The following is a 55,230-nucleotide window of genomic DNA, read 5'->3' on the forward strand; positions in this document are numbered from 1 at the left end:
TACTGCAGGGGGGACCCTGTGGGAGAGTAGGACGCCGCCGAACAAATATTGAGAAAGGCCCACACCATATGGTGTGGGCCTTTCTGCGTTTTGGATACCGTGGTTTGCATGGATTACAAAGTTCGCCCCATACGGGCCGATGAGTGGCCTGCGGCCAAAGAGAGCCGCGAGGGCTCGGCAGTTCATTGCCGGGGGCGTGGACGGGGGCTGGGGTGGGACTGTGACCGTGCTTCTGGAGGAAGCCGGCGCTGTTGATTGGGCCGGGGCTTCGGTGGAGCGGCGGCAGGGGCATCTGGTTGCGGTGTTTGTGCGGCCCGAATTGCGGGGGCGAGGGCTTGCGGAGGCGCTGATCGAGGCCGCTGTGGAGTGGGCCTGGAGGCGAGGCGCTGAGCGGGTTCGGCTCATGGTGCATGAGGGCAATCCCAGGGCTCAGGGGTTCTATCGCAAGGTGGGGTTCGTGCCGAGTGGGGTGACCGTGCCGTTGAGTGGTCCCGAAGGGGAACTCGAAAGGGAACTTGAGTTGGAGTTCGTTCTTGAGCGGTCGTAGGTCGTGGCTCGGCGTTCTACGTCGGCAGTTGTTCGTGGGGCCAGCGGGCTCGGGCCTGTTCTTGGGAGCGGAGTAGAGCCAGGGTGGGGAGGCCCTGGGCGTGGCCTGTGGTGAGGAGGGACGGGAGCTGGGGGAGGGGGGCCACGGCTGCCACGTCGTCCAGGATCAGGGTGAGTGGTGGGTCGAGGCGGCCGGAGGATGACCGTTCGGCCACGCGCCGGCCACGCTCGACCACGCTTGAGGCGAGGGCCGTCAGCAGAGGCATGGCGGATGGGTTCGGCTTCGGGTCCTCGATGGGGGTGCCGATCACATAGAGCGTTCCCCCCTCGTGGAGGAAGGAATCCAGGGAGAGGGAGTCCGCTCGGTTCGGGGTGCAGGATTCGCGGATGTTGACCGTGGAGAGCGCCGAGAGGGCTCGGCCCGTCAACTGCTGGGCCATGTCCCGGCGTTCCGGGTGCGACGTCAGGGCCGACTCCAGTTCGCCGGCGGCTCCGGGCGCGGCCTTCGGGTTGGTGCGGAGGATGCGTACCGCGTCCTGGATGCCCGTGCCCTGGGCCCAGCGGTGGAGGTGGCGGATCGTGCGGCCGTCCGTCGCCGCCGCGTGCAGATAGCTCCGTAGGAGGGTCTCCGCTGTTTCCGCCACCGCCTGGTCGATCTTCGCTGTGGGGCGGATGGGGGCCAGGAGGGCGGTGGCCCGGGTTGCCGCCGTGGCTTTGTCCTCGCAGCCGGTCGTGGGGGACCAGTGGAGGCGGGCCGGGGTGTCGCACAGGTGAGTGGGGTCGTAGAGGAGGACCGGGCCCAGTTTCGCTCGGGCGTCCTTCGTGTCCGACCAGAGCGTGGGGTCGGATGTGACCACCAGGGCCGGGCCCTCGGCGTCGAGTAGGGCCTGGGTGGCGGCCGGACGGCGGGTTTGCGCCGGCCCGAGGACGACCGGGGGGAGTGAGGAGAGCGGGGTGAGTGGGGAGGGGGTGGCGGTTGACGGCGGGGAAGCCGGCGGTGGGAGAGGTGTGGCGGGGGCTGGGGGAGCCACTGGGGCTGGGGGCACCATGGGGGGTGGGGCGCTCACCAGTTCCGCCAGTTCCGTTGGTGAGGGCTCGAACGGCGCTGGAGCCGGGGGCGGGGTGCTGTTCCGGGGCTCCGGGAGGGACTTGGCCGGGAGGGTGGGGGCAGGGGACCCGGTCGGCGGGGTTGTGGCGGTCGTGGTGGGGGCTGGGGGCTCGGAGGTGGGCTGGGAGTGCTTCTGGGCTCGTACGGCCTTTTCTCGTGCCCTTACGGCCTTCCAGCGGGCCAGGGTGCCCATGGCGAAGACCGCCAGGACGATGAGGATCATCAACTGGCCGATGAACAGGCCCCAGAAGAGGCCGTAGCCGGAGAGTTGGGCGGCGGGGGTGTCCGGCCAGGCGGCGGGGATGTCCTGGGGGGAGCCGAGGAGGCGGCGTACGGCGATGGGGGTGCGGCCGAAGGTGACGCCCTCGGGCCAGGCGCCGTGGGCGAAGAGGCCGGCGAGGCCGGTGGCCGTCCAGACCAGCAGGGTGCCGCCGAGCAGGAGGCTGAGGACGCTGAGCAGGAGGCCGTCGGGGATGTCGCCGCCTCCGCCGCCGCGCTGGGAGTTCCGGTCCTCTGGACTCATCTCGTGCCGCCGTTCACGCCAGTGCCGATTCCTCTGCCGCGTGTCACGGCTGCGCCGGTTCCGCTGCCGTGGTTCACGCCGTTCCCTCGTTTACCCGGGCCGTTCCCTTACCCGGGCCGTTCCCTCGTTTATCCGGCCGGTCGTCCGTGTGTCCGCTCAGGCCACCGTGGATTCGGAGGAGCCGTAGCCGTCCATGTCGCTGAGTTGGTGTTCGACGAAGGCCGCCGCCCGTTCCTCGGCCTCCAGGTCGGCGGCGCGCAGGACGTCGTCGTCGAGGAGGTGGTCGTTGGAGGCCTCGGTCATGGCGCGGTCGGTGAAGACGAGGGGGCGTTCGGTCTCGGTGACCAGGTGTTTGACAACCTGGACATTGCCGTTGACGTCCCAGACCGCGATACCGGGGGTGAGGGTGGGGATGATCTCCACCGCCCAGCGGGGCAGGCCCAGGACGCGGCCGGTGGCTCGGGCCTCGTCCGCTTTCTGGGCGTAGATCGTCCTGGTCGAGGCCATCTTGAGGATCGCTGCCGCTTCCTTGGCCGCGGCTCCGTCGATGACGTCGGAGAGGTGGTGGACGACCGCCACGAAGGAGAGGCCGAGGCGGCGGCCGAACTTCAGCAGGCGCTGGAACAGCTGGGCGACGAACGGGCTGTTGATGATGTGCCAGGCCTCCTCGACCAGGAAGATGCGCTTCTTCCGGTCGGGGCGAATCCAGGTGTGCTCCAGCCAGACGCCGACGATCGCCATGAGGATGGGCATGGCGATGGAGTTGCGGTCGATGTGGGAGAGGTCGAAGACGATCAGGGGGGCGTCGAGGTCGATGCCCACGGTCGTGGGGCCGTCGAACATGCCTCGGAGGTCGCCGTCGACCAGGCGGTCGAGGACGAGGGCGACGTCCAGGCCCCAGGCGCGTACGTCGTCTATGGCGACGTTCATCGCCTCCGCGGACTCCGGCTCGGGGTGGCGGAGTTGTTCGACGATGTCGGTGAGGACGGGCTGGCGGTCGGTGATCGACGCGTTGACGTAGGCGTGGGCGACCTTGAGGGCGAAGCCGGAGCGTTCGTCCAGGCCGTGGCCCATCGCGACCTCGATGATCGTCCTCAACAGGGCCAGCTGGCCCGTCGTGGTGATCGAGGGGTCGAGGGGGTTGAGGCGGATGCCCATGTCCAGGGCGGCCGTCGGGTCCAGGCGGATGGGAGTTATCCCCAGCTCCTGCGCGATGAGGTTCCATTCGCCGACGCCGTCCTCGCCCTGGGCGTCGAGGACGACGACCTGGCGGTCGCGGAAGCGGAGCTGGCGCAGGACGTAGGTCTTCTCCAGGGCCGACTTGCCGTTGCCGGACTCGCCGAGGACGAGCCAGTGGGGGGCGGGGAGCTGCTGGCCGTAGAGCTGGAAGGGGTCGTAGATATAGCCCTTGCCGGAGTAGACCTCGCGGCCGATGATCACGCCGGAGTCGCCGAGGCCGGGGGCGGCGGTGGGGAGGTAGACCGCCTGGGCCTGGCCCGTGGAGGTGCGTACGGGCAGGCGGGTGGTCTCGACCTTGCCGAAGAGGAAGGACGTGAAGGCGTCGGTGAGGGCGGACAGGGGGTCCCGCATCAGCGCCTCACCTCCGGTTGCGGTTCGATCGGGTGGTCCCGCATCGCTGCTGCCCTACCTTCGGATTCCGGTGGCGAACGGGAGTGTGTTGACGAAGGCCCGGTGGTGTTCGCGGTCGCACCACTCCAGCTTCAGATACGACTTGCCGGCCGAGGCCCTTATCGTCCGCTTGTCGCGGTTGAGGGCTTCGGGGGTGCGGGAGGAGACGGTGATGTAGCCGACGAGGTTGACGCCGGCGGCGCCGCTCGCGAGGTCCTCGCCGCGCTGGTCGAGGCGGGAGTGGGAGGCGACGTCGCGGGGGTCGACGGTGCGGTTCATCTTGGCGGCGCGGGAGGCCTCCGCCTCGTCGTTGGTCTTCTCGGTGAGCATGCGTTCGATGGCGACCTCGGTGGGTTCGAGGTCCATCGTGACGGCTACCGTGCGGATGACGTCCGGGGTGTGGACGAGCAGGGGGGCCAGGAAGTTGACGCCGACCGGGGTCATCGGCCATTCCTTCACCCAGGCCGTGGCGTGGCACCAGGGCTCGCGGGTGGAGGACTCGCGGGTCTTGGCCTGGAGGAAGTCCGGCTCCATCGCGTCCAGTTCGGCGGGCCAGGCGTTGCGCCTGGTCATGGCCTGGATGTGGTCGATGGGGTGGTCCGGGTCGTACATGGAGTGGATGAGCGAGGCGAGGCGGCTCTGGCCGAGGGGCTGCCGTACGCGGATGTCGGCCTCCTGGAGGCGCGAGCAGATGTCGGTCAGCTCACGGGCCATGACGACGGCGAGGCCGGCGTCCTTGTCGAGCTTGCGGCCCTGGGGGCGGGCGGCGCGGGCCATGGCGTGGCCCTCGGCGGCCAGTTCGCGGGTGTAGTGCATACAGGCGACGAGGTAGGCGCGGTGCTGCTCGCTGCTCGTGGACACCATGGACTGGAGTTGGTCGTACGACTGCTGCAGCCAGGGCGCCGCCTTGTCGTCGCCGCGCTGGGCGACGTCCTTGGCGTGGGCGTCCGGGTCGGCGGGGAGCGTGCGGGCGAGCATCTGGAGGCGGGTGACGAAGCCGTCGCCGTTGGCCACGTGCTTGAGGAGGGTGCCGAAGCGGTCGACGAGGGCTTCCTGGTCCTCGGAGTCGCGCAGGCCGACGCCGGGGCCCTCGATCTCGATGGCGGCGGTGACGGTGCGGCGGTCGGCGTGCAGGAGTACGGCGATCTCGTCGGGGCCGAAGGGGGCGGCCAGCCAGGTGATGCGGCCGATGCCGGGGGGTGGTCCGACCTCGACCTCGCGGCCGTCGAGGCTGGTGCCGGCCTCCATGGCGCCGGAGCGGTAGGTGGTGCCCCGGCGGAGCGCGCGCTTGTAACTGCGGTTGATTTCGAACCACTTGTAGAACGTGCGCCGCTTGTACGGCACGTACACGGCGGCCAGCGCCAGCATGGGGAAGCCGGTGAGCAGGGCGATGCGCGGTACGAGGACCGGGACGAGGAGGCCGCACATCATGCCGAGGAACGCGCCCGCGATGATCAATGCGATCTCGCCGGACTCGCGGTTCCGGCCGATGATCGCGTTCGGCCGGGCGCGGCCGATCAGATAGGTACGGCGGGGCGTGACCGGATGGGACATATGGGCCGTGTGGGAATCAGCCGTCAACGCCCTTCACCTCCCGTGCGATTGCTGTTGCGGGTGTTACTGGCGTGGGGGGTGTTGGCCGGGCTCGTACGGGGTGGGGGTGCGGCGGAGGGGACAGTTCCGCCGCCACCGCCGTTTCCGCTGCGGGAGCTGTGGGCGGCTACGCCGCCGGAGGCCGGGTTGGAGGGGCGGGCGCCGCCTCCGCCTCCGCCTCCGCCGCTGTTGTTGTCGGCGCGGGTGCTGTGGGTCTTGATGCCCTGGGCGACGAGGGTGGCGGGGGAGCTGATGACGGCCGCGGCCTTGTTCTCGGCGCCGCGCATGAGGCGGTTGTTGCGGGAGCCGGCGATCTCGTCACCGAAGCCGGGGACGAAGCGGTAGATCATCGCCGAGGCGAAGATGGCGAGCAGGATGATGGCGAGGCCGGAGACGACGGCGGAGAAGGCGTCCGGGCCGTCGTCGGCGGAGAGGGCGCCCGCCAGACCGAGGACGATCACGATCACCGGCTTGATGAGGATGACCGCGATCATGATGCCCGCCCAGCGGCGGACGTGGCCCCAGAGGTTCTTGTCGACGAGTCCGGCGTAGACGACGGTGCCGAGGAGGGCGCCGACGTAGAGGAGGGCGGCCCTGATGACCAGCTCCAGCCAGAGGACGCCGGCGGCGAGGATGGAGACGAGGGAGACGACGATCAGCATGATCGGGCCGCCGCCGATGTCCTCGCCCTTCTTCAGGGCTTCGGAGAAGTTGCCGAAGAAGGCGTCGGTCTGGTCGCCGGTGGCTTTGGCGAGGACGTCGCTGACGCCGTCGGTGGCCGAGACGACGGTGTAGAGGATCAGGGGGGTGAAGGCGGAGGCGAGGACGGTGAGCCAGAGGAAGCCGATGGCTTCGGAGATGGCGGTGGTGAGGGGGACGCCGCGGACGGCTCGCTTCGCGACCGCGAGGAGCCACAGGACGAGGGTGAGGATCGTCGAGGCCGCGAAGACCACCGCGTACTGCTGGAGGAACTTGGGGTTGGTGAAGTCGACGTTCGCCGTCTCCTTCACGGCCGCCGAGAGCTTGTCGACGGTCCAGGAGGCGGCGTCGGCGCAGCCTTGGGCGAGGGAGGAGAGGGGGTCGAGGGTGCTGGTGAGGTCGTTGGGGCTGGTGCTGCCGCCCGAGCCGCCGGTGCTGCCAGCGGTGTCGCCCTGGCAGACGCTGAGGGCCTCGCCGGAGAGCAGTGAGCAGGAGCTGTCGTCGGCCGTGGGGGACGGTGACGGGGATGACGGTGTGGCCGACGGGGTGGGTTCGGCGGCGGCTCGGGTCGCCAGGATGACGAGGCCGAGCTGGGCGGCGGTCACCACCCCGGCGAGCTTGAGTACGCGACGCGGGCTACCGGGCATATGTGAACCCTCCGTACTCCTCCACGGCCTTCGAGATCTCTTCGGATGTCGAGATCGTGTTGTCTCCGTTGACAGGCGCGGGGCCCGCTTTCCGGGTGAAGCTGTCGACCTTCCAGTCGCCGTCGGTCCAGCGCAGTTGGAGGGTCATGGTGAACCAGTCGCCGGCGACCGGGTTGGTGGTGTCCTCCGACGCCATGCCGAACACTCCGGTGCACCAGACCTCGACCGTCGCGGAGGTGTCCGAGTAGGCGGTGACCTTGGTGCCGACCGGCATCGTGCGGGAGACGTAGGTGCCGCCCTCGGGTGCCTGGCCGTTCTCGTCCAGACCGAGTTTGCTCAGGAAGGCCGTGCTGTAGGTCCGGTTGAGGGTTTCCTCCAGGTCGGCGGCCTTGTCGGCGACGATGACCTGTTGGACGATCTCGCTGCGGCGGACGGGGTTGAGCATGTCCGATGAGACCAGGACGACGGCGTAGTTGGCCGCGGCCGATTCGACGCCCTGGCGGTCGTGGGCGAAGCCGGACGGGATGCCGTTGGTCTTGCTGTCGACGGGCTGCTTCCCGGAGGCCGCCGTGGGGGCCGTGTCCGCCGTGCCGCCCCCGGTCCCCCCGGCGTCGCTCGTGTCGTCGCCCCGGTTCGCGAAAGCGATGGCGGCGATGAGGAGGACGATGACGCCCACGACGGTGACGAGGCTTCTGGGGGAGGAGCGGGGGCGGCGGGGAGTGGGGCCGTAGGGGTCGGTTTCGCGGTCGGGGAGGCGGGTGCGGGTCTGGCCGGTGCCCGCGTAGCCGCCGTACGTTCCGTCGTCACCGGCGCGCGGGGACTCGCCGTACCCGCGCTCGTCGCCGAGACTCATGCCGCGCACGCCCCTTCAACACCATCGACATCGACGCCGTACTCGAACGTGTACGCGTCGGGAAACGCGTAACAGTACGACGGTAGCCGCGCTGGCTCCCGCGCGGGCGCGGTGTGGTGACTCGACATCAGGGAAACGCAACCTCAGCCGGTGGGCACGACGGACGGGTGGGGTAGGGGGGCCGGGCGGACCGGGAGTGCGTGCCCGGCCGGGACGAGGGGCCGGTGTCCGCGCTACACGGCCATGCCGTACACGATGGTGAAGAGCGTGCCCAGTGAACCGATGATGAAGACGCCGGTGAGGCCGGCGATGATGAGGCCCTTGCCCTGTTCGGCGCTGAAGGTGTCGCGTAGGGCGGTGGCGCCGATGCGCTGTTTGGCGGCGCCCCAGATGGCGATGCCGAGGCAGAGGAGGATGGCCACGGCCATCACGACTTCGATCATCACTCGGGCTTCGTTGCCCAGGCTGCCGAAGGGCCCCCAGTCCGGGGCGATTCCGCCGATGATGGTGTTGATGTCGCCCTTGTCGGCCGCTACGAACATGTAAGTCACCGCCCCTAATGGGTAGTTCCGCTTGCTGTGCAGTGTGTCAGTGTCTTCGGGGCTTCGCGGTCTTCGCGCTGTGTCCGTCCGCACTGCGACCTCTGGCGCTGGGTGCGCAGAGATCAGGCCCATTCTCGCCGACAATGACGCTGTCGTATGTCGACTTGGCGTCATTGATTGGCGGGTTTCGTACGTATCCCTTGCCCCCGGGCCGCGCGAGACCCTATCGGGGGAGGCGGAACAATGCACGATGGGTCGTATCGTCACTCTATGTATCACGGCGGGTCATGCCGGGCAACGAGGTGAAACCGGAACCTGTGGTGTGGTTCCGTCGTTATTGGTCTTTCGCGCTGCCTGCGTCCCGGCTGCATCCTCTGCCTGGTTCCGCTTTTGACGGGGCGTCGGGTGGAGTGGGGGTGTTCTCCGCCTTTCGAGTGTGCCTGATGTCAGAAGGGTTTGGCCGAGGCGAGGAGGCGGGGCGGTAGGTACGGGGTGGTCACGGGGGTCGTCCAGCCTCGGCGGTGGGCGTGGCAGGTCAGGGCGAGGATGTCGAGGTTGAGGGGGGCGTCCGAGGCGTCGGTCCGGTCGGGCGTGGCGTAGTGGTCGCGGTGGGATTCGAGGGCGTCGAGGACGGCCAGGGTGAAACTTTCCGCGTCGCCTTCGACCAGTTGGGAGAAGAGGACCGTCGGAGGTGGGAAGAAGCCCCAGTTCTTGGCTTGTTCGTGCGCCTTGAGGGCGTTGTCCGTCAGGGGCTTGGGGTCTTCCTTCGCCTGGAGGTAGGTGAGGAGCGCCTGCCGGTACGGGGCGAAGGCCGAGTCGTCGTCGCTCAGGCGGGCGGGGCCGGCCAGGACGAGCGGGGCGAGGTGTTCGCGGACGCCGGTGATCAGGGCGAGGTTCACAGCGGTCTGCCAGGCGGCGGGGCCGGCCCGGTCGCCGTGGTACGCGGGGAAGGCGAGGGGGCGGCCGGCGAGGGTCACCTCGACGTCCGTACCGGGCTCGGCGAGGGTCGTACGGAAGAGGGCGGCGCCCATCTCGGCGGCGAGGTGGAGGTCGGTGAGCTGCTGGTCCGTGACGTCGGCGGAGCGTGAGGCGCGGGACTTGAGGAGGATGGTGCGGTAGGTGAGGCTTCGGGCGAGTCGGGGGGCCGAGAGGGGCCGGTCGTCGGCCGGGGTCATGCCCTCGTTCGCGTACTGCTCGAAGTAGGCCTCGCTCTCCGGGTGGAGTTCCTGGGGGTGGGCGGGGCGGTCCAGGAGGACGTTGCCCGCGGCCAGTTCGGCCACCGCGTCGGGGCGGCGGTCGCGGCCGTACGCCTTCACTCTCGGGCCGGCGGTCTGGAAACCGGTCACCAGGGCGTGGGGGAGGTAGTCGGTGTCGATGGGCGGGGGCCAGCCCTCGTGGCGGTGGGCGAGGGCCGCCAGGGCCAGGGGGAGGAGCGGGAGCAGGGTGGCGGGGCGGGTGCCCTGGGCGGGCAGGGTGCTGTAGGGGTACAGCAGTTCGGCCAGGTGGGTGCGGAAGGCGGCCTGGTCGCAGGCCGTGAGGGCGCGTAGGGCTTGGAGCGCGGTGGTGTGGGGGGTGCCTTCCGGCCGGCTGGTCCGGGGGTCGGTCTGCGCGCGGGTGTGGATGCGGGTCAGGGCGGCGTTGAGAGCGGTGAGTTTTTCTTCGCGGGACGGTGGGTGGTTGGCGTCGTCGTCGCCGGTGTCGCCGATGACGTAGGCCATGAAGCCGTTGATCAGTTCGATCGGGGGGTGGCCCGGTTCCGTACGCCGGTGGGGTTCTCGGGCGAAGTGGAAGGCCTCGCCGTGGCGTTCGGTGCGGTCGGTGAGGATGGCCAGGCAGAAGGCGTCCAGCCATCGGTGGGGCGTGAGGGGGGTCGGGTCCGGGTCCTCTTTGTCGCCGGGTTCGTACGTCATGCCGAAGTTGAGGTAGGGGAGGAAGACCTGGAAGCGGTCGTAGCCGTGGTACGCCGTGTACGCCACCGCGCCGGCCGCGGCCTCCGCGGCGTCCTCCAGGACCGCCTTCGCCTCCGGGGTGCGCAGGCCGGGGGTTTCCACGGAGAGGGCCGCGAGGTACTCGACGAGGTTCTCCGCGAGCAGCCACCATTCGTGGGCGGTGATGGGACCGGCCTTCGAGAGGGAGTGGGCGTGGGAGCGGATGCCCTCCGGGGAGAGGGCCGCGGTTGGTGTTACTCGGTGGCGTTGTATGTGCACGTTCCCTGCTCCCCGAAATGTTGATCTTGGGGAGAGCGTAGGGGGTTGGTGGGCGCCTAGGGGGAGGGGTGGTTCGTTTGGTGGGCGGCTGCGGGTTTGTTGTGGCTGGTCGCGCCCACGCGGCGGAGCCGCATATCGATACAGCCCCGCGCCCCTTTCGGGGCGCGGGTGTGGGCCGGGGGCTTGAAAGTAAGCCCAGATATTTGTTGTGGCTTATATAAGTGGGCGGTGATATTTTGGGTGCCATGCACGCGTTCGATGTGCTCGGGGAGCCCGTTCGGCGGCGGATTCTCGAACTGTTGGCCGAGGGGGAGAGGACTGCCGGGGAGGTCTCGGAGGTCATCCGGGCGGAGTTCGGGATATCGCAGCCAGGGGTTTCGCAGCATCTGAAGGTGTTGCGGGAGAACGGGTTCGCGACCGTACGGCCGGAGGGGGCGCGGCGGTTGTATGCCGTGAACTCGGAGCCGCTGCGGGACATCGACGCGTGGCTGGACCGTTTCCGGCGGTTCTGGACGCCTCGGTTGGACGCCTTGGGCACGGAGGTGGCCCGGGGCAAGCGGGAGCGGCGGCTTCGGGAGGCCGAGGACGCCGTCGCCACGGGGAGCGGCGGGAGCGGAAGCCCTGACGAGCAGAGCGAGCAGGAGGAACACCGTGATTGACGTCAGCCACCAGATCAGTTCCGTACGGCGGCGGGTCGGGAGCCGGGAGTTCAAGGCGGGGGAGGCCCGGGTGGTGAGCCTGAGCCGGTCGTACGACACCACCGTCGAGGACCTCTGGGACGCCTGTACGAATCCGGAGCGCATTCCCCGGTGGTTTCTGCCGGTCTCCGGGGAGCTGAAGCTCGGCGGGCGGTATCAGCTGGAGGGGAACGCCGGCGGGGTCGTCGAGCGATGTGATCCGCCGAAGGGGTTCACCGCCACCTGGGAGTACGGGGGTGAGGTCAGCTGGATCGAGGTGCGGGTCGACGCCGAGGGGGACGGACGTGCGCGGTTCGAACTCGACCACATCGCCCATGTCGACGACGAGAAGTGGGCCCAGTACGGGCCCGGCGCGGTCGGGATCGGGTGGGACATGGGGCTCGTGGGGCTGACGCTGCACCTCAGCACCGGTGCCGCCGTCGATCCTCAGGAGGCCATGGCCTGGTTCGGCTCGGAGGAGGGGCTGCGGTTCGTACGGCTGAGCAGCGAGGGCTGGTACGAGGCGGCCGTCGCCGGGGGCGAGGAGCCGGGGGTGGCCCGGGCTCGGGCGGACCGGACGACCGCGGCTTACACCGGGGCCGAGGAAGGGGGCGGTGAGGGCGCCGATCGGAGTGCTGGTGAGGGCGCCGGTGAGAGTGCCGGTTGAGAGTGCCGGGGGTGGCTCCGGGCACCTCGAATGATGGCGGTGGCTCTGCGAAGCTGGGGCGATGTTGCGTATCGGATCGATCGTGTGGAACGTGTCCGACATCGGGCGGGCCTCCGCCTTCTGGAGTGCCGCCCTCGGCCATACGCCCCGGCCCGGTCGGCCTGAGGTCCTGACGCCGGCCGGCGGGGAGGGGCCGCTGCTCTGGCTCGACGAGGACGACCGTACGCATCTCGACCTCTGGACCGACAGCGCCGAGGATCAGCGGGCCGAGGTGGAGCGGTTGCTGGGGCTCGGGGCCGTGCGGGTGGAGTGGGAGTACCCCGATGACGCCGACTTCGTCGTCCTCGCCGATCCCGAGGGCAATGTCTTCTGCGTGATCGACAAAAGCGCCGGATGAGACGCGGGCTCCCGCCGCCGCGGATAGCGTGGTGGGCATGGGTGAGGTCGGGCGGGTGCCGCTGCTGTTTCTCGATGTCGACGGGACGTTGCTGCCGTACGGCGGAGCCGGTGTGCCGGCGGGTTTCGAGGAGTGGCAGGGGTGGCAGCACGCCGGGAATCCGCAGCTCGCCAAGCTGGTGCCGACGCATGGGGAGCGGTTGTTGGGGCTGCCGTGTGAGCTGGTGTGGGCCACCGCGTGGATGCATGACGCCAACGAGGTGATCTCGCCGTTGCTCGGCTTGCCGGAGCTGCCCGTCGCCGCGCTGCCCGCCTGGGCGGAGGACGACCCCGCCGATCTGCTGCACTGGAAGACCCGGGCCCTCGTCGAGATCGCCCTCGGACGGCCCTTCGTCTGGGTCGACGACGAGATCCGGGATCGGGATCGGCTCTTCGTCGAGGCGCGGCATCCGGGGCCCGCCCTTCTCCACCGGGTCGATTCCGTCGTCGGGCTCACGGAGGGGGACTTCGCCGCGAACGAGGGGTGGTTGCGAGGGGTTGTCTCCGAGGGGCTGTGAACTGGCGAGGGGCGGTCGGTTCTCCGCCGGCTTCCGGGTCGGTTCTCGTCCGGCTCGCGGGTCAGTTCTCGTCCGGCTCGCGGATCAGTTCTCGTCCGGCTCGCGGGTTGGTTCGAAGCCTTCGACGCCCTCTACGAAGTGGTCGAACTCGCCTGCCTGTACGCCCAGTACGAAGGCGTCCCACTTGCGGCGGTTCGTCGTGACGACGTTGTCCGGGTCGCTCGTCTCGCGGATGTAGACGGGGGCTTCCGGGTCGTCCTCTCCGTCGCCCTCACCGAACGCCAGCTCGATCCAGGGGCCGGGGCCGGTCGCGCCCTCGGGGGCGGCACGAATCCAGTCGAGGTCGTTGGGGATTTCGGGGGCCTCGGGCATGGCAGGGGTGTCGGTGGTGGTGCCGGGGACGTCGGTGGTGCCGGGGCTGCCGGGACTGCCGGGGGTTTCGGACACGGGGGCTTCTCCTTGGTGAGTCGTGCGGGTCGGGGCTCGGCAACGGCGTTGTCCGGGCGGGCACTTGGCGCAGAGCTTGCGGTCAACTCCTTTCGGTGACCGGCGACTTCCGTGGTCACCGTATCCCCCTCCTGGAACCACACCCTTCGGCCTCCCCGGGGCCCCGGTCGCCCAAAGGGGCGGACGGGGCCGGGTCGGCCATGGGCGGACTGTGGGGGCGTCGAGTGATCATTCCGTTGAGGGGGTGTCCGCTCTACACTGGCGGATGGACTGGCGGGCGGTGAGGGGCGGTTGACGGTGCGTAAGGCGTGGATCGTGGTGATCGCCGCTGTCGGTGCCGGGCTCAGCTTCGTCATGCTGCTCGTGGTGGGCGTCTACATGGTCGCCGGGAACCTCGCAGGCGGGGTCGGCGGGAAGAGCGTCGGGTTGGCCAAGGGGGCCGTTCCCGCCGCCTATCAGGCGCTGGTGCAGAAATGGGGCAATCTGTGTGATGCCATCAATCCCGCGCTGCTCGCCGCCCAGCTTTATCAGGAGAGCGGGTTCAATCCCCGGGCGCAGAGTCCGGCCGCCGCGCAGGGCATCGCTCAGTTCATTCCGGGGACCTGGGCCACACACGGTCTCGACGGTGACGGGGACGGGGATCGCGATGTCTGGGACCCGAATGACGCGATTCCGTCGGCCGCCTCGTACGACTGCTCGCTCGCGTCCTATGTGAAGGACGTGCCGGGTGATCCGACGGCGAACATGCTCGCTTCCTACAACGCGGGCGCCTACGCCGTCATCAAGTACGGGGGCGTCCCGCCGTACAAGGAGACCCAGAACTACGTCAAGACGATCAAGACCCTCTCCGAGAGCTTCGCGGCGCCGGTGACCCGGGTCGACCCGAGCGAGCAGGCCGCCGGGGCCATCGCCTTCGCGCAGAAGAAGCTCGGGACGCTGTACCTGTGGGGTGGCAACGGCACCCCTGAACAGGGCGGTCGCTTCGACTGCTCCGGGTTGACCAAGGCCGCGTACGAGAGTGTGGGGATCACGCTGCCTCGGGTGGCGAACGATCAGTACAACGCCGGGCCGCATCCTTCGAGGGACGAGTTGCTGCCCGGGGATCTGGTGTTCTTCTCCGACGACCTCACCAACTCCCGGGCCATTCGGCACGTCGGGATTTATGTCGGGGGTGGCTACATGATTGACGCTCCCCGGACCGGTGCGGTCATCCGATTTGATCCCATTGATACCCCCGACTACTTTGGGGCCACCCGGGTCACCGAAGATGGCGCGAAAGCATTGCCCACGACGGTCTGACGGGGCCGTAATTCTCCGTGAACCCCTGCCCTGAGCTGCGGAGACGTGTCTCTCTTCGATAACGTCTGAGTGATCATTCAGTGGAGGGTGGAACGCATTGAAGAGGAGTATGCGTTCCTGTTTGACGTAGTGCGTTGACGCCTACGTACACCACGGGGGTGGCAAAGCGCGGCGCACGTACGGGTGCGGTCGCGGGAACGATGACGAAAGGGCCGCAGCACGATGGTCGGATTCGCCGCGCCGTATGCCGTACTTGCCGCATCAGGGTCCAACCCCGAACTCGCCGAGTCCGGGTCCAACCCCGATGTCGAGCTGCTCTACGACATCAATGGTCTGGCCAAGGACGCGCCGGCGTGGTTCGACCGGGTCATGGAGTTCGTGGGTGAGTACGGGCTTCTGGGCGTGATGGTGCTGTTGATTCTCGGGTGCTGGTGGGGAGTGCGTCGGCGGGGGGCCGAGGATGCCGCCTCTTCTGTCGCCGCGTTGGTGTGGGCGCCGCTCGCCGCCGGGGTCGCCGTGCTCGTCAATGTGCCCATACGTGGGTTCGTCGAGCGGCCTCGGCCCTTTCTCGATCATGACGGGCTGGAGGTGCTGGTCGAGGGGAAGACCGACTACTCGTTCGTGAGCGATCACGCGACGCTGGTCATGGCCATGGCTGTGGGGTTGTTCGTCGCCAATCGGAAGTTCGGGATGGTCGGGCTTGTGGTGGCGGTGCTCGGGGGGGTCATCCGGGTGTACATGGGGGTGCACTATCCGACGGATGTCGTGGGTGGGTTCGCGCTGGGGACGGCTGTGGCGTTGTTGCTGTCGCCGCCTGCCATGGCCTTGTTGACGCCGGTGATGAAGGCGGTTGAGCGGTCGCCTCGGGTGGGGTGGGTTGTGCGGGCTCGGGGGGCCGGGGGGCGGGGGGCCGTTGTGCCGGGGGCTCGGGTGGGGAAGGCTTCGGCGGGGTCCGAGCGGGATTTGGCTGCTTAGGGTTTCCGCCCCCGCCGCCCCTACCCGTCCCATCACCAGGGGCTGCGCCCCTTCGACCCCCTCGGGGCTGCGCCCCGGGACCCCCGGCAGACTTTCGGGTGCGGCTGGGTGGGGGTTGGTCGCGCCCGCGCGGCGGAGCCGCATATTGATGCAGCCCCGCGCCCCTTTCGGGGGCTGCGCCCCGGACCCCCTGATTTCGTCTGCCGCGGCGTCTGGGCTGGTCGCGCAGTTCCCCGCGCCCCTTTCAGGGGGCTGCGCCCCCTGAAACCCCTGCCGGATGGTCCCCCGCGCTCAGAGGGCCTGTGGGTATGTGAAGAAGCGGGTGGGGTCGTATTTTTTCTTCACCGTTGTCAGGCGGGGCGCTGCTTCGCCGTAGTACGCCTTTTTCCAGTTTTTCAGGGTTGGGTCCGTGTAGTTCTGGTAGGCGGCGCCTGAGGCGTGGCGGGTCATGGAGTTGTGGGCCGTGGTCAGCCAGGACTGGGCCGTTTTGCCTGGGGTGCCGCGTTTCCAGGACGTCAGGTACTGGGCCAGCATGCGGGAGCGGCGGTGGACGAAGGCCGTGGCTGTGGGGGCTACGCGGTTCACCTGGCCGCCGAGGGCTGTGAGTTGGATGCTGCCCGCTCCGCCTCGTACGCCGGTGATCTGGGTGAGGAGGGTCTGGATGCCCGCCGCGGAGATCGAGCGGTCGAAGAAGTCCGAGCGGGCCGCGTAGGTCTCGCGGCCCAGGGCGCCCTTGGGGTTGCGGTTCGGGGTGGTGCCGGGGAGGTGGCACTTCGCGTCGTCCGTGAAGGAGGAGCAGCCCGCGTACGCCTCCATCGCGGACTCGTAGGAGTGGCGTTTGAGGGATGTGCTGCGGGGCTGGGTGCCCACGCGGTCTGCCAGGCGGTCCAGGGCGTTCTGGAGTTCGCCGTAGGTGCCGAGGGAGAAGGCGGCGACCGAGACGGTCGGGCTGCCGCCGTTCTCCAGGTGGCAGGAGGACCAGATCTCGTCGGGCTGGGACGGGCCCCACTCCTGCCAGGCCTTCACCACGGCCGCCGCCTTCGACCAGGGCCAGGTGAGGTACGCCGTGACGCCCTGCGGGGCCGGGTGGGTCCTGAAGCGGAGTTCGGTGACGACGCCGAAGTTGCCGTTGCCCGCGCCGCGCAGGGCCCAGAAGAGGTCCTTGTTGGTGGTGGCGTTGGCGGTGAGTTGTTTTCCGTCCGCCGTGATGAGGGTTGCTTGCGTGAGGCTGTCGCAGGTCAGGCCGTAGGCGCGGGAGGTGACGCCGTGGCCGCCGCCCAGGGTGAGGCCCGAGACGCCTACGGATGGGCAGGAGCCCGCCGGGATCGTCACGCCCTTTGCCGCCAGGGCCCGGTAGACGTCGATCAGTTTCGCGCCGGCGCCTACCACCGCCTCGTTCGCGGAGGCGCGGATCTTGCTCAGCTTCGCCACGTCGATGATCAGGCGGTCGTTGCCGGAGGACCAGCCCGCGTAGGAGTGGCCGCCGTTGCGGATCGAGACCCTGACGCCGTGGGCCTTGGCGTAGGCGAGGGTCGTACGGATGTCGTTGGCGTGGGCGACGTAGGCGACGGCGGTGGGCTTCAGGGTGTCGTAGCGGGTGTTGTAGAGCTGGTGGGCCGTGGGCCAGGACTTGTCGCCGGGGCGGATGAGGGGGCCGTCGAGGTCGCGGGCCAGGGCGGACCAGCTGGCGGGGGTGGGCTTCTTGGTGGCGGTGGTGGATGTGGTGGTCGTTCCGCTGCGCAGGGAGGTGTCCGTGGCGGGAATGCCGGCGTCGGGGGTGCCGGTGTTCGAGCAGGCCGTGGTGGTCAGGGTGGCCAGTGCGGTTGCGCCGGCTCCTATGAATGTGCGCCGTTCCATGTGCGCCTCCGGTGCGCGGCGAGTTGTGCTGGGGTGCGAATGCGGTGGGAAGCATTGGATACGTGGAACGAGACGGGGTTGGCGAGGGGTGGGTTCCATGGTGGGGAGGGATTTCGCCCCCGCCGCCCCTACCCGTCCCGTCCTCCAGGGGCTGTGCCCCTTCGACCCCCTCGGCCCCGGGGGCTGTGGCCCTTCGGCCCTCTGTGGGTGCGCCCAATGGCTCGGGGGTGGGGGTGTTCGGCGGGTGCGGGTTGTGTGGGGTTGCTCGCGCAGTTCCCCGCGCCCCTTACGGGGCGCCCCCGAGCCCTCGTCCGCGCCCCTTACGGGGTGCCCCGCCGGGCCGGTGTCGGGACCTTCGCGTGGCCTCGCCGTAAGCGTTCCGTGACCTAACCACACTGTTGGCAGGGGTTCACTCGCCGTTCACCGACGTCGTTGGGTGGCTTCACCTGATCTGCTTAATTTCGGCCTTACCCGGTGCGGGGTACGGCCCGAAATGAGTCGATATGCCCCGTGACGACAGCAGCCGCAGGATGAAAGGTACGTGTACCGAAAAGTCCTAAGGCTGACTACGACGACTTCGCACGCCGCCACGTGGACGGCGGCTCCTGGAAGGAACTCCCGAAAGTGAAGCTTCAGCGCAAGAACCGGCTGCGCGCCCTTTCTCTCGGTGCTGTCGCCGTCACCGGCGCCCTGACCCTGACGGCGTGCGGTTCCGACGACACCTCCACCGGCAGCACCGGCGGCACCGGAGCCTCGGCGTCCGCGAGCGACATCGACTGCGGCGACGCCAAGGGCCAGCTGCTGGCCGACGGCTCCTCCGCGCAGAAGAACGCGATCGACGCCTGGGTGAAGCAGTACCAGAGCGTCTGCCGTGACGTCGTCATCAACTACAAGGGCGGCGGCTCCGGCGCGGGCATCACCGCGTTCACGCAGGGCCAGGTCGCCTTCGCCGGCTCCGACTCCCCGCTGAAGCCCGAAGAGGTCACCGCCTCCAAGGAGGTCTGCACCGACGGCCAGGGCATCGACCTGCCGATGGTCGGCGGCCCGATCGCGGTCGGCTACAACGTCCCGGGTGTCGACAACCTCGTCCTGGACGCCAAGACCCTCGCCCTGATCTTCGACAGCAAGATCACCAACTGGAACGACAAGGCCATCGCGGCGCTCAACCCCGACGCCGAGCTGCCCGACCTCAAGATCCAGGCCTTCCACCGCTCCGACGAGTCCGGCACCACGGACAACTTCACCAAGTACCTGATCGCCGCCGCGCCCGACAACTGGAAGTACGAGGGTGGCAAGGCCTGGCAGGCCGAGGGCGGCCAGTCCGCGCAGGGCTCCTCCGGTGTCGCCGCGGGCGTGAAGGAGACCAAGGGCGCGATCTCCTACATGGAGCTCTCCTACGCCAAGGACGGCATCAGCACGGTCAGCGTCAAGACCGACGCCGCCGAGCCGGTCGCCGCCACCGTCGAGAACGCCACCAAGGCCATCGCCGAGGCCGAGGTCGTCGGCACCGGCAAGGACCTCTCCCTGAAGCTGAACTACACGCCGAAGGCCGAGGGCGCCTACCCGATCACCCTGGTCACCTACGAGATCGTCTGTGACAAGGGCAACAAGGCGGACACCCTGCCCGCCACCAAGTCCTTCCTCACCTACATCGCGTCCGAGGACGGCCAGGCGCTGCTCTCCGAGGCCGGCTACGCGCCGATGCCCGAGGAGATCATCACCAAGGTCCGTTCCACCATCTCGGAACTGAGCTGACCTGAGTGCGGCCCGGCCCTGACAAGGGTCGGGCCGCATCGTCCGGTGCACCGCCGCCAGGAGCCCCACCCCTGACCGGGGCGGCTCCGCCCCGAGTCGCCGCCCGTACAGCGACGGCTCCGCAGACCGGAGAACCTGATGGACATATCCACGACCAAGAACACCAAAGACACCGCTCCCCCCACCCCACAGCCTTCCGGCGCCGAACAGAAGGCCGCGCGCGGCGCGACCCGCCCCGGCGACCGGGTCTTCCTCGGCCTCAGCCGCGGGTCCGGCATCTTCCTGCTGGTGCTGATGGCGGCCATCGCCGTCTTCCTCACCTGGCGGGCCGTGCTCGCGATCAGCAAGGACGAGGGCAACTTCCTCACCACCTTCGAGTGGAACCCCACCGGCGTCCCGCCGGTCTTCGGCATCGCCGTACTGGCCTTCGGCACCATCGTGTCGTCGGTCATCGCCATGGCCATCGCCGTGCCGATCGCCGTCGGCATCGCCCTGTTCATCACGCACTACGCCCCGCGCAAGCTGGGCGGCACCATCGCGTACGTGATCGACCTGCTCGCCGCCGTGCCGTCCATCGTCTACGGCCTGTGGGGCATCCTGGTCCTCGTACCGCATCTCAACGGCCTCTACGGCTGGCTGAACGACTACCTCGGCTGGACCGGCATCTTCGAATGGCAGGGCGGCGCCCCCCGTTCGATGTTCACCGTCGGCATCCTGCTCGCGATCATGATCCTGCCGATCATCACCAACGTGAGCCGTGAGGTCTTCCGCCAGGTCCCGCGGATGCACGAGGAGGCCGCCCTGGCCCTCGGCGCCACCCGCTGGGAGGTCATCCGCATGGCCGTCCTGCCCTTCGGGCGCTCCGGTGTCATCTCCGCCTCGATGCTCGGCCTCGGCCGCGCGCTCGGCGAGACGATGGCCGTGGCCATGGTGCTCTCCCCGAGCTTCGACATCACCGCCAGTCTGCTGGACCCGGGCGGCGGCACGTTCGCCCAGAACATCGCCAGCAAGTTCAACGAGGCGAGTGAGATGGGCCGGGACGCCCTCATCGCCTCCGGTCTGGTCCTGTTCGTCATCACCCTGCTGGTCAACGGCGCGGCCCGCATGATCATCGCCCGCCGCAAGGAGTTCTCGGGGGCCAACGCATGAGCAACGCAACCCTCTCCGGCCCCAGCACCCTGAAGGCCGCGACCCTGCCCAAGTGGTTCCCCTGGGCGGTCGCCGCCGGGTCCGTCGCCCTGGGCCTCGGCATCAGCGCCGCGGCCGGCCTCGACAGCTCCATCCAGTGGGCCCTGATCGCCGGCCTCCTCTTCGTCCTCGGCTCGAACGGCATCGCCGCCAAGGTCGAGGGCCGCCGCCAGGCCAAGGACCGGGTCGCCACCAGCCTCGTCTGGGTCGCCTTCCTGCTGGCCGTCGTACCGCTGGCGTCCCTCGTCTACGAGACGATCAAGCGCGGTGTGAAGGTCCTCGACGGCTACTTCCTCAGCCACTCGATGGGCCTGGTCGCCACCTCCGAGCCCGGCGGCGGTATCTACCACGCCATCCTCGGCACCCTGGAGCAGGTCGGCATCGCCACCGTGATCGCCGCGCCCATCGGTGTGCTGACCGCCATCTACCTGGTCGAGTACGGTCGCGGCCGGCTCGCCCAGGCCATCACCTTCTTCGTCGACGTCATGACGGGTATCCCGTCGATCGTCGCGGGTCTGTTCATCCTCTCCCTCTGGATCATCACCCTCGGCATGGGCTACTCCGGCTTCGCCGGTGCGATGGCCCTGACGATCCTGATGCTGCCGGTCGTCGTCCGCTCCACCGAGGAGATGCTCAAGCTCGTCCCGAACGAGCTGCGCGAGGCCTCGCTGGCCCTGGGCGTGCCGAAGTGGCGCACCATCCTCAAGGTCGTCCTGCCGACCGCCATCGGCGGTATCACCACGGGTGTGATGCTGGCGGTCGCCCGTATCGCCGGTGAGACCGCTCCGGTTCTGATGCTGGTCTGGGGTTCCAACTTCATCAACGCGAACCCCTTCTCCGACCCGCAGGCGTCCCTGCCGATGTACATCTATCTGCAGTTCCAGCAGAGCGGTGGATCGGGCGCGGCGTACGACCGGGCCTGGGCGGCGTCGCTGACACTGATCGCCTTCATCATGATCCTGAACCTGGCGGCCCGCGGTATCGCCCGCTGGAAGGCCCCGAAGTGACCCTCTCTGCGGCGCTTGTGCCGCGCGGCCGGCCGCTGACGCGGCCATACAGCGACCAGACTCCCCCGCGAAAGAAGCAGTGATTCACCATGGCCAAGCGAATTGACGTCAGCGGCCTCCACGCCTACTACAGCTCGTTCCTCGCCGTCGAGGACATCTCGATGACCATCGAGCCCCGTACCGTGACGGCCTTCATCGGCCCCTCCGGCTGCGGCAAGTCCACGTTCCTGCGCACCCTCAACCGTATGCACGAGGTCACGCCGGGCGGCCGGGTCGAGGGCAAGGTCATGCTCGACAACGAGAACCTGTACGGCGCGGGCATCGACCCCGTCGCCGTGCGGCGCGAGGTCGGCATGGTCTTCCAGCGGCCGAACCCGTTCCCCACGATGTCCGTCTACGACAACGTGGCCGCCGGGCTGAAGCTGCTCGGCACCAAGAAGAAGTCCGAGCTGGACGACGTCGTCGAGAAGTCCCTCAAGGGCGCGAACCTCTGGAACGAGGTCAAGGACCGGCTCAACAAGCCGGGTTCGGGGCTGTCGGGTGGTCAGCAGCAGCGGCTGTGCATCGCCCGGGCGATCGCCGTCGAGCCGAAGGTCCTGCTCATGGACGAGCCCTGCTCGGCCCTGGACCCGATCTCGACGCTCGCCATCGAGGACCTCATCGGTGAGCTGAAGGAACAGTTCACGATCGTCATCGTGACGCACAACATGCAGCAGGCCGCGCGTGTGTCGGACCGTACGGCGTTCTTCAACCTCGCGGCGGTGGGGCAGCCGGGCAAGCTGATCGAGATCGACGACACCGAGCGGATCTTCTCGAACCCGTCGGTTCAGGCGACCGAGGACTACATCTCCGGGCGCTTCGGCTGAGCCGCCGGTTACGGACTCCTCGCGGTGTTGCATGGCGGTGCCGCCGCGAGGTTGGAAAAGGGCCCGCCCCCTGGCTCCCGGGGGGCGGGCCCGTCTTGTTGCTTTGGGCGGTGGGCGTTCGTAGGGGTGGGGGTGGCTTGGGCGGGTGGGTGAGTGCTGCGCCGTCGTGGCTGGTCGCGCCCACGCGGCGGAGCCGCATATTGATACTGCCCGCGCCCCTTAAAAGCACGGGGTGCCCCCAGGTCTTTAAGGGGCGCGGGGAACCGCGCGAGCAACCACACACAACCCGCACTCGCCGAACAAACGGGTCCGACCGAGTTCGACGGCGCGTCGTTTAAAGGAACGCCAAGTTGACGATCCAAAAGCTCATCGCAGCCACCACCGCCGCCGCCGGCATCGTGATGAACCAGCCCAGCACGATGTTCTTGGCAACCCCCCAGCGAACCGCGTTCACCCGCTTGGTCGCGCCCACGCCCATGATCGCCGAGGTGATGATGTGGGTCGTGGAGATGGGGGCCTTGAAGATGAAGGCCGTGGTGAACATGATCGACGCGCCGGTGGTCTCGGCGGCGAAGCCCTGGGGCGGGTCCAGTTCGATGATCTTGCGGCCCAGGGTGCGCATGATGCGCCAGCCGCCGGCGTACGTGCCGAGCGAGAGCATCACCGCGCAGATGATTTTGACCCAGAGGGGGATGGGGTCGCCGTAGTCCTCGACGTCGGCGATGACCAGGGCCATCACCACGATGCCCATCGTCTTCTGGGCGTCCTGGAGGCCGTGGCCGAGGGCCATACCGGCAGCGGAGACGGTCTGGGCTATGCGGAAGCCGTGCTTGGCCTTGTGCGGGTTGGCCCGGCGGAAGATCCACAGGATCGCGGTCATGACCAGATAGCCGACGATCAGACCGACGATCGGGGAGACGAACATCGGGATGATGATCTTCTCCAGGACGCCGGACCAGTAGACCGTCGTCCCGCCCGCCAGCGCCGCGCCCACCATGCCGCCGAACAGCGCGTGGGAGGAGGACGACGGCAGACCGTAGTACCAGGTGATCAGGTTCCAGGTGATGGCGCCGACCAGCGCCGCGAAGAGGATGCCCATCCCCTTCGAGCCCTCCGGCGTCTGGATCAGCCCCTCGCTGACCGTCTTGGCGACGCCGGAGCCCAGGAACGCACCTGCCAGGTTCATGACCGCTGCCATCGCCAGCGCGGCCTTCGGCGTGAGCGCACGGGTCGAGACCGATGTGGCGATCGCGTTCGCCGAGTCGTGGAAGCCGTTGGTGTAGGTGAAGAAGAGCGCGACCCCGATGGTCACGACCAGAGCGAAGGTGTCCATGAACGGGTCAGGACTCCTTGACGGCGATGGTCTCCACCGTGTTCGCCACATGCTCGAAGGCGTCCGCCGCCTCCTCCAGCACATCCACGATCTGCTTCAGCTTGAGGACCTCGATGGCGTCGTACTTGCCGTTGAAGAGGTGCGCCAGGAGCTTCCTGTGGATCTGGTCCGCCTGGTTCTCCAGCCGGTTGACCTCGATCCAGTACTCCGTGAGGTTGTCCATCGTGCGCAGATTGGGCATGGCCTCGGCCGTCAGCTCGGCGGCACGTGCCAGTACCTCGATCTGCTGCTCGACGCCCTTGGGCAGTTCCTCGATGTTGTAGAGGACGACCAGGTCGACGGCCTCCTCCATGAAGTCCATGATGTCGTCGAGGGAGGACGCGAGGGAGTAGATGTCCTCGCGGTCGAAGGGCGTGATGAACGAGGAGTTCAGCTGGTGGAAGATCGCGTGTGTGGCGTCGTCACCGGCGTGTTCCGCTGCCCGCATACGCTCCGCGATCTCGGCCCGGGCGGAGGTGTCCGCCCCGAGCAGTTCCATCAGGAGCTTCGAGCCCGTGACGATGTTGTCCGCGGACGCGGCGAACATGTCGTAGAAGCTCGTCTCCCTGGGGGTCAGACGAAAGCGCACGTGGGGTCCTCGGTAGGCATTGGTTTCGGTCAGGCTGATGCTAGGCGCATCATCCGGCCACGGCTAATGCTCCGTCGACCAGTGTCACCCATGAGCCTTCGTGAACTGCACAGGGGCGTACGACGGAACCCGTCGGCGCCCGGGAGGGCGCGCGGCGGGACGTACGGCGGTCGCCGGCGACCACTGAGCCCCTACCCAGCAAAGTTCGTTACCATATACCTACCTGGGGTATATGCCCCGAGACGTCTGTGGGAGGACGCGATGACGACCACCGAGGCCGGAGCGACGGTGCCCTCCGAGGGGGCGGCCGAGGGGACCGTCGATGTCGCGGATGTCACGGATGTCGTGGTGACCGACCACGACCGTGGAATCCACGGCTATCACCAGCAGAAGGACGAACACCTGAAGCGGCTGCGCCGGATCGAGGGGCAGATCCGAGGGCTGCAGCGGATGGTCGACGAGGACGTCTACTGCATCGACATACTCACCCAGGTCTCCGCCTCCACCAAGGCCCTGCAGTCCTTCGCCCTCCAGCTGCTGGAGGAGCATCTGCGGCACTGCGTCGCCGACGCGGCGCTCAAGGGCGGTGCCGAGGTCGACGCGAAGGTGGAGGAGGCGACGAAGGCGATCGGCCGACTGCTGCGCACCTGAGGGCGAACGGCGGGGGGTGTGGACGGGGTTGCCGTCCGGGGTGGTTGTGACGAGGGGGGTCGCCGAGGTGATCGAGGTGATCGGGGTGGCCGAAAATCATCGGGTGGGGTGGTGAGGGGCCGGAGAGCCGGTCCTCCTCCGCTCATGGGCATGTGCGGGGTGGCCTCGGCTGCCTACCGGGCGGCCTCGGCCCGTTCTTCCCACACCCTGAGGACCTCGTCGATACGGGCGGGGCTGAGGCGGTCGCCGTCGGTGGTCGAGGCGGCGATGATGAGGTCGCCGCACAGCTCGATCTCGGCGAGGGCCACGTGGTCCTGAACCGCCGTACCGCCTGCCGGAGCCACGCGCATCACCTCTTCTCCGCCGTCACCGACTTCCTAGGGTAGGCAGCCGTCCACAGCCGGCGCATGGCACCAACGGACCATTTCCGGCCCCCCGTTTTCCGCCTGTGGTGCCATGCGGCACCCTTGACTTCCGTGTGTTCCCGGCCTCCGGCGGGCACCGCTACTCGGCGATCTTCCCGGCGTAGATGTCCTCGGACCTCGGCAGTCGTACGGTCACGGGGACGCCGAAGTCGTACAGCACGGTCGTCGAGGCGACGGCGACGGTGCCCTGTTGGCCGCCGTTGACGAAGCTGAAGCGGTGGCGGACCTTGCGCAGGCGGCCCTCGTCGTCGAAGTACGCGTCGAAGGGGACCTCGGCGGTGGCGAAGCCCTTGGCTGCGGCGCGCAGGGGGGCGCGATTGCCCTCGGAGGCGGCGCGGGAGGCGACGCCCAGATCGGCGGTGCCCCGGTAGTGGCGGACGGAGGTGCCGTCCACCTCGGCCCGTCCGACGTACGTCGCCGTACGCGCCCCGCGCAGCACCTCGGCGGCGGCGAACGGGTCGGTGGCGCCGCCGGTGACCAGATTGCCGTCGGAGAGGGAGCCGGTCTCGACGCGGACCCATTTGTCGGAGGGGACGCCCGCGCCCCGGTTCTTCATGAACAGGGCGCCGGGGGCGAGGAGTTCGGTGATCGGACGGTGCTCGCTGATTCCGGCCGCGTCCTGCGGGAGCAGTACCTTGAGTCTGCCGAGCCGTCTGCCGTAGTCGTAGACGCCCTCGCCGTGGATGGTCACACGGGTGCCGCCGGTGGCCATCTCCATCTCCGTACGGGCCTTGGAGCTGCCGGCGCGGGTCAGGGTGGGGGCGGCGTGGTGGAGGAGGCCGACCGGGTCGGCGGAGAGGGAGTCGGACGCGCCCTCGACGCCGCAGCCCAGCGGGGAGACCAACAGTCCGGCCGCGACGGCCACCGAGCCCGTCCTGCTGTGCCGCCGCGTCACCATCGCCTGCCGACCCCCTGACCGGTCCGTACCGGGTCCTTCCGTCCGACCGGTTAACGACGGGTGGGGGAGGCCGTCACGGAGGGGTGGGGGAGGGGGCGCACGGGAGGGGGCGGCCGTAAGGCCCGGAAGGGGCGCGTCGGGGCGGTGGGGTCCCGGAATCGGTTCCTTATTCATGGAAAGCGGATTCCCGTCTGTTCTCCATTTCTTCTCCCCCGAATTCGACAGTCCGGTATGACGACCGCTTTGTTATCCGACTTCTGGCGTACGCATGTCCTGGCGTCCCGCTTGTCGGTTGTTGGGGGAGAAGGCGCTTGAAATGGGTGACGGATCGTGAGACCCGGCATCGCATGGCGACTGACCTGGGATGAAGAGCTGGACCGGCGATCGACGGGATGTCCGATGAATGAAATCCATGATGAGCTGCCTTTCTACGGTATTAATTTTCCGCGGCAGCCCGGACCCGCGGTACGCGCTCCGGAGACGCGTGGTTCCGACGGTGCCGGCCCGGATTTCGAGGACGACGACACGCGGAACGAGTGGGACCCGGTCGAGGAGCTGGCCCAGATGCTGTCCAGGGGGGCCGCGACCGGGGCCGGGCATGACACCGCCCTGCTGGGGCGGCCGCACCGGCGCCGGCGGAACCGGCGGCGGGGCACGGCCGAGGAGGGGGTCCGCAAGGAGACCCACCTCACCGTGCTGGTCGTGGCGATCACCGTGTGCGCGGTGCTGATGCTGGGGTGGTCGATCTCGTACACGTACGACCAGCTGCGGACCATCGCCTCGGCGGTGCTGCCGCAGCGGCTGGCCCAGTGGTGGCCGCTCGCGGTGTACGGGCCGTGGTTCGTGGCGGCGCTGTCGATCCTGCGGGCGACGATCCAGAGCCGGAGCACGCGGCGGTCGTGGTGTGTGGTGCTGGCCGCGTCGGCGATGGCGGTCGCCCTGTGCGCCCGGCACGCGCCGCAGGCGATGCTGTCGCTGGTGATCTTCGGTATTCCGCCGGTCACGGCCGTGGTCTGTCTGTGGGAACTGGTGGGCCAGGTCGCGACCAAGCACCATCCACGCCACGCGGCCCGTCGGAAGGGGGAGGAGAAGGATTGAAGTGTTCTCCTCCCTTCGCAGGCTCAGGAAGGAGATTCCCACCTACCTTGCGGTGGCGGGCTTGACGCGGCGAGCGCGTCTGACGACTGCCCTCCCGGCAGCCGGGATCGCCACGAGGCCGATCCGGTACAGGTGCAAGATGTTCCGGGCCGCGTTGTGGTCGGCGTTGCCCGACCAGCCGCAATTCGGGTTCTTGCACACGAACACGGCCTGTGTCTCCCGGCTGTCGGGTGTGGTGCATCCGCACGCCGAGCAGCGCCGGGAGGTTCCGGGAGCGGGGACCTTGACCAGGGTGCCGCCGTGCCGGGCCGTCTTGTACGCCAGCATGGTGACCGTGCGGCCCCACGCCTCGCCGGCGATGGAGCGGTTCAGCCCGGCCTTCTGCGCGACGTTCTTCCCCGGCTCCTCAACGGTCCCCTTCGCAGACTTGACCATGTTCGTGATGGTGAGCGCTTCGACCACGACTGTGCCGTAGGTGCGGGCGATGGTGGTGGTCGTCTGGTGCTGCCAGTCCGCTGCCCGTCGCTTGGCTTTCGCTCGGAGCTGGGCGATCTGGTCGTAGGTGCGGTGCAGGCGGCGGCTGGTGCGCTCGCCGGGCTTGTGGTGCTGTTTGCGCTGGGCGGCGCACTGCTCCAGGCGCAGGAGCTTGGCTTGTTCGCTCTCGGTCAGCCACTCGCCGTGCTCGTACACCGTCCCGTCGGAGAGGGCGAGAGGCACGGTGACGCCCATGTCGATCCCAACCTCGGGGCCGGTGTGAGGCTCGGGCTTGGGTTCCTGGGTCGTCACCCGGAAGGTGATGTGCCAGCCGAGCGCGTCCTTGATGAGCCGGGCGCCGGTGAGCCGGTTCTCGGTGGTGGCGCGCTGGCCGACGGGGAGGTCTTTGGTCCACCGGAAGCGGACACGGCCGATCTTCGGCAGGTTGACCATGCCCCAGCGGCGGTGCACGCGTTTGATGTTCAGGTCCCGGCCCTGCGGGACGTCCACGCACATCACGGATCGGAACCGGCCTTTGAAGTTCGGCGCGTCCGCCCGGCCCTCCCAGCAGTTCTTCCATGCCTGGACGTACGTCTTCAGCACGGCTTGGGCGGCCTGTGCTGGGAGGACGGTGAGGAATTCGAGGTCGTTGCGTGCCTGGCGGATCGCGGCGTCCGCGTTCGCGAGAGTCCGCTTGTCCTTCGGCATCATCTGCCACCAAGCATGCAGCAGATTCCACATCGTGCGGGCCGCGTGCGCCTGAGCATCGGCCTTCAACACCCCGGCAGGCGACAGCGCAAGCCGGGCGCGATGCCCGAACTGCCGCTTGACCAAGGTGCCTTGACCCACCAGGCGCTCCCCACTCGACAATCCGCCCGACACTCACAAGAACGGGCGAGAGGCTCAAAGGTCACCCAACTGGCCCCGCTGACACGGCAGCCCGTCACCGACCACCCGACGCGGCAACCCCTGTCCGCCCAGAACCAGCCCTCCGAACTGGTCAACCCCCTCAAGGCCGTCTCCGCCCGGCTGCCGTGCGGGGAGTACGACACGCACGCGCGCCGGCCCCCAGGCGACCACCGCCTCCGGTCCGGCTCACACTTCGCCGGATCGTGCGGCAGGGCACCGCTGACCGTGGTCAAGCAGGACATCGAGCGGCAGCAGTGCCCCGTGGGCCGAGGCCAACAGTGCGGACCCACGCGAACACGCGGGTCAGAGCAGTGTTGAGACGCGCTTCACCTCCCCTCTACACGGAGGAGCACTAGGCAAGGCCAGAAGTAGAGCCCTGAGAGTGGGAGGTGTGGCTTTGAGGGTGAGGCGTGCGGGTTCTGTGACGGGTGGTCGGGGCCGTCGGCCAGGGGGGCGTCTCTTACTTGGCCTGGGTAACGTTGTTGGTGTGGCGCAGCAGGAGGACGAGCGGGCCGGTGGGGTGTCGGGCGAGCACATGACGACCACCGTCGAGCAGGGGCGTTTCTGTCTGGCCCGCTGCACCTGTGGCTGGCGCGGCCCAGCCCGCCGGGCCCGAAGCCTGGCGAGATCGGACGCGGCGAGGCATTCGGCTGGGGGGTGAGGGGGGGGCCGGAGCGGGGTGCGTTGGCTTCGCGGGAGCGGCGTTATGCGTGGCACAGGGTCGCCAGGAACTCGTCGACCAAGTCGCTCTCGCGGGCTGGTGGGGCAGTCGCGGGTGGCCGTGGTGTCAGCCAGGCGATGCGGGCCACTTCCCGGATGGGGGAAGTGGCCGTCGAGTGCCTCGGCCGTCCAGTAACTGACCTGCTTGGGGCGGTCGTTGGCGACGTAACGCGCCGTCGGAAGCCGGGGGCCGAGCTAGCACCGACAGCCGGTCGCCTCCTCGGTCTCGCACAAGGCGCCGTCGAGGGGGCCTCGCCGCGCTTGATCCGCATGAGTGGTGGAGTGGCTGGCCGAGTAGGGCCACACATGTGATTTGCCCACGCCGAGTTCTCCTCAACGTGGGCAAATCAGGCGATTAGGCCGGAGTCTTGCGCTAGGCCCCGAGCGAGGCCGTCCACCTCCCTCTGGACAGATGACACACGCCGTCCGGGGTGATCTCCAACCGACTTCCGTACAGGGGCAGTCCGCCTTCAGCGTTGAGTCGATTGCGGATGCGTTCCAGCTCACCCCACAGCCGCCGGGGCCCGCCCTGGTGAACCTCCGGGGCGTCGAGCCATTCGGCCGAGGCGCGGGCCCAGGAGCCGTCGGCGTGGACGAGGTAGGCGGTGCGGTGACGCCCGCGCGCCTCGTAGTCCACCTCGATCCCAGGAGAGGTGACCTCCAGCATGGACCGCAGTTCCCAGGCCGAGGCCACGTCGAGAACGGGGTAGCGGCCGACTGACACGTCCTCGCCCTCGGCCTCCCGCGCATGCCCGAGCAAGCTGTTGAGGCCGGGGGCGTAGTCGGCCCCGTGCCGGGTCTTCATGAACCCCGCCCAGTCCCGTTCGACCTGCCCGGTGGCGCCGCCATCCTCGTTCTTCCACGCGGTGAGGATCAGCGACGTATTGGCGAGGGTGGTGACCAGACGTCCGCCAGGTCGCAGCGCGCGCAGCACGGGCACCAGGCCGGGCCCCGGCTCCAGGGCGACGGTGGCGATGATCCGGTCGTACGTACCGGGGATGGCGCGGGTGGCGTCCATGGCGATGAACCGCGGGTGCAGGCCCATGCGTGCCAGCCGTCCGGCGGCTGCTTCGGTCAGGTAGCCGTCGACATCCAGGCTCGTCACATGCTGACTCCCGAGCCGGCGAGCGGCGTAGGAGGCCAGGCCGCCCGCCCCGGTGCCCAGGTCGAGCAGATCCAGGCCCACGGCGATCCGCGCGTGCCGCAGGAAACGGACCACAAGACTCGGCAGCGTCGCCGACGACGTAGGAAGCCCGTTCGGCCGGTCGCCGTCCTGTGCGTGGTCGGCATGCAGCCCGCCCACGCTGGTGATCAAGGACGTATCGGAGTACGCAGCAGACAGCCAGCCGTCAGGATCTGACGCACCGTCACGCAAGACCCAGCGGCCCCCGCCCTCTCGCTCCCACCAGCGTGGGACCAGTTCATGACGCGGCGTTGTCGCCACGGGCCCGTGCCAGCGGGAAACGGGGTCGGTGACCTCTGCCGCCAGCTTTGCCGCCCGTTCTTCCCAGTCCACCGGGGTCCTCCTGTTCACTCGTTGTACGCGGGGTTGCAGGCTTCGGTGTTCGCCGGATCGCAGTCGTTCGAGTCGTCCGGTGTGCATCCGGCGCGGGAACGGGGCGGAATCGCCGCGATCGTCTCCGTCCACTCACGGCTGCCCAGGAGTTCGGCCAGCCGCCGTTCACGGACGTTGCCCGTGGGCAGGAACCGGCTCAGCACGCACCCGGACAGATCCCCGTTCGGCAGTACGGCTGCCCGCCCCCGACCGCAGTTCCCGCACAGATCCCGCACGGTCGGAGTCTGCCCCGGCAGGGCAGCACGCCCCACTGCGCGAACTCGATCGGTCTTGACCTGTGCGACACCCAAGGCGAGCAGTTCCGCGCGCGCCTCGTCGACGTGCTGACCCGGCAGGACATCAACGATTCCGGCGTACACCACGATGCCCCGCCGTACCGCCTCGCCGATGTTGTGCCGAGTACGGGCGTAACTGCCCACCCGCCCCGTGACCTTGTCATGCTCCGCCGGATCGTTGCTGTAGTAGCTGGTCCCCAGCGTCACGCCGTCCCGCTCGAACACCTCCCACCACTCGTTCCGCACGTGAAACAGGTTGCTGTACACCTGCACGCGCAGACCGAGGGAGAGCGCGAGATCCGTGAAGGCGATCCAGTGCGGGTTGACGGTCGGCTCACCGCCGATGAGCTGAACCTGAGGGATGCCCAGCGTCGCAGCGTCGATGATGACCGCCTTCCAGTCCGCTGGAGTCATGTCTCCGTGCGTCGCCCGAGGGCTGGACTCCGAGAGGCAGTGCTGACAGGTGAGTTGGCACTTTCCGGTGATCTCCAGTTCCAGGACTTCGATCCCGGCGAATGGCTTCGGCACGGGTGTCTCGATGAGCGTAGTCATGCGTCGCAATCCTCTCTCTGTCGAATTTTCCTCTGCATGCACACGTGCGCTCTTGCGTTACGCCCCGGTCGCCCACCACCGACGGCAGACGACCGGGGCAGCGAATAGTGGCCACTTCTCTCGGTGACGGAAAATCGCCACCAGAAGCGGCCCTAAGCCTCAGGGGGCCGTAAAAGGTACGGCCACGTAATCCTGCTGCCGAGGTTCCAGGACAGGTGAAATCGCTAAGAAGTCTTCTTTTCCTTGGGCAGCTTGGCCGCGCCCAATTCGGCGGCCTTCTCTGCCATTTCCCGAAGGGTGGGGTCAATGCTGGAGTCCCTTGCTGCATTGATGGCTGCACCGACACCTCCGATCAGGTCGAAAAGTTCGTCGTCGCCCATCGGCTCAGGCTCTTTCATGGATCACTGTTCCTGTATGTCTTCGGGGAGGTCACCGATCACCCATTCCATGGGGATGTCCCCTCCCTTGGTCAGTGTTTCGTCGAGATTCAGGAAGAGCAGAGCGAGGCACACGGCATGCGCCTTCCACTGCGCCTCCCCCTTCACTGTCCTTATGTATTTCGGATCGGTCAGTTCTTGAGCCGCTACGCAGGTTTGGTGGTAGAGCACAGTGGCATCAAGGCTGTTTCCGCTGATTTCCTCGCCACTCATGGCGGGTTGCTTATGCTGCTCCAAGGCGTGCCTGCCCCGCAGAAGGCTTGCGAGGTCATGACATTGGGCTTGGACCCCATGACAGTGCTCGCGCCCACCACGAACCCACACAGTCCGCTAGCGGTGATGATGACGAGCACACCTCCCACTCGACCTGCGGCGGAGCAGAGGGAGCGCCTTCCTGTCATCACTTCCCGACTCGCCGCACGCGGGCCGGCTCAAGCCCCGGTGGAAGCTCAGCAGGCTCCAGCAACGCGAAGTCATCGAAGCGACGACGGAACGTCTGATGACCCGTTTTCTGCATGTGCTTTCTCATCCAATCGTCCACGTCAACCGCTGTGTAGTGCACTCCGGATTCTTCACCACAGTCCGTCTCGTCCCCCGCTACGCATGTGGCGGAGTATTCAGGCTCGACGTAAGGGTCCTGACGAGTGGTAAAGGGAACGAACCGAAATACGACACGCTCTCCCATGTCAGAGTCCCTTCGAGCTATTTCCGTTCAACTCGGCAACAGAGGCGGAAAGCGCCTCTGACGCTGTGACGGGCTCAATGTCATCCGGCCGGACGTCCCATTCCCTTCCGCCCCGGAGCGGACGAAGCTGGACGCGCCCACCCACGTGCCCCATGACTCGACCGACCTCGTTGGTTCGCGTGTCCTTGGCAGTGGTGCCGATTTTTGGCTTCATCGGATCAACCGCCGCATCAAACCCGCCTGCACTGCGCGAAGGTCGACCGAACCAGGGTCAGCGAAACCACCACGAGGACGCCAAGCAAGTAATCCCCGGTCGCCGAACTCTTTCCGAAGCTCAACCAGCCGAGCCACATCGTCAGAGGTTCTTGTGGGCATGGGGTTGCTGGTCATGGCCGGTGCCGAGCCCTTCGATCTCTTCCTGCTGTCCGAAGCTTGCTGCTCCCACCTTGGCGGCTGACGCGTACTCTCAACAGGGTCTAGGGGTTTCCAACGAGTTTGGAAAGTTAGGTGAGTTGAACAGGTGAGCGAGGAAGCAGAGCCCGCGAATGGCTTGGAATGGTTCGGACGGGAGGTAGAGGCAGCGCTCAAACACAAGGGGGCTACGCAACAGGCATTGGCCGACGCGACCGGCTACCAACCGCCCTACGTGTCCAAGGTGAAGAGCGGCAAGGCCCTTGCGTCAACTCACTTCGCCGCAGGCTGTGACCGCTTCTTCAACACGAGCGGCTACTTCGAGCGGCTGTTGGCCAGGGTCAGCGAGCGTGGTCACCCCGGTTGGTTCGTGCCGTACGTGAACCTGGAGAAGGCAGCTCTCAAGATCGAGGACTTCAGCAACGCTCTCATCATGGGCATGCTGCAGACCCCCGATTACGCAGAAGGAACCTTCCGGTCCACTCACCCCCGTGAGACCGACGAGCAGATCAAGACCCGCGTTGAAGCTCGCATGCAGCGTCACAGCGTGATGGAGCGTGAGGAGCCCCCGCTTCTGTGGGTGATCCTGCATGAGTCGACCCTGCGAACCGTCGTGGGTGGGGCGGGGGTCATGCAGGGTCAGATGGAGCACCTACTGGCCGAGGCATCAACGCCCCACGTCACGCTTCAAGTGCTCCCGTTCCATGCCGGTGCCCCCGCATCATCTCTTCCGTTTACCCTGCTTACGCCACCGGACGGACCAACCGTTCTGTATTCGGAGACGAGGGAGAAGGGGCATGTTTCTGACTCGGCAACAGCCGTAGCCAACGCTCAAGCCACCTACGAGCGTTTGCGCGCGGCGGCCTTGTCCTCACAGGACTCACTAGCCCTTATCCAACAGATCGCAGAGGACTTCACCACATGAGCAGCACCCCGGACCCCAGCACGACCGCGCAGTGGGCCAAGAGCACTTACAGCGGCGGCGAGGGCGGCCAATGCATCGAGTGGGCCCCGGGCCATGCGCGAGCGACGGCCGAGTTCAAGGTCCGCGACAGCAAGAACCCGAGCGGCCCCCATCTGACCCTGAGCCGAAGGGCGTTCGCTGGTCTCGTGGAGTTTGCCAAGAACATAGACCTCTAGCCCGCAGTTCCACTCAGCCCCATCTCGCCCGGATAGCGGCGAGGCGGGGCTCGCTGTTGCGCGGCCGAGCCGCACCGCAGGGACTAGCCGAGCCGCACGGCCTCAGTCTGACGACTCAGGGGGAGACTCCTGTGTCCTGTCGGTAACGAACGTGCCGCGCCCCCAACCTCACAGGGCAATACACCTAGTCACCCGTCTCCGCGCTGTGGAGCGTGTCGAGGAACGAGGAGACCACCGCGCGGTCCCGCTCGTACGACAGGCGCTGCATGGCGGATTCGGGGGACAGCCAGAGGAGTTCGGAGACTTCACGATTGGGGGCGAATCTGCCGCCTGTTGCTTCGGCCGCCCAGTAGCGCACTTGCTTGGGGCGGTCCTGGGCATCGTTGTAGTGGACGGCGGGGAGTTCCGGCCCGAGTGTGCAAGTCATGCCGGTTTCCTCAAGCACCTCACGGACGGCCCCGTCGCGGGCGTCTTCACCGCGCTTGAGCTTCCCTTTGGGCAGGGACCAATCAGCCCACTTTGGCCGGTAGACCAAGGCGAGTTCGATCCCTTCCCCCGAGGGTGAGCGGCGCCACAGGGCGCAGCCTGCCGCGAGTACCAACGGTGTGACTTCCATCACTGCCTCGATCTCGTTAGGGCTCTGACCTGCACTTTCTTTCACCGTAGTTAACGATCACACGACTCGTCGTATTTCGGGCGATGGACCAGACAGATCTCCAGGTCCCCGTCCATGGGTGAGCGGCGCCAGAGGACGCAGCCCGCCGCGAGGGTGGTGGTGTCGTCGGGTTCGGTCAAGGGGTGCTCACCGCCTCCTTCTGCCAGGACTGTTGGAAGGCGAAGCGGGCTGCCTCCACTTCGTGGCGTTGGTCGGCGTGCAGGACGCCGAGGGCGTAGGCCGTGGCCGGGGCGATGCGGGGGGTGCGGGCCGCCGATGCCGCCGCCGATGCCGCCTCGGAGGCGTCGCGGTGGCGGTTGAGGGCCTCGCCGGCCGCGAGGAGCCGTACGTCCACGGGGACCGCCTCGGGGTGCAGGACCTCCAGGGCGTAGCGGTGCAGGCGCAGGAGCAGGCGTACCTGGTGCCAGGGGGCGTCCTGGGGGTGGGGTGCGGTGTCGGGGGAGAGGCCATGGATGAGGGCCTCGGCGTTGTAGGGGTGGCCGGCGGTGAGCAGGGGGAGGCCGGTGATCGCGTCGCAGAGGCGGTCGTGGGCGGCGGCGGCCAGGGGGCGGAGGTCGGCCGTGGTGGCGGTGGGGGTGAGCGGGACTTCGCTCGCCAGTACGGCCACGCTGTCCGCCACCGCGTGGAAGCGGGAGCTGCCGAGGGCCTGTAGGGCGGCTGAGTGGGCTCGGGTGCGGGCTAGGGTGAGCTGGCGGTCGAGTAGGGCGCCTGCTTTGGCTGCGCCTACGGTCAAGTTGCCGCGGTCGGCTGTGGGGGGCTGGGGCTGGGCGGGAGTTGTGGGTGCCGTTCTCCTTGGGATGGGCGCCGCCCCAGCGGCACGACTGCCCGCAGCTACGGCGGCTTCGGAACCGCCAGCGGCACGATTGCCCGCGACTCGGGCAGAAGCATTGGAGGGTGAACGGCCGCCGCCGACAGGGGAGTTCGTCGACTGGGTCGGGAAAGTCGGGGCTCCCGACAGGCGGTTCAGGGCGGCTACCAGGCGGTCCAGGCGGGCCGCGTACGCGTGTTCCCGGCCCAGGGTGCCGGAGAGCCAGGCGAGTTCGGGGCGGAGGGATTCCGACCAGGTTTCGTCGAGGAGGGGGCGGTAGGTGTGGAGGGTGGCGCTGATGCGGCGGGCGGAGCGGCGGAGGGCCAGGGCCGCTTCGGAGGGGTCCTCGGCTCCCGGTTCGGCGGTGCGGGACTGCGCCCGGGCGGGGGCGGCGCCGCCGCCCGTCTCCTGGTGGGCGCGCAGCGCGCGGAGGAACTCCGTGGCCTGGGCCCGCAGATAGCCGACGAGGGCGTCTGCGGGCACCGAGGCCGTGGTGTTCGTGGGGTCAAGGTGTCGCTGTGCCACGCCGGCGCCTCCGGGCGTCAATGAGCATCTCCTGGACGTTGCGCAGGGGCTGGCCGTCGGCGTCGGTGGAGTGCCGGTTCCACTCGCCGTCCGGGCCGAGGTGCCAGGAGGAGGTCGTGTCGGACATACCGGTCTCCAGCAGGCGGTTGAGCGCCGCCCGGTGGGCCGGGTCGGTGACCCGTACCAGGGCCTCTATCCGGCGGTCGAGGTTGCGGTGCATCATGTCGGCGCTGCCGAACCACACCTCGGGCTCACCGCCGTTGCCGAACGCGAAGATCCGGGAGTGTTCGAGGAAGCGGCCGAGGACCGAGCGGACCCGGACGTTCTCCGAGAGGCCCGGCACGCCCGGCCGTACCGCGCAGATGCCGCGTACCCAGATGTCCACCGGGACACCGGCTTGCGAGGCCCGGTAGCAGGCGTCGATGATCGCCTCGTCCACCATCGAGTTGGCCTTGATACGGACGTACGCGGGGCGGCCGGCGCGGTGGTGCCGGACCTCCTTGTTGATCCGGGAGATCAGGCCGTCGCGCAGGGACTTGGGGGCGACGAGCAGTCGGCGGTAGGTCTCGCGGCGGGAGTAACCGGAGAGCCGGTTGAAGAGGTCGGAGAGGTCGGCGCCCACCTGCGGGTCGGCGGTCAGCAGGCCCAGGTCCTCGTAGATACGGGCCGTCTTCGGGTGGTAGTTGCCCGTGCCGACGTGGGAGTAGCGGCGCAGGGTCTCGCCCTCCTGGCGGACCACCAGGGACAGCTTGCAGTGGGTCTTCAGACCGACGAGGCCGTAGACGACATGGCAGCCGGCCTCCTCCAGCTTCTTCGCCCACTTGATGTTGGCCTGCTCGTCGAAGCGGGCCTTGATCTCGACCAGCACCAGGACCTGCTTGCCGGATTCGGCGGCGTCGATCAGCGCGTCGACGATCGGGGAGTCACCGGAGGTCCGGTAGAGGGTCTGCTTGATCGCGAGGACGTCCGGGTCCTCGGCCGCCTGCTCCAGGAACGCCTGCACGGATGTGGAGAAGCTGTCGTACGGGTGGTGCAGCAGGACGTCGCGCTCGCGCAGGGCGGCGAAGATGTCGGGCGCGGACGCCGACTCGACCTCGGCCAGGTCGCGGTGGGTGCCCGCGATGAACTTCGGGTACTTCAGCTCGGGCCGGTCCAGGCCTCCTATGCCGAAGAGTCCGGTCAGGTCGAGGGGGCCGGGCAGCGGGTAGACCTCGGCCTCCTTTATCTTCAGCTCGCGCACCAGCAGATCGAGGACGTACTGGTCGATGGACTCCTCGACCTCCAGGCGCACCGGCGGCCCGAAGCGGCGCCGCATCAGCTCCTTCTCCAGGGCCTGGAGCAGGTTCTCGGCGTCGTCCTCCTCGACCTCCAGGTCCTCGTTGCGGGTGAGGCGGAAGGTGTGGTGCTCCAGGACCTCCATGCCCGGGAACAGCTCCTCCAGGTGCGCCGCGATGACGTCCTCGACCGGCACGTACCGGTTCGGGGAGGCCTCCAGGAAGCGGGCGAGCAGCGGCGGGACCTTCACGCGGGCGAAGTGGCGGTGGCCCGAGACCGGGTTGCGGACGACGACCGCGAGGTTCAGCGAGAGACCCGAGATGTACGGGAAGGGGTGCGCCGGGTCCACGGCGAGCGGGGTGAGGACCGGGAAGATCTGGTGGCGGAAGAGGGTGAACAGGCGGGCCTGCTCCTTCTCCGTCAGCTCGCTCCAGCGGACGACATGGATGCCCTCCTCGGCCAGTGCGGGGGCGATGTCCTCGTGGAAGCAGGCGGCGTGCCGGGCCATCAGCTCGCGCGAGCGGGACCAGATCATCTCCAGCACCTCACGCGGCTGGAGCCCGGAGGCGGACTTCGAGGCGACCCCGGTGGCGATACGGCGCTTGAGGCCGGCCACGCGGACCATGAAGAACTCGTCCAGGTTGTTGGCGAAGATCGCCAGGAAGTTGGCCCGCTCCAGCAGCGGGGTGTTGGGGTCCTCGGCGAGTTCGAGGACCCGCTCGTTGAACGCGAGCCAGCTGCGTTCCCGGTCCAGGAAGCGGCCCTGCGGGAGCTGATCGCCGTCGTGGTCGCCCCCCTCGTACGCGTCGAGGTCGGCGTCGAGGTCGGGGTCCAGGTCGGCGACCCCGGCGGCGGCCACCGTGTGGGGGCGGTGCGCGGCGAGGGAACCGACGGACGGCTGCGTGTGCTGGACCTGGGCTGCCTGCGTGTCTGACTGGCTCATGGGACCATTCTTCCGCGCCGCGAGCATGACCGGCGCGTCGGAGAGGGCCGGTGGCAGCGGGGCGGGACCGGCCGCCGTGCGTGCCGCGTGCCGATCCGTCGTCCGGGCGGCGGCGTTCTCGGCGATGTCCGCGTCGATCCGGGCGACGACGTCGGCGACGGGGTCCGCGACGTGGTCCGCGTCCTCGACGGCAGCCGGTGGCGACGTGGGGTGGGTGCCCCCCGCACTCATCCCGTTGCTGGGGCCGTGGTGTGGGGGCGGCGACGGCTCGGGCACGACCGGGTTCATTGACGCAGCGTCGCAAGGCCGTCTGAATCGCCGGTTACGGAGACCTTACGTATGGGATAGCGCAGGGAGGACCGCCGGTTCCGAGAGGGGCGGTCCCCTCGCTCCGGCGTGCGCCCTTGCCCCGCCGGTACGCCCCTCCCCTCGTTGGACTCGCCGGTACGCCCCTACCCCCGTCGGAGGGGCGTACCGGTCGGTGGGGCCGGGCCGTCAGCGGGCCGTGCGGCGGCGCAGCAGCCAGAAGGCGATGGCCGTGGCGAGGGCCGTGACGGTGAGGACGACACCGGTGGCCATCAGGTGCAGGGGCCAGAAGTCCGAGAGCGGGTGCGTTCTCGCGCCCTCGGGCAGGGGCCACAGATCGGCGGTGTGGTCGTCGAGGTACGTATGGAAGACGATCATGACGCCGGTGGCGACGGCCAGGGCCGGGAGCGCCCGCTTCAGGACGAGGCCCGCCAGGGCTCCGACGGCCAGTCCGCACAGGACGTACGCCACGGCCAGGGGGCCCAGGGACACCATCGGCTCCGGGTACCACCACTCGTAGCCGTACGACTCCTTCTTGTCCGGCCAGGCCGAGCGGAAGAGCAGCACCAGCGCGGTCATGCCGAGGGTGAGGACCGCCGCCGGTACGGCCAGTCTCGCGGTCAGCCATCCGGTCGGGGTGACCGACTGGGTCCAGGACAGCCGGGCCGTCCCCCGCTCCAGCTCCCGGCCGGTCAGCGAGGCTCCGGCCCAGGCGGCCACGGCGTAGCCGACGTACGCGATGAACGTCGACACCATGCTGACGCCCGTGCTGTACGTCATCTCCGGCGCGATGTCGATACAGGTGGTGATCCGGCACCGGGCCACCTCCTCCCGCACCGCGGGGAGGGTGACGAACCGCAGCCAGAGCAGCCATCCCGCCATGGCGAGCACGTACAGGGCCCAGACGAGCAGGGCGGGGCGGTGCAGCCGGAGGGTGGTGCGGGCGAGGGCACGGGCGGGGGTGGCCGAGGTGGTGAGGGAGGCGACGAAGGCGGTGGTCATCGGGTGCCTCCGGAGAGGTCCGCACCGCTTCCGGAGAGGTCCGTGCTGCCACCGGAGAGGTCCGTGCTGCCTCCGGCGGCGTTGGTGCCGCTCGCGGAGAGGGGTGTCTGGCGGCGGAGTACGGCGAAGGCCGCCAGGATCAGCAGGGCGGTGAGGGTGAGGACGATGCCGGTCTCGACCAGTTGGAGGGGCCAGAAGTGGGAGGAGGGGTGGTACTCCGTGTAGTACGCGGCGATGTCCGTGCGGCCACAGGCGTCGTCGGCCGTGCAGGCGACGCTGGAGATGTGGTCGCCCGTGGTGGTGACGATGCCCCGGTCGACCATCTCGCCGGTCCAGTCGCCCCGCTCGGTGCGGGAGATCACCGTCTCGGTGGGCCACAGCAGATGGCGGTTGCCCGAGATCGTGCCGGCGGCCGCCATCACGCCCAGGAGGCCGGCGCAGAGGGCGGGCAGGACGCGGTGGAACAGCAGGCCCGCGAGGACGCCGACGGCGAGGCCCAGCAGGGCGTAGGCGGTGGCGGTGGTGCCGTTGGCCTCGAAGGTGGCGGAGTCGAACCAGTCCCGGGTGGCCATGTTGTGGCGGATCTCGGTGTCCCGCGCCCAGACCAGACGGTTCAGCAGGGTCAGCAGGACCGTGCCCGTGACCAGCGCGGCGGCCGGTACGGCCAGCTTGGCCGCCAGCCAGCGGGCCGGGGTGACCGACTGGGTCCACGCCAGCTTGACGGTGCCGCTGTCGAACTCGCGGGCGATCAGGGCGCCGCCCGCCCATGCCGCGACCAGGAACGGCAGGATGGCCAGGACGAAAGTGCCCAGCGAGACGGCGGTGCCGAAGAGGTTGTAGCCGGGGCCGCTCAGTTCGCAGTAGTCGGTCTTGAGGCAGCCGCTGCGTACGACCTCGTCCCAGGCCGCGTCCACCCCGGGCCCGGCGGCCCACAGCAGCCCGCCACCGGTCAGGAGCACCAGCAGCCCCCAGAACCACAGCGCCGACTGGTGCGGCCGGATCATGGCCCGGACCAGGCTTCGGGTCGGGCTCGCCGGGCGGGGCGCCGAAGCCGAGGAGGTCTGCGGGGTGGGTGCCTGGGCGGTCCGTGCGGTCGTGGTGCTCATGCGGTGGCCTCCTGGATCTCGGAGCCGTTGGTCTCGCTGCCGCCGTCACGGCCGCTGTCGCCGTAGCCTTCGGTTTCGCCCGCGTCGCCCTCGTCGCTCGCCCCCGTGAGGGTCAGCGGCGGGGCGTCGGGGGAGCGGAGATGGGCGATGACCAGCTCCTCCAGGGTCGGTTCGGCGGTCCGCCAACCGGCGCCGAGGTGGCCCTGCGTGCGTACCAGCGCGGTCAGTTGACGGCCCGTCGTGCGGGACTCGATCACCGTGTGCGGGGCGAGGTCGCCGGTCGTCGGGCCGGTGACCAGGGTGTGGGCGGTGAGGAGGTCGTCCAGGGGCCCCGCGAGACGGACGCGGCCGGCGCCCAGGAGGAACAAGTGGTCGCAGGAACCCTCCAGTTCGGCCACGACATGGGAGGACATGACCACGGTGGTGCCGTGCTCGGCGGAGTCCGCGAGCAGGGTGCCCATCAGCTGGTGGCGGGCGAGCGGGTCCAGGTCGGCCATCGGCTCGTCCAGCAGCAGCAGTTCGGGCCGCTTGCCGAGGGCCAGGGCGAGCGCGACCCGGGTGCGCTGGCCGCCGGAGAGGGAGCGGATCTTGGCGTTCGGACGCAGCTCGCCCTCCTCCACCACGGCCTCGGCGACGGCCGCGTCCCAGCGCCGGGGGTTGAGGTCACGGCCGAGGCCGAGGGTCTCGGCGACGGTGAGCTGGGGGTACAGCGGCTTGTCCTGGGCGACGTACGCGAGGCGCTCGCGGGCCGCCGCCGGGGTCGTGCCCAGCACGGTGACGCTGCCCTCGGTGGGGGCGAGCAGTCCGGCCGCGTGGGCCAGGAGCGTCGACTTGCCCGCGCCGTTCGGCCCGACGATCGCGCAGACGCGGCCCGCCGGGAGCCGCAGCGTGCAGTCGCGCAGCGCCCAACGTCCCGTCCGCCGACCGAACTTCTTGCCGAGCCCGGCCGCCTCCATGGCGGTCTCACTCATGCCTCGTCCCCCTTGAAGTGTTCGTCCAGTACCGAGGTGAAGAGCGCGGCCACGTCGTCCCGCTCCAGTCCCGCCTCGCGGGCGCGGTCCGTCCAGGCGGACAGCTCGGCACGCAGCGGGGAGTCCGCCGGGGTGGCCCCCAGTGACTTCCGCACGAACGTGCCGAGACCGCGCCGGGCCTCGACCAGGCCCTCGCGCTCCAGCTCGCGATAGGCCTTCAGGACCGTGTTCGGGTTGATCGCCGTGGCCTCCACGACCTCGCGGGCCGTGGGCAGCTTGTCCCCCGGTTCCAGCAGACCGAGGCGCAGGGCCTGCTTGGTCTGCTGGACGATCTGCAGATAGGTGGCGACTCCGCTGCGCCGGTCTATCCGGTACTCGATCACGTCCACCACCCTTTCACTAATTGAGTAGTGAAAGGGTGGTGCAAGAGAGGGGGCGGTGTCAACAGCACCGCCCCCTGCCTGTGGACAACTTCCGCGACGCCGCCGATCGGCGGATACGCGGACCGCGCGGTGTCTGTCAGGTTTCGCTGCGGTACATCAGGTCCGTCTCGTACGTCACGAAACCGAGGCGTTCGTACACCGTCACCGCCGCCTTGTTGTCGGCGTCGACGTAGAGCATCGCGGTGGGCAGGCCCTGGGCGGCGAGGTGGCGCAGACCGATCGTGGTGAGGGCCTTGCCGAGGCCGCCGCCCTGGGCGCCGGGGAGGACACCGACGACATAGACCTCGCCGATCTGCTCGGCCGCGTGGACCTTCGTCCAGTGGAAACCGATCAGCTCGGCGCCGCCCGGCCCCCCGGTCCCGCCCTCGCCCGTCCGCCGTTCGGCCAGGAAGAAGCCCGCCGGGTCGAACCAGGGTTCGGACTTGCGGTCGTCGAGGTCGCGTTGGGTGAGGGAGCCCTGCTCGGGGTGGTGGGCGAAGGCGGACGCGTTGGCCGCGAGCCACGCCGTGTCGTCCTCGCCCGGCACGAACGTACGAACGGTGATGCCCTCCGGGAGGACCGGCTCGGGCGGGTCGAAGTCGGCCAGGGAGCGGCGCATCTGGCGGAGTTCGCGGAACAGGGTGAGGCCGAGGACCTGGGCGAGATGGCGGGCCGCCGAGTGGCCGCCGTGCGCCCAGACGCGCAGGCGTTTGCCGGACTCGGCGAGCAGCGCGGAGCCGAGGGCGCGGCCGTGGCCGTGGCCCCGGTGGGAGGGGTGGACGACCAGTTCCGCGGCCGGGGCCTCCACCGGGTCGGTGTCCTCCAGTTGGGCGTAGCCGATGAGGGTGTCGCCGACGGTGAGCAGGAGGTGGTGGACCCCTTCTCGGGCCGGTCCTCGGAGGTGGAGTCGGCCTTGCTCGGACACCGCGGCCTGGCCGTCCACCCGGGCGGCCTCCTCGATGAGGGTGAGGACGGTGTCCTTCTGGGCGGGGGTCAGCTCCAGGCGGCTTTCGATGCTCCGGGCGGTGGGGGTGGGCCGGGCGGGGTCGTCGCTGGTCATGGGTTCGAGATTAAACCGGGGGTGGGGTCAGGGGGCGCCTACGAGCTCGGTTGGTTCTGTGGTCGCGCGACTGCGGGTTGTGTGTGGTCGCTCGCGCCCACGCGGCGGAGCCGCAAATTGACACAGCCCCGCGCCCCTTGAGGGGCGCCGAACGTGCCCTTTTGTCATGACTCCTCCATTGCGGCTACCAGGTCGTAACCATGAACCCCCTGTTGCGCTACGCGCGTTGAATCTACGCTTCCGGCGGACGGGGCCATCTCACGCTTTTCTCAACTTCCCTTCTCTTACGACACCCAGGGGGGCATATGTCAGCCACACCCCAGGCGCAGCGCCGCAGAAGTCGTCGCAACCGGGTTCTCGCCGTGGCCGCCGGGCTGGCGACCGTCGGTGCGCTCGCCGCCGCCATTCCGGCCAGTGCCGGCGAGGGGCACTACAAGCCGGGCAAGCACAAGCCGAGCCGGTACCAGGACGTGCAGCTGCTGTCCTTCAACGATCTCCACGGCAACCTGGAGCCGCCGGCCGGGTCCTCGGGCCGGGTGACCGAGCTGCACGAGGACGGTACGACGGAGACGATCGACGCCGGTGGTGTCGAGTACCTCGCGACGCACCTCCGTGACGCGCGCAAGGGCAACAAGTACTCCATCACCGCCGCCGGCGGTGACATGGTCGGCGCCTCCCCGCTGATCTCGGGCCTCTTCCACGACGAGCCCACCATCGAGGCGCTCAACGGCCTCGACCTGGACGTCACCTCCGTCGGCAACCACGAGTTCGACGAGGGCGCCAAGGAACTGGCCCGGCTGCAGAAGGGCGGCTGCCACCCGACCGACGGCTGCTACACGGACGAGGGCTTCGCGGGCGCCGACTTCCCGTACCTCGCCGCGAACGTCCTAGACGAGAAGACCGGCAAGCCGATCCTCAAGCCCTACTGGGTGTGGAAGAAGAACGGCGTCAAGATCGGCTTCATCGGTGTGACCCTGGAGGACACCCCGGGAATCGTCTCCGCCGAAGGCGTCAAGGGCCTGAAGTTCAAGGACGAGGTCGAGACGATCAACAAGTACGCCAAGGAGCTGGAGCGCCAGGGCGTGAAGTCGGTCGTCGCGCTGATCCACGAGGGCGGCTTCCCCGCCTCGACGGCGTACAACTACGACTGCGACTCGCCCGGTGCCGGTGACGGTATCTCCGGTCCGATCGTCGACATCGCCAAGAACATCACGCCCAAGGTCGACGCCCTGGTCACCGGCCACACCCACACCGCGTACGCCTGCACGATCAACGACCCGTCCGGCAGGCCGCGTACGGTCACCTCGGCCGCGTCCTTCGGCCGGCTGTACACGGACACGACGCTCACGTACGACCGCTTCACCGGCGACATCGCCCGTACGGCGGTGAAGTCCGCGAACCACGTCGTCACCCGTGATGTCACCAAGGCCGCCGACATGACGGCCCTCATCAGCAAGTGGAACACCCTGGCCGCGCCCATCGGCAACCGCGCCATCGGGTACGTCTCCGCCGACGTGCCCAACACCGGCACGGAGTCGCCGATGGGTGACCTGATCGCGGACGCGCAGCTGGCGTACGGCAAGACGCTCGACGCCGAGACCGATGTGGCGCTGATGAACCCCGGTGGTGTCCGCGCGGGCCTCACCTACGCGGCCAAGGGCACCGAGGGCGACGGCGTGGTGACCTACGCCGAGGGCTTCACCGTGCAGCCGTTCTCCAACACGGTGAATCTGCAGGACTTCACCGGGGCCCAGCTGATACAGGTGCTGAAGGAGCAGGTCAGCGGTACGAACGCCGCCTCGCCGAAGATCCTGCAGCCGTCGGCCAACCTGACCTACACGCTGGACCTGACCAAGTCGGGCGCCGACCGCGTCGTCACGGACACCATCAAGCTGAACGGTGCCGCCATCGACCCGGCCGCCACCTACCGTGTCGCCACCAACAGCTTCCTCGCGGGCGGCGGCGACGGCTTCACCACGCTGGGGCAGGGCACGAACGACCTCGTCGGCACGGATGACCTGGCGGCGCTTGAGCAGTATCTGCTGGCGAACTCGTCTGCGGCCAGTCCGCTGGCGCCGCCGGTCGCCGACCGGATCACGATCGTGAGCTGAACGCCAGCGCTCCGCTTAGAGTGCCGCTATGGGCCGTTTGTCGTCTGCGGCGCCGTCGTGGTTGATCGCGCAGTTCCCCGCGCCCCTGAAGGGGCGCGGGGACCGCAGCGCGTACCCCAGCCCCCTCACCGTGTGGATGATGCGGGGCTCGCCCCGGTTCTCCAGCTTTCGGCGGAGATACATCACGTAGACGTCGAGGGTGTTGGACGTGGGCTCGAAGTCGAAGCCCCAGACCTCCTGGAAGATGCGCGCGCGGGTGTGGACGCGGCCCGGGTGGCGGAGCAGGTACTCCAGTAGGGCGTACTCGGTCCTGGTGAGGGCGAGGGGGCGTTCGGCGCGGGTCACGGCGCGGGTGCCGAGGTCCATGACGACATCGGCGAAGGCGAGCCGGTCCTCGTGGACGGCGGCCGGCCGCGGCGCCGTACGGAAGCGGGCCGGGTTGCCCCGGCGCAGCAACGCCCTGACGCGGGCGAGGAGTTCCTCGGCGGCGAACGGCTTGGTGAGGTAGTCGTCGGCGCCGTTGTCGAGGGCGACGATACGGTCGCCGACCGCGTCCCGGCCGGTGATCATCATGATCGGCACGGTGGAGCCGGAGGCCCGGATGCGCCGGGTCGCGGCCAGTCCGTCGAGGCCGGGCATGGTGACGTCCATGAGGACGAGGTCGGGGCCGTCGCCGTCCGGCGTTCCCACGAGATCGAGGGCCACGAGACCGTTCTCGGCGAGCACGGTCTCGTAGCCCTCGAATCGCAGCAACCGTCCGATGCCGTCCCGTACGGCCGCGTCGTCATCGGCCAGCAGGATCGTGGCCGTTCTCGGTGCCGTACCGGCTGTGCGGGCTGTGTGGTTCGTCGTCGTCCACGCCATCTCCACAATGTGAGGGCGGGCACTGTGACCGCACTGGGAGAGGGGTGTGGGCGGGCTTGGGGAACGTCAGCGGGCGCAGGTCTTCGGGTCCAGCTTCTGCTCGATCTTGTCCTCGCGGCCGTCGGGCTGGCCGTTGGGGAGGAGCTTGTCGGAGGTGCCGTCGATGTAGTAGCCGTACGAGTAGATCGTGCGGTACGAGCGGCCGCGCCAGCTGTGGACGGTGACGTCGCCGTCACCCTTGTTCCACTGGTAGTCCTCGACGTAGAAGATCGGGTTGACGCGGACGACGCGCTGGTAAGGCGTCCAGGTCACGGCGACCTGGGTGCACGGCGGGATCGTCTTCTCGCTACGGCGTTCGAAGCGGGACTCCTTCTCCCAGCCCCACTCGTAGCTGAAGCTGCCGCCCGCGCTGCCCGAGAAGATGCTCTTGGCGACGGAGAAGCTGAGCTGGGCGCCGACGCTCTTCTTCGCGAACGTCTTGGTGCTGTAGCTGCTGACGAAGGTCTCCTTGTCGTCCTTCGACCCCCGGTTGCCGATCCACGGCGAGGTGCGGACGGTGGTGCCCTTGGTGGACCAGGTCGAGGCCTGCGCGTTGCCGCACCAGCCGCGGAAGACTTCCCAGTCACCGGCCGGCAGCCACAGGCCGACCACGTCCCGCAGGTACTCGTCGCGGGTCTTGAACTCGCCGGTACGGACGTTGAGGGCGCCGTAGACACCGGTGAGGCTGGACTTCTGGGCGCAGAGCCGCTCGATCATCGAGTCGGTGTTGCCGGGGTCGACGCCCCGGATGTTGGTCGCGCCACCCGGTCCGGCCGCCTGGGCGGAACCGGAACCCGCGATGACCCCGGCCAGGGCCAGCGCGGCCGACGCCGCGAACAGGGTGGTCTTCTTCAGCGCGGCCCTGGCGGACCAGGCGGAGCGCGCCGTCTTGTTCATCGCCTTGTCTGACATGCGTATGGATGCCACTTTCGTGCTCCTGCTGCTGTCGGCCGGAGTCGGCGGCCACCGGCCTTTGTCTGGGGGGAACGAACAGCAGAGAACACGACGCACATCACAGCGCGCTCGGAGGTTTCTCAGAGTCCTCTCAGAAAACCGTCAAATATCGCCACATCATGATCACAAAGCATGTGCAGCCGTACGTTCGATGGGCTGCCTGAACGCTTTCGGGTGAAGGGTGCGGGAATTCGGGGCCAGGACTGCCGTGACGTGGCTATGGTGGCCCTATGGCTGAGCACACCACCATCCAGGTCTCCAAGCAGGCTCGCGACCATCTCGCCCAGGTCGCCAAGGAGCGGGGCATGACCCTGGGCCAACTCATCGAGAAACTGGCCGCCGAGCAGCCGACCGAGGAACAGATCGCGGAGCGGGTGGCCGCCACGCGCAAGGTACTGCGTGAGCGCATGGGATGCACGCTCACCGACGAGGAGTTCGACAACGGGCCGGACGTGCTGGCCAACATCTACGCGATGGCCGCGGAGAAGATGCACTCCGGCCGTCAGGCGTTCCGCTCCGACGAGGGCCGGGAGCGCGCCGCGTGATCATCCTCGACACGGGCGCGGCCCTCGCGCTCGCCCGGGGCCACCAGGCCCTGCACCGCCTCATGGACAACGTCGCGCACACCCCCGGCGACTGGCTGCGCATCCCCTCCCTGTGCCTGATGGGGGCGGAGGAGAAGGACCAAGGGGTTGGACAGGCGCTGCTCTCCCTGCCGGGCGTCCACATTGACCCGCTCGGACAGACGGCCGCCGTGACCGTGGGTGGCATGGTCCGCGACGGATGGGGCGGAGCGGACATCTGCCACGCCCTCTATGTGGCCACTCCGCATCTGGAGACGGGCGGCATGTCCATCATCCTGACGCCTGACGAGAACGCCTACCCACCCGGCGTCCTCGCCATCGACATCGACTCCCCGGGAATGCTCGGCTTCTACTGACGTGTCGCCGGGGCGTCCGGGGCCTCCGGTGTCTCCGGCGGAGCCGTCGGGGCCCCCGGCAGCCGTACCGTCGCCAGGGTGCCGCCGCCGTCCGCGCGGGACAGGGTGACCTCGCCGCCCGCCTGCTGGACCGTACGCGCCACGATGGACAGGCCGAGGCCCGAGCCGGGCAACGCCCGTGCCGAGGGCGAACGCCAGAAGCGGTCGAAGACATGGGGGAGTTCGTCGGCGGGGATACCGGGGCCGTGGTCGCGGACCGTCAGGACACCGGCGTCCAGCGACACCTCGATCGTGCCGCCCTCGGGGCTGAACTTCACCGCGTTGTCCAGGATGTTGACGATGGCCCGCTCCAGGGCGGAGGGCTCCGAACTGACGTACCACGGTTGCAGATCCGCCGTGATCGTCAGCTCCGGGCCGCGCAGCCGGGCCCGCCGCAACGCCGCCTCCACCGTCTCCTGGAAGTCGACCACCTGGAGGCGTACGCCCTGCTGGCCGGAGTCCGAGCGGGACAGTTCCTGCAAGTCGCCGATGAGCGAGGCCAGTTCGGTCATCTGGGCCTTCACCGAGGCGAGCAGGGCCTTGCGGTCCTCGGCCGGGATCGGGCGGCCGGTCTCCTCGCTGCGGGTGAGGAGTTCTATGTTCGTACGGAGGGAGGTGAGGGGGGTGCGGAGTTCGTGGCCCGCGTCCGCGATCAACTGCTGTTGCAGCTCACGGGAGTTCGCGAGCGCGCTCGTCATCGAGTTGAAGGAACGGGACAGCCGGGCCACCTCGTCCTCGCTCTCCTCCGCCACCGGGATGCGGATGCTCAGGTCCTCGGTGCGGGCGACGTGTTCGACGGCCTCCGTCAGCTTGTCGACCGGGCGCAGGCCCGCGCGGGCCACCGCCAGGCCGGCCGCTCCGGCGCCCACGACCCCGATGCCGGAGACGAGGAGCAGGATCAGGGCGAGGTCGTTGAGGGTGGCCTGGGTGCCCTTCAGGGGGAGGGCCACGACGATCGCCGCGTTGGTCTGGGCCCCGGTGTCCCCGTCGATGAAGACCACCGGCCTGGTCATGATGCGTACGTCGGTGCCGTCCGAGGCGGTGCCGTTGTAGTAGACGGCCTCGGTGCGGCCGGTACCGGCGGCGGCCTCCTTGTCCGTGTCGCTGACCTTGACCGTGCCGACCGAGAACCCGAAGACACAGGGCGTCCCGTCCTTGAGGACCACCTGGAAGTAGGTGTTGCGGGGGCCGAAACGCGGGTTGTCCTCCTCCACGGTCTGCGTGCAGTTCGTGACCGCGAGCCCGGCCTGGTCCTGGATGGCCCCCATGCGGGTCGCCTTGTCCAGCTCGTCGTTCAACTGCTCGTACAGCTTCCCCTGCACGATGAACCAGCACGTCACCGACACCGCCGCCACCGCGAACGCCACCGCCGCCGCGACCAGCATCGACAGCCGGGCGCGGATGGGGAGGGAGCGGTAGCGGCGCAGGACCTTGTTCACTCGGCGCCGCCCTGTCGCAGTACGTACCCCACGCCCCGGACGGTGTGGACGAGACGCGGCTCGCCGCCCGCCTCGGTCTTGCGCCGCAGATACATGACGTAGACGTCGAGGGAGTTGGACGACGGCTCGAAGTCGAAGCCCCAGACCGCCTTCAGGATCTGCTCACGCGTGAGTACCTGGCGCGGGTGCGCCATGAACATCTCCAGCAGCGTGAACTCCGTACGGGTCAGCTCCACCGGCCGGCCGCCCCGGGTGACCTCACGGGTCGCGAGGTCCATCCGCAGGTCCGCGAAGGTCAGCGCCTCGTCCGCCTGGGTGGTCTCGGCCACGGCCGCGGCGTAGGAGCTGCGGCGCAGCAACGCCCGTACGCGGGCGAAGAGTTCGTCCAGCTCGAAGGGCTTGACCAGGTAGTCGTCGGCGCCGGCGTCGAGGCCGGTGACGCGGTCGCCGACGGTGTCGCGGGCCGTCAGCATCAGGATGGGGGTGGTGTCGCCCGCGCCGCGGATACGGCGGGCGGCGGTCAGACCGTCCATGCGGGGCATCTGGATGTCGAGGATCACCAGGTCCGGGCGGTACGCGGTGGCCTTCTCCAGCGCGTCCGCGCCGTCGACCGCGACCTCGGTGTCGTAGCCCTCGAAGGCGAGGCTGCGCTGCAGTGCTTCGCGGACGGCGGGTTCGTCGTCGACGATGAGGATGCGCTGGGGGTCGCCTTCGGCGGGGCTCATGGTGTTTTTGTCCTCGGGGTGTGGGTGGGGCGCCTAGTAGCTCGGGGGAGCGGGTTGTGTGGCGAGTGCGGGTTGTGTAGGGCTGGTCGCGCCCACGCGGCGGAGCCGCATATCGGGCACAGTCCCGCGCCCCTGAAGATGGCCCTGCGGGCCGATCTAAGGGGTGCGGTCCTGCCTAGCCTCGCATGTTCCCCTGCCCCCATAGAAGCCTCGAAGATCAGCCGCGAGCGCTCGTCCGGCGGTGCGTCCGTGCAGTCGCATTCCTGCGGGCCTGGGCGCGGCCCGCGGAGGCTGCCACCTCGGGGGCCCGGGTGGTGACCGGTGGGTGCAGTTGCGTCGCCACGGTCAGGGCCAGGGTCAGCCCGGCCGGGTCGCCGGCGGTCATGGCGTTGTGCGAGACCTGCTTGATCATGTCTGCCTCCAAGGTCGGGAGAGCGAACCGGTGGTGGTGGTCGGTGCCGTCAGTCCGAGCCGCCGGCGCGGAGGGTGCTCAGGTCGGACTTGACCGTGTTGATCGGGATGGCGAAGCCGAGGCCGACGCTGCCGGCGCTGGAGGAGTCCGAGCCGGAGGCCGAGTACATCGCCGAGTTGATGCCGATGATGTTGCCGTTCATGTCGATGAGGGCGCCGCCGGAGTTGCCGGGGTTGAGCGAGGCGTCGGTCTGGAGCGCCTTGTACGTGGTCGTCGACGAACCGGTGTCGCCGTTGAACTGCTGGCCGCCGAACTCGAACGGCCACCCGCCGCCGCCCTGCTGCTGTTGCTGCTGGCCCTGGCTCTCGTCCGTCGAGACGGTGACGTCACGGTCGAGGGCGGAGACGATGCCGCTGGTGACGGTGCCGGTGAGGCCCTCGGGGGAACCGATCGCCACGACCTCGTCGCCGACCTTGACGTTGTCGGAGTCGCCGAGGGTCGCCGCCTTCAGACCGGAGGCGTTCTCCAGCTTGATCAGGGCGAGGTCCTTCTTGCTGTCGGTTCCGACGACCTGGGCCGTGTAGGACTTGCCGTCGTTGGTCGTCACCTTGATCTCGGAGGCGCCGGAGATGACGTGGTTGTTGGTGATGATCTCGCCGTCGCTGGTGATGATCACACCGGAACCGGTGGACTCACCCGCGCTGGAGCTGGCGCTGATCTCCACGATGCTCGGGCTGACCGCCGAGGCGACCCCCGCGACCGTGCCCTTCTGGCTGGTCGGCACCACGCTCGTGGTGGTGGTGCTGGAGGCCGTCGTGCCCGAGCCGGTCAGCTCCTGGATGCCGTACGCCGTACCGCCGCCGATCGCCGCCGCCACGATCGCCACCGCCGCGAGCAGGGCCATGGGGCCGCGCGCCCGCTTCTTCGGCGCGGGCGCGGACGCCGGGGCCGAGGAGACCGGCTCGGTGAGGAGGGCGGTGGGAGCGCCGGAGGGGGCCGTGTGTTCCGCCGCACCGGACTGGCCGTACGGGTCCTTCGCACCCGGCTGACCGTACGGGTCGTGCCCGGCGGCCGCGGCGGGGTCGTATGCCGGCGGGGGCGGCCACTCGGGGTTCACCGGGCTCGCCGGTGCCGCCGGAGCCACGGGGTTCCCCGGGGCGGAGGCGTGCTGCTGCTGGAGGTACGCGGGCTGCTGCTGGGTCTCGCCCTGGGCGTACCCGGAGTGCTGCTGCTGTTCCCCGTGGAAGGGGTTCTCGTACTCGCCGCTGCGGCGGAAGCTCTCGGTCATGACTCAGAGCTTGTCGCGCCTCCATGAGACCTTCCTGAGTGCTCCCTGAGAAGCCCGCCAGAACCTCGTTTGCCCCATATAAAGATGCCCGGCCCCGCACCCCGAGGCACCCCGGCCCCGCACCCGCAGGCGCCCCGGCTCCCCCGCGCGCAGGGGAAACAAAGGCCGGAGGCGAGGTGAAGAACGCGTGCGCGAGGACCGAATGCTCATCTGATTCTTGTGAATTACGTGTAAGAAGTGACAAGCGAGGCTTAGAATCACTCGGCCGGAGGGGGGCTCCGCGGGGACAACCCGTGTTCGGGGTCGGCGTCGTATGCCCTTTCTCGGGCTGCCCACGACACCCACCCACCTTCCAGGAGCCCTGAGTGATACGTGCCCTGAAGGCACTTCCCGCGGCCGCGCTGGCCCTGGCCCTGAGCGGTGCCGGCGCCATGGCGGCGCAGCCCGCGATGGCGGCCGACGCCGCCGACCAGCCCACGGTCACCCTCGACAAGCCCGCCGCCCCCAAGGCCTCCGCCAAGGAACTCCGCCAGCGTGTGATCAAGGCGGCGGAGGACCAGGCGACCCCGGCCACCGAGGAGTCCAGCGAGTCCACGGCGGACTCCGACGGGACGAGCCCGTCCTCCCAGTCACCGTTCATCATCGGCGGCAGCGAGACGACGATCTCCTCCGCGCCCTGGATGGTCCAGCTCGCCTACTACGACGCGGACACCGACGAGGGCTACTTCTGCGGCGGCACCCTGGTCGCCCCGAACAAGGTCCTCACCGCCGCGCACTGCGTCGACGGCCTGGACTGGGTCGACAACGGCGCCGTGCTGGCCGGTACGACCGACCTGTACGACGACACCACGGGCACGGTCGCGGGCGTGATCCGCCAGTGGCAGCACACCAAGTACGACGAAGAGCTGATCAAGAACGACGTCGCCGTCCTCACCCTGGACCGCCCGCTGTCACAGAAGTGGCTGCCGCTGGCCGCGTCCAACGACAGCGCGCTCTACAAGGCGGGCACCAGCGCCACGGCGTACGGCTGGGGTCTGACCTCCGGCGCGGAGGACGCCCAGCTGTCGGCCAAGCTGAAGAAGGCCACGCTGCCCGTGGTCGCCGACTCGACCTGCAACAGCGCCATGCTGTCGATCCTCGGCAAGGACTACTTCGCCGAGGGCTCCATGGTCTGCGCGGGCACCCCGGCCTCCGGCGGTGACGAGGGCACGACCAGCACCTGCAACGGCGACTCCGGCGGCCCGCTGGTCGTCAACAACAAGGTTGTCGGCATCGTCTCGTGGGGTGTCTCCGGCTGTGTCGCCGAGGGCGCCTACCCGGTGTTCACGAAGGTCTCCGCGTACACCTGGGCCGCGCAGCCCCGCATCGACGACGCGGACCTGTCGTACGACGGCCGCGCCGACCTCCTCGCCCGTACGCCCTCCGGCAACCTCTTCATGCAGCGGAGCAACGGCACCTCGCTCGCCCAGCGCGAGTACCAGGGCAACGGCTGGCAGAGCGCCAGCTGGGGCATGCAGGCCGATCTGGACCGGGACTACTACCAGGACCTGATCATCCGGGACAAGAACGACGGCAAGCTGTACCGCAGCTACATGAACCACTCCACCTGGGAGTGGAACTGGATGGAGATCAGCTCGGTCTGGGGCGGCTGGAAGTCCTACGCGATCCCCGGTGACATGACCGGTGACGCCCGCCCCGACCTCCTCGCGCTGGCCGCCGACGGCTCGGTCTACCTCTACCCGGGCAAGGGCAACGGCCAGTTCAACGCCAAGATCCGGATCGTCAACAAGGCGTGGAAGGGCATGAAGCTCCTCGGCCGCGGCGACCTCTCCGGCGACGGCAAGGCAGACCTCCTGGTCCGCTACCCGAACGGCGACCTCTACCTCTACAAGGGCACCGGCAAGGCCTCGTCCCCCTGGTCCCCCCGCATCAAGGCCCGCTCCGGCTGGAACTTCACGGCGTACGTCACCAACGGCGACGTCACGGGCGACGGCGTCGCCGACGTAATCGCCCGCGACTCCGGCGGCACCCTGTGGCTCTACCCCGGCACGAACAAGGCATCCACGTCCCTGTTCGCGAGCCGCATCAAGCTGGGCACGGGCTTCAACCAGTACAACGCCCTGTTCTAGAGCGCAGGGAGCACATACAGCACGTACAGCAGAAGGCCCGCGCCTCGTTTTTCGGGGCGCGGGCCTTGTTGCGCTTGGGGCAGAAGGGCGCCTGCAGGTCTTTTAGGGGCGCGGGGAACTGCGCGAGCAACCACGACGCACCCGCACTCCGCAAACAACCCAACCCCCCACGGCGCTACCCGCCCCGGCACCCGCGGGACGCTACTCGCACCCGCAAGACCGCCGCGCGACCAGCTTCGAAGGAAACAGCTTCACCCGTTCCCGCCGAGACCCCGCCACCCGAATCCCGTCATCGAGCACCAGATCCACCGCGGCCCGAGCCATCCCCGTACGATCCGTCGCCACAGTCGTGAGCGGCGGATCAGTGAGCGCCGCTTCCTTCACATCGTCGAACCCGGCGACAGCCAACTCACCCGGCACCTCGATCCGCAACTCACGCGCGGCCCGCAGCACCCCGATCGCCTGGTCATCGGTGGAACAGAAGATCGCCGGCGGCCGATGGGGCCCGGACAACAGCTCCAGAGCCACGTTGTACGCGTCGTACCGGTTGTACGGCGCCTGGAAGAGGCGCCCCTCCGTGGAGATCCCGGCCTCGTCCATGGCCCGCCGCCAGCCCTCGACATGGTCGGAGACGGGGTCGCCGACGAGCGGGGTCTCGGCGATGCCGCCCATACAGGCCACGTATTCGTGTCCGTGCGCCAGCAGATGCCGTACGGCGAGCTCGGCGCCCCCGAGGTCGTCCGTCACCACGGCCACGTCGTCGATCGCCTCCGGCCGCTCGTGCAACAGCACGACCCGGGCGTCCCACGCCTCTATCTCGGCGGCCGCGTTGTCGTTGAGGGCATGGCTGACGAGGATCAGACCGGAGACCCGCATCCCGAGGAAGGCCCGCAGATAGTGGACCTCGCGCTCGGCGACGTAGTCGGTGTTGCCGACGAGGACCATC

Annotated in this window: 54 protein-coding genes (1 of these 54 only partly in view); 19 read left to right on the top strand and 35 right to left on the bottom strand. The window is 69.0% G+C overall.

What is annotated here, in order from left to right; all coding sequences use genetic code 11:
* Window positions 1-139 precede the first annotated feature (139 nt).
* Entirely contained in the window at window positions 140-547 is a 408-nt protein-coding gene (locus ACWD4G_RS41880) for a GNAT family N-acetyltransferase (RefSeq protein ID WP_451303299.1), read from the top strand.
* 16 nt (window positions 548-563) lie between these two features.
* Here the strand turns inward: ACWD4G_RS41880 and ACWD4G_RS41885 are convergent, their stop codons facing one another.
* The 7 genes from ACWD4G_RS41885 to ACWD4G_RS41915 form a co-directional block, all read right to left on the bottom strand.
* Window positions 564-2,177, bottom strand: coding sequence for a type IV secretory system conjugative DNA transfer family protein (locus ACWD4G_RS41885; protein ID WP_451303301.1), 1,614 nt, complete (start codon window positions 2,175-2,177; stop codon window positions 564-566).
* A 156-nt stretch (window positions 2,178-2,333) separates the two neighbouring features.
* A complete protein-coding gene (locus ACWD4G_RS41890) occupies window positions 2,334-3,767 on the bottom strand; it encodes an ATP-binding protein (RefSeq protein WP_451303304.1) in 1,434 nt (477 codons plus the stop codon).
* A gap of 54 nt (window positions 3,768-3,821) precedes the next feature.
* On the bottom strand, window positions 3,822-5,360 hold the full coding sequence (locus tag ACWD4G_RS41895) for an SCO6880 family protein (protein ID WP_451303406.1): 1,539 nt from the start codon (window positions 5,358-5,360) through the stop codon (window positions 3,822-3,824).
* 23 nt (window positions 5,361-5,383) lie between these two features.
* A complete protein-coding gene (locus ACWD4G_RS41900) occupies window positions 5,384-6,745 on the bottom strand; it encodes a hypothetical protein (RefSeq protein WP_451303306.1) in 1,362 nt (453 codons plus the stop codon).
* Window positions 6,735-7,598, bottom strand: coding sequence for a hypothetical protein (locus ACWD4G_RS41905; RefSeq protein ID WP_451303308.1), 864 nt, complete (start codon window positions 7,596-7,598; stop codon window positions 6,735-6,737). The genes ACWD4G_RS41900 and ACWD4G_RS41905 overlap by 11 nt, the downstream gene beginning before the upstream one ends.
* Window positions 7,599-7,831: 233 nt before the next feature.
* Window positions 7,832-8,140, bottom strand: coding sequence for a hypothetical protein (locus ACWD4G_RS41910; RefSeq protein WP_451303310.1), 309 nt, complete (start codon window positions 8,138-8,140; stop codon window positions 7,832-7,834).
* A gap of 446 nt (window positions 8,141-8,586) precedes the next feature.
* Window positions 8,587-10,347: an Imm49 family immunity protein gene (locus ACWD4G_RS41915; RefSeq protein WP_451303312.1), complete on the bottom strand. Its 1,761-nt coding sequence runs from the start codon at window positions 10,345-10,347 to the stop codon at window positions 8,587-8,589.
* A 245-nt stretch (window positions 10,348-10,592) separates the two neighbouring features.
* Here ACWD4G_RS41915 and ACWD4G_RS41920 point away from each other — a divergent pair, with 245 nt between their 5' ends.
* The 4 genes from ACWD4G_RS41920 (at window position 10,593) to ACWD4G_RS41935 (ending at window position 12,644) form a co-directional block, all read left to right on the top strand.
* Window positions 10,593-11,006, top strand: a complete 414-nt coding sequence (locus tag ACWD4G_RS41920) for an ArsR/SmtB family transcription factor (RefSeq protein WP_451303314.1) — start codon at window positions 10,593-10,595, stop codon at window positions 11,004-11,006.
* Window positions 10,999-11,691 carry an SRPBCC domain-containing protein gene (locus ACWD4G_RS41925; protein ID WP_451303316.1) on the top strand — a complete coding sequence of 231 codons (693 nt, stop codon included), beginning with the start codon at window positions 10,999-11,001 and terminating at the stop codon, window positions 11,689-11,691. Before ACWD4G_RS41920 ends, ACWD4G_RS41925 begins: the two co-directional genes overlap by 8 nt.
* Window positions 11,692-11,752: 61 nt before the next feature.
* The gene (locus ACWD4G_RS41930; RefSeq protein ID WP_451303318.1) at window positions 11,753-12,088 is read left to right on the top strand and encodes a VOC family protein; all 336 of its coding nucleotides are present in this window, start codon (window positions 11,753-11,755) and stop codon (window positions 12,086-12,088) included.
* A 37-nt stretch (window positions 12,089-12,125) separates the two neighbouring features.
* The gene (locus ACWD4G_RS41935) at window positions 12,126-12,644 is read left to right on the top strand and encodes a hypothetical protein (protein WP_451303320.1); all 519 of its coding nucleotides are present in this window, start codon (window positions 12,126-12,128) and stop codon (window positions 12,642-12,644) included.
* 84 nt (window positions 12,645-12,728) lie between these two features.
* Here the strand turns inward: ACWD4G_RS41935 and ACWD4G_RS41940 are convergent, their stop codons facing one another.
* Window positions 12,729-13,016, bottom strand: a complete 288-nt coding sequence (locus ACWD4G_RS41940) for a DUF397 domain-containing protein (protein ID WP_451303408.1) — start codon at window positions 13,014-13,016, stop codon at window positions 12,729-12,731.
* A 366-nt stretch (window positions 13,017-13,382) separates the two neighbouring features.
* On the opposite strand from ACWD4G_RS41940, the gene ACWD4G_RS41945 reads away from it, so the two are divergent.
* Together ACWD4G_RS41945 and ACWD4G_RS41950 are read left to right on the top strand one after the other, a co-directional pair.
* Window positions 13,383-14,390 (top strand): C40 family peptidase, encoded by a 1,008-nt coding sequence (locus ACWD4G_RS41945; protein ID WP_451303322.1) that lies wholly within the window; start codon window positions 13,383-13,385, stop codon window positions 14,388-14,390.
* Between the two features lie 222 nt (window positions 14,391-14,612).
* Window positions 14,613-15,365: a phosphatase PAP2 family protein gene (locus tag ACWD4G_RS41950; protein ID WP_451303324.1), complete on the top strand. Its 753-nt coding sequence runs from the start codon at window positions 14,613-14,615 to the stop codon at window positions 15,363-15,365.
* Window positions 15,366-15,656: 291 nt separating this feature from the next.
* Here the strand turns inward: ACWD4G_RS41950 and ACWD4G_RS41955 are convergent, their stop codons facing one another.
* Complete coding sequence (locus ACWD4G_RS41955; RefSeq protein WP_451303326.1) at window positions 15,657-17,222, bottom strand: FAD-binding oxidoreductase; 1,566 nt, start codon at window positions 17,220-17,222, stop codon at window positions 15,657-15,659.
* A 624-nt stretch (window positions 17,223-17,846) separates the two neighbouring features.
* On the opposite strand from ACWD4G_RS41955, the gene pstS reads away from it, so the two are divergent.
* From pstS to pstB, 4 genes are all read left to right on the top strand, one after another.
* Window positions 17,847-18,977 carry a phosphate ABC transporter substrate-binding protein PstS gene (gene pstS, locus ACWD4G_RS41960; RefSeq protein ID WP_451303328.1) on the top strand — a complete coding sequence of 377 codons (1,131 nt, stop codon included), beginning with the start codon at window positions 17,847-17,849 and terminating at the stop codon, window positions 18,975-18,977.
* A gap of 138 nt (window positions 18,978-19,115) precedes the next feature.
* On the top strand, window positions 19,116-20,126 hold the full coding sequence (gene pstC, locus ACWD4G_RS41965) for a phosphate ABC transporter permease subunit PstC (protein WP_451303330.1): 1,011 nt from the start codon (window positions 19,116-19,118) through the stop codon (window positions 20,124-20,126).
* On the top strand, window positions 20,123-21,172 hold the full coding sequence (pstA, locus tag ACWD4G_RS41970) for a phosphate ABC transporter permease PstA (protein ID WP_451303332.1): 1,050 nt from the start codon (window positions 20,123-20,125) through the stop codon (window positions 21,170-21,172). Before pstC ends, pstA begins: the two co-directional genes overlap by 4 nt.
* 89 nt (window positions 21,173-21,261) lie before the next feature.
* Window positions 21,262-22,038, top strand: coding sequence for a phosphate ABC transporter ATP-binding protein PstB (pstB, locus tag ACWD4G_RS41975; RefSeq protein WP_451303334.1), 777 nt, complete (start codon window positions 21,262-21,264; stop codon window positions 22,036-22,038).
* A 334-nt stretch (window positions 22,039-22,372) separates the two neighbouring features.
* Here pstB and ACWD4G_RS41980 read toward each other — a convergent pair whose 3' ends face one another.
* Both ACWD4G_RS41980 and ACWD4G_RS41985 read right to left on the bottom strand, forming a co-directional pair.
* On the bottom strand, window positions 22,373-23,371 hold the full coding sequence (locus ACWD4G_RS41980; RefSeq protein WP_451303336.1) for an anion permease: 999 nt from the start codon (window positions 23,369-23,371) through the stop codon (window positions 22,373-22,375).
* Between the two features lie 7 nt (window positions 23,372-23,378).
* Complete coding sequence (locus ACWD4G_RS41985) at window positions 23,379-23,999, bottom strand: DUF47 domain-containing protein (protein ID WP_189293043.1); 621 nt, start codon at window positions 23,997-23,999, stop codon at window positions 23,379-23,381.
* 261 nt (window positions 24,000-24,260) lie between these two features.
* Here ACWD4G_RS41985 and ACWD4G_RS41990 point away from each other — a divergent pair, with 261 nt between their 5' ends.
* Window positions 24,261-24,650 carry a metal-sensitive transcriptional regulator gene (locus ACWD4G_RS41990; protein ID WP_451303338.1) on the top strand — a complete coding sequence of 130 codons (390 nt, stop codon included), beginning with the start codon at window positions 24,261-24,263 and terminating at the stop codon, window positions 24,648-24,650.
* A 173-nt stretch (window positions 24,651-24,823) separates the two neighbouring features.
* Here ACWD4G_RS41990 and ACWD4G_RS41995 read toward each other — a convergent pair whose 3' ends face one another.
* Window positions 24,824-24,994, bottom strand: a complete 171-nt coding sequence (locus ACWD4G_RS41995) for a hypothetical protein (protein ID WP_451303412.1) — start codon at window positions 24,992-24,994, stop codon at window positions 24,824-24,826.
* Window positions 24,995-25,154: 160 nt separating this feature from the next.
* On the bottom strand, window positions 25,155-25,973 hold the full coding sequence (locus ACWD4G_RS42000) for a hypothetical protein (protein ID WP_451303340.1): 819 nt from the start codon (window positions 25,971-25,973) through the stop codon (window positions 25,155-25,157).
* A 399-nt stretch (window positions 25,974-26,372) separates the two neighbouring features.
* On the opposite strand from ACWD4G_RS42000, the gene ACWD4G_RS42005 reads away from it, so the two are divergent.
* Window positions 26,373-27,071 carry a DUF2637 domain-containing protein gene (locus ACWD4G_RS42005; protein ID WP_451303342.1) on the top strand — a complete coding sequence of 233 codons (699 nt, stop codon included), beginning with the start codon at window positions 26,373-26,375 and terminating at the stop codon, window positions 27,069-27,071.
* A gap of 42 nt (window positions 27,072-27,113) precedes the next feature.
* Here ACWD4G_RS42005 and ACWD4G_RS42010 read toward each other — a convergent pair whose 3' ends face one another.
* The 6 genes from ACWD4G_RS42010 to ACWD4G_RS42035 all read right to left on the bottom strand — a co-directional run bounded on the left by ACWD4G_RS42010 (window position 27,114) and on the right by ACWD4G_RS42035 (window position 32,699).
* Window positions 27,114-28,394 carry an RNA-guided endonuclease InsQ/TnpB family protein gene (locus tag ACWD4G_RS42010; RefSeq protein ID WP_451303346.1) on the bottom strand — a complete coding sequence of 427 codons (1,281 nt, stop codon included), beginning with the start codon at window positions 28,392-28,394 and terminating at the stop codon, window positions 27,114-27,116.
* Between the two features lie 1,153 nt (window positions 28,395-29,547).
* Complete coding sequence (locus ACWD4G_RS42015; protein ID WP_451303348.1) at window positions 29,548-30,690, bottom strand: methyltransferase domain-containing protein; 1,143 nt, start codon at window positions 30,688-30,690, stop codon at window positions 29,548-29,550.
* Window positions 30,691-30,704: 14 nt separating this feature from the next.
* On the bottom strand, window positions 30,705-31,577 hold the full coding sequence (locus ACWD4G_RS42020) for a radical SAM/SPASM domain-containing protein (RefSeq protein WP_451303350.1): 873 nt from the start codon (window positions 31,575-31,577) through the stop codon (window positions 30,705-30,707).
* A gap of 224 nt (window positions 31,578-31,801) precedes the next feature.
* On the bottom strand, window positions 31,802-31,975 hold the full coding sequence (locus ACWD4G_RS42025) for a hypothetical protein (RefSeq protein WP_451303352.1): 174 nt from the start codon (window positions 31,973-31,975) through the stop codon (window positions 31,802-31,804).
* Window positions 31,976-31,978: 3 nt separating this feature from the next.
* On the bottom strand, window positions 31,979-32,227 hold the full coding sequence (locus ACWD4G_RS42030; protein WP_451303354.1) for a hypothetical protein: 249 nt from the start codon (window positions 32,225-32,227) through the stop codon (window positions 31,979-31,981).
* A 187-nt stretch (window positions 32,228-32,414) separates the two neighbouring features.
* Window positions 32,415-32,699 (bottom strand): DUF7848 domain-containing protein, encoded by a 285-nt coding sequence (locus ACWD4G_RS42035; protein WP_451303356.1) that lies wholly within the window; start codon window positions 32,697-32,699, stop codon window positions 32,415-32,417.
* A 520-nt stretch (window positions 32,700-33,219) separates the two neighbouring features.
* Here ACWD4G_RS42035 and ACWD4G_RS42040 point away from each other — a divergent pair.
* Both ACWD4G_RS42040 and ACWD4G_RS42045 read left to right on the top strand, forming a co-directional pair.
* Complete coding sequence (locus ACWD4G_RS42040; protein WP_451303358.1) at window positions 33,220-34,035, top strand: helix-turn-helix domain-containing protein; 816 nt, start codon at window positions 33,220-33,222, stop codon at window positions 34,033-34,035.
* Window positions 34,032-34,250 carry a DUF397 domain-containing protein gene (locus ACWD4G_RS42045; RefSeq protein ID WP_451303360.1) on the top strand — a complete coding sequence of 73 codons (219 nt, stop codon included), beginning with the start codon at window positions 34,032-34,034 and terminating at the stop codon, window positions 34,248-34,250. Before ACWD4G_RS42040 ends, ACWD4G_RS42045 begins: the two co-directional genes overlap by 4 nt.
* 184 nt (window positions 34,251-34,434) lie before the next feature.
* Here the strand turns inward: ACWD4G_RS42045 and ACWD4G_RS42050 are convergent, their stop codons facing one another.
* From ACWD4G_RS42050 to mshD, 9 genes are all read right to left on the bottom strand, one after another.
* The gene (locus tag ACWD4G_RS42050; RefSeq protein ID WP_451303362.1) at window positions 34,435-34,866 is read right to left on the bottom strand and encodes an NUDIX hydrolase; all 432 of its coding nucleotides are present in this window, start codon (window positions 34,864-34,866) and stop codon (window positions 34,435-34,437) included.
* 50 nt (window positions 34,867-34,916) lie between these two features.
* Window positions 34,917-35,045, bottom strand: a complete 129-nt coding sequence (locus tag ACWD4G_RS42055) for a hypothetical protein (protein WP_451303364.1) — start codon at window positions 35,043-35,045, stop codon at window positions 34,917-34,919.
* Window positions 35,042-36,259: a CHAD domain-containing protein gene (locus tag ACWD4G_RS42060; protein ID WP_451303366.1), complete on the bottom strand. Its 1,218-nt coding sequence runs from the start codon at window positions 36,257-36,259 to the stop codon at window positions 35,042-35,044. The genes ACWD4G_RS42055 and ACWD4G_RS42060 overlap by 4 nt, the downstream gene beginning before the upstream one ends.
* On the bottom strand, window positions 36,240-38,477 hold the full coding sequence (locus tag ACWD4G_RS42065; RefSeq protein WP_451303410.1) for an RNA degradosome polyphosphate kinase: 2,238 nt from the start codon (window positions 38,475-38,477) through the stop codon (window positions 36,240-36,242). Before ACWD4G_RS42065 ends, ACWD4G_RS42060 begins: the two co-directional genes overlap by 20 nt.
* Window positions 38,478-38,972: 495 nt before the next feature.
* Window positions 38,973-39,785, bottom strand: coding sequence for an ABC transporter permease (locus ACWD4G_RS42070; protein ID WP_451303368.1), 813 nt, complete (start codon window positions 39,783-39,785; stop codon window positions 38,973-38,975).
* Window positions 39,782-40,891: an ABC transporter permease gene (locus ACWD4G_RS42075; RefSeq protein WP_451303370.1), complete on the bottom strand. Its 1,110-nt coding sequence runs from the start codon at window positions 40,889-40,891 to the stop codon at window positions 39,782-39,784. Before ACWD4G_RS42075 ends, ACWD4G_RS42070 begins: the two co-directional genes overlap by 4 nt.
* On the bottom strand, window positions 40,888-41,862 hold the full coding sequence (locus ACWD4G_RS42080) for an ABC transporter ATP-binding protein (protein ID WP_451303372.1): 975 nt from the start codon (window positions 41,860-41,862) through the stop codon (window positions 40,888-40,890). The genes ACWD4G_RS42075 and ACWD4G_RS42080 overlap by 4 nt, the downstream gene beginning before the upstream one ends.
* Window positions 41,859-42,245, bottom strand: coding sequence for a GntR family transcriptional regulator (locus tag ACWD4G_RS42085; RefSeq protein ID WP_451303374.1), 387 nt, complete (start codon window positions 42,243-42,245; stop codon window positions 41,859-41,861). Before ACWD4G_RS42085 ends, ACWD4G_RS42080 begins: the two co-directional genes overlap by 4 nt.
* 136 nt (window positions 42,246-42,381) lie before the next feature.
* Window positions 42,382-43,344, bottom strand: a complete 963-nt coding sequence (gene mshD / locus ACWD4G_RS42090) for a mycothiol synthase (protein ID WP_451303376.1) — start codon at window positions 43,342-43,344, stop codon at window positions 42,382-42,384.
* A 305-nt stretch (window positions 43,345-43,649) separates the two neighbouring features.
* Here mshD and ACWD4G_RS42095 point away from each other — a divergent pair, with 305 nt between their 5' ends.
* Window positions 43,650-45,455, top strand: coding sequence for a bifunctional metallophosphatase/5'-nucleotidase (locus ACWD4G_RS42095; RefSeq protein ID WP_451303378.1), 1,806 nt, complete (start codon window positions 43,650-43,652; stop codon window positions 45,453-45,455).
* A gap of 15 nt (window positions 45,456-45,470) precedes the next feature.
* Here the strand turns inward: ACWD4G_RS42095 and ACWD4G_RS42100 are convergent, their stop codons facing one another.
* Window positions 45,471-46,319 (bottom strand): response regulator transcription factor, encoded by an 849-nt coding sequence (locus tag ACWD4G_RS42100; RefSeq protein ID WP_451303380.1) that lies wholly within the window; start codon window positions 46,317-46,319, stop codon window positions 45,471-45,473.
* A 66-nt stretch (window positions 46,320-46,385) separates the two neighbouring features.
* Window positions 46,386-47,270 (bottom strand): hypothetical protein, encoded by an 885-nt coding sequence (locus ACWD4G_RS42105; protein WP_451303382.1) that lies wholly within the window; start codon window positions 47,268-47,270, stop codon window positions 46,386-46,388.
* 272 nt (window positions 47,271-47,542) lie between these two features.
* Between ACWD4G_RS42105 and ACWD4G_RS42110 the strand changes: the two genes are divergently transcribed.
* Together ACWD4G_RS42110 and ACWD4G_RS42115 are read left to right on the top strand one after the other, a co-directional pair.
* Window positions 47,543-47,857, top strand: coding sequence for a hypothetical protein (locus ACWD4G_RS42110; protein ID WP_451303384.1), 315 nt, complete (start codon window positions 47,543-47,545; stop codon window positions 47,855-47,857).
* A complete protein-coding gene (locus ACWD4G_RS42115) occupies window positions 47,854-48,252 on the top strand; it encodes a hypothetical protein (protein ID WP_451303386.1) in 399 nt (132 codons plus the stop codon). The genes ACWD4G_RS42110 and ACWD4G_RS42115 overlap by 4 nt, the downstream gene beginning before the upstream one ends.
* Here the strand turns inward: ACWD4G_RS42115 and ACWD4G_RS42120 are convergent.
* The 4 genes from ACWD4G_RS42120 to ACWD4G_RS42135 all read right to left on the bottom strand — a co-directional run bounded on the left by ACWD4G_RS42120 (window position 48,246) and on the right by ACWD4G_RS42135 (window position 52,155).
* Window positions 48,246-49,730: a HAMP domain-containing sensor histidine kinase gene (locus ACWD4G_RS42120; RefSeq protein ID WP_451303388.1), complete on the bottom strand. Its 1,485-nt coding sequence runs from the start codon at window positions 49,728-49,730 to the stop codon at window positions 48,246-48,248. The two genes, ACWD4G_RS42115 and ACWD4G_RS42120, sit on opposite strands and share 7 nt — an antisense overlap.
* Window positions 49,727-50,455, bottom strand: coding sequence for a response regulator transcription factor (locus ACWD4G_RS42125; protein ID WP_451303390.1), 729 nt, complete (start codon window positions 50,453-50,455; stop codon window positions 49,727-49,729). Before ACWD4G_RS42125 ends, ACWD4G_RS42120 begins: the two co-directional genes overlap by 4 nt.
* A 217-nt stretch (window positions 50,456-50,672) precedes the next feature.
* Window positions 50,673-50,867, bottom strand: coding sequence for a hypothetical protein (locus ACWD4G_RS42130; protein ID WP_451303392.1), 195 nt, complete (start codon window positions 50,865-50,867; stop codon window positions 50,673-50,675).
* Window positions 50,868-50,916: 49 nt separating this feature from the next.
* Complete coding sequence (locus tag ACWD4G_RS42135; RefSeq protein ID WP_451303394.1) at window positions 50,917-52,155, bottom strand: S1C family serine protease; 1,239 nt, start codon at window positions 52,153-52,155, stop codon at window positions 50,917-50,919.
* A gap of 365 nt (window positions 52,156-52,520) precedes the next feature.
* Between ACWD4G_RS42135 and ACWD4G_RS42140 the strand changes: the two genes are divergently transcribed.
* Window positions 52,521-54,284 carry a trypsin-like serine protease gene (locus tag ACWD4G_RS42140; RefSeq protein ID WP_451303396.1) on the top strand — a complete coding sequence of 588 codons (1,764 nt, stop codon included), beginning with the start codon at window positions 52,521-52,523 and terminating at the stop codon, window positions 54,282-54,284.
* A gap of 201 nt (window positions 54,285-54,485) precedes the next feature.
* On the opposite strand, the gene ACWD4G_RS42145 is transcribed toward ACWD4G_RS42140, so the two are convergent.
* Window positions 54,486-55,230: the 3' portion of a LacI family DNA-binding transcriptional regulator gene (locus ACWD4G_RS42145; protein WP_451303398.1), read on the bottom strand. Its footprint extends 278 nt past the window's final position; the window shows 745 of its 1,023 coding nt (coding positions 279-1,023); its start codon lies beyond the right edge, outside the window; it ends in the stop codon at window positions 54,486-54,488.

The organism is Streptomyces sp. NPDC002643, from assembly GCF_053592555.1.

What these genes read in the sequence shown, in the direction of transcription:
- ACWD4G_RS41990 (WP_451303338.1), top strand. Translation starts at nt 24,261, where the DNA reads ATGACGACCACCGAGGCCGGAGCGACGGTGCCCTCCGAGGGGGCGGCC.
- ACWD4G_RS41950 (WP_451303324.1), top strand. Translation starts at nt 14,613, where the DNA reads ATGGTCGGATTCGCCGCGCCGTATGCCGTACTTGCCGCATCAGGGTCC.
- ACWD4G_RS42065 (WP_451303410.1), bottom strand. Translation starts at nt 38,477, where the DNA reads ATGAGCCAGTCAGACACGCAGGCAGCCCAGGTCCAGCACACGCAGCCG.
- ACWD4G_RS41900 (WP_451303306.1), bottom strand. Translation starts at nt 6,745, where the DNA reads ATGCCCGGTAGCCCGCGTCGCGTACTCAAGCTCGCCGGGGTGGTGACC.
- ACWD4G_RS41910 (WP_451303310.1), bottom strand. Translation starts at nt 8,140, where the DNA reads ATGTTCGTAGCGGCCGACAAGGGCGACATCAACACCATCATCGGCGGA.
- ACWD4G_RS42070 (WP_451303368.1), bottom strand. Translation starts at nt 39,785, where the DNA reads ATGACCACCGCCTTCGTCGCCTCCCTCACCACCTCGGCCACCCCCGCC.
- ACWD4G_RS42005 (WP_451303342.1), top strand. Translation starts at nt 26,373, where the DNA reads ATGAATGAAATCCATGATGAGCTGCCTTTCTACGGTATTAATTTTCCG.
- ACWD4G_RS42045 (WP_451303360.1), top strand. Translation starts at nt 34,032, where the DNA reads ATGAGCAGCACCCCGGACCCCAGCACGACCGCGCAGTGGGCCAAGAGC.
- ACWD4G_RS42050 (WP_451303362.1), bottom strand. Translation starts at nt 34,866, where the DNA reads ATGGAAGTCACACCGTTGGTACTCGCGGCAGGCTGCGCCCTGTGGCGC.
- ACWD4G_RS41890 (WP_451303304.1), bottom strand. Translation starts at nt 3,767, where the DNA reads ATGCGGGACCCCCTGTCCGCCCTCACCGACGCCTTCACGTCCTTCCTC.
- ACWD4G_RS41880 (WP_451303299.1), top strand. Translation starts at nt 140, where the DNA reads ATGAGTGGCCTGCGGCCAAAGAGAGCCGCGAGGGCTCGGCAGTTCATT.
- pstC (WP_451303330.1), top strand. Translation starts at nt 19,116, where the DNA reads ATGGACATATCCACGACCAAGAACACCAAAGACACCGCTCCCCCCACC.
- ACWD4G_RS42080 (WP_451303372.1), bottom strand. Translation starts at nt 41,862, where the DNA reads ATGAGTGAGACCGCCATGGAGGCGGCCGGGCTCGGCAAGAAGTTCGGT.
- ACWD4G_RS42020 (WP_451303350.1), bottom strand. Translation starts at nt 31,577, where the DNA reads ATGACTACGCTCATCGAGACACCCGTGCCGAAGCCATTCGCCGGGATC.
- ACWD4G_RS42135 (WP_451303394.1), bottom strand. Translation starts at nt 52,155, where the DNA reads ATGACCGAGAGCTTCCGCCGCAGCGGCGAGTACGAGAACCCCTTCCAC.
- ACWD4G_RS41920 (WP_451303314.1), top strand. Translation starts at nt 10,593, where the DNA reads ATGCACGCGTTCGATGTGCTCGGGGAGCCCGTTCGGCGGCGGATTCTC.
- ACWD4G_RS41885 (WP_451303301.1), bottom strand. Translation starts at nt 2,177, where the DNA reads ATGAGTCCAGAGGACCGGAACTCCCAGCGCGGCGGCGGAGGCGGCGAC.
- ACWD4G_RS41955 (WP_451303326.1), bottom strand. Translation starts at nt 17,222, where the DNA reads ATGGAACGGCGCACATTCATAGGAGCCGGCGCAACCGCACTGGCCACC.
- ACWD4G_RS42025 (WP_451303352.1), bottom strand. Translation starts at nt 31,975, where the DNA reads ATGAAAGAGCCTGAGCCGATGGGCGACGACGAACTTTTCGACCTGATC.
- ACWD4G_RS42100 (WP_451303380.1), bottom strand. Translation starts at nt 46,319, where the DNA reads ATGGCGTGGACGACGACGAACCACACAGCCCGCACAGCCGGTACGGCA.
- ACWD4G_RS41940 (WP_451303408.1), bottom strand. Translation starts at nt 13,016, where the DNA reads ATGCCCGAGGCCCCCGAAATCCCCAACGACCTCGACTGGATTCGTGCC.
- ACWD4G_RS41905 (WP_451303308.1), bottom strand. Translation starts at nt 7,598, where the DNA reads ATGAGTCTCGGCGACGAGCGCGGGTACGGCGAGTCCCCGCGCGCCGGT.
- ACWD4G_RS41980 (WP_451303336.1), bottom strand. Translation starts at nt 23,371, where the DNA reads ATGGACACCTTCGCTCTGGTCGTGACCATCGGGGTCGCGCTCTTCTTC.
- ACWD4G_RS41930 (WP_451303318.1), top strand. Translation starts at nt 11,753, where the DNA reads ATGTTGCGTATCGGATCGATCGTGTGGAACGTGTCCGACATCGGGCGG.
- ACWD4G_RS42000 (WP_451303340.1), bottom strand. Translation starts at nt 25,973, where the DNA reads ATGGTGACGCGGCGGCACAGCAGGACGGGCTCGGTGGCCGTCGCGGCC.
- ACWD4G_RS42105 (WP_451303382.1), bottom strand. Translation starts at nt 47,270, where the DNA reads ATGTCAGACAAGGCGATGAACAAGACGGCGCGCTCCGCCTGGTCCGCC.
- ACWD4G_RS42035 (WP_451303356.1), bottom strand. Translation starts at nt 32,699, where the DNA reads ATGGGAGAGCGTGTCGTATTTCGGTTCGTTCCCTTTACCACTCGTCAG.
- pstB (WP_451303334.1), top strand. Translation starts at nt 21,262, where the DNA reads ATGGCCAAGCGAATTGACGTCAGCGGCCTCCACGCCTACTACAGCTCG.
- mshD (WP_451303376.1), bottom strand. Translation starts at nt 43,344, where the DNA reads ATGACCAGCGACGACCCCGCCCGGCCCACCCCCACCGCCCGGAGCATC.
- ACWD4G_RS41935 (WP_451303320.1), top strand. Translation starts at nt 12,126, where the DNA reads ATGGGTGAGGTCGGGCGGGTGCCGCTGCTGTTTCTCGATGTCGACGGG.
- ACWD4G_RS42110 (WP_451303384.1), top strand. Translation starts at nt 47,543, where the DNA reads ATGGCTGAGCACACCACCATCCAGGTCTCCAAGCAGGCTCGCGACCAT.
- ACWD4G_RS42130 (WP_451303392.1), bottom strand. Translation starts at nt 50,867, where the DNA reads ATGATCAAGCAGGTCTCGCACAACGCCATGACCGCCGGCGACCCGGCC.
- ACWD4G_RS42075 (WP_451303370.1), bottom strand. Translation starts at nt 40,891, where the DNA reads ATGAGCACCACGACCGCACGGACCGCCCAGGCACCCACCCCGCAGACC.
- ACWD4G_RS42030 (WP_451303354.1), bottom strand. Translation starts at nt 32,227, where the DNA reads ATGAGTGGCGAGGAAATCAGCGGAAACAGCCTTGATGCCACTGTGCTC.
- ACWD4G_RS42125 (WP_451303390.1), bottom strand. Translation starts at nt 50,455, where the DNA reads ATGAGCCCCGCCGAAGGCGACCCCCAGCGCATCCTCATCGTCGACGAC.
- ACWD4G_RS41895 (WP_451303406.1), bottom strand. Translation starts at nt 5,360, where the DNA reads ATGTCCCATCCGGTCACGCCCCGCCGTACCTATCTGATCGGCCGCGCC.
- ACWD4G_RS42095 (WP_451303378.1), top strand. Translation starts at nt 43,650, where the DNA reads ATGTCAGCCACACCCCAGGCGCAGCGCCGCAGAAGTCGTCGCAACCGG.
- pstA (WP_451303332.1), top strand. Translation starts at nt 20,123, where the DNA reads ATGAGCAACGCAACCCTCTCCGGCCCCAGCACCCTGAAGGCCGCGACC.